Origin of the sequence: Streptomyces sp. NPDC058326 (assembly GCF_042879855.1) — a bacterium.
Classification (GTDB): domain Bacteria; phylum Actinomycetota; class Actinomycetes; order Streptomycetales; family Streptomycetaceae; genus Streptomyces.
This window is the reverse complement of record NZ_JBHVZO010000003.1, coordinates 169411-219632: the sequence shown is the minus strand read 5'-3', so window position 1 is coordinate 219632 and position 50222 is coordinate 169411. Positions and strand designations below refer to the sequence as shown.

The following is a 50222-nucleotide window of genomic DNA, read 5'->3' as shown; positions in this document are numbered from 1 at the left end:
GCCCCCCCCCTCCCGGCGGGGGGGCCCCCTGTCCCGTTCGGGCGCGCCCCCCCCCACCCCCCACCCCCCCTCCCCGGCCTCGTGCGGGGCGCGGCGCGCCCGGGGCCGCCCCCCCCCCGACGCGGGCTGTCAGAGCGTGCGGAGCAGGACCGCGGGCTGCTCCACGCAGTCCGCCACGTACCGCAGGAAGCCGCCCGCCGTGCCGCCGTCACAGACGCGGTGGTCGAAGGTGAGCGAGAGCTGCGCCACCTGACGGACGGCCAGTTCGCCCTGGTGCACCCAGGGCTTGGGGATGATCCGGCCGACGCCGAGCATCGCGGCCTCGGGGTGGTTGATGATCGGCGTGGAGCCGTCGACCCCGAACACCCCGTAGTTGTTCAGGGTGAACGTGCCACCCGTCAGGTCCGCCGGGGTGAGCGCGGACTCCCGGGCGGCCTCCGTCAGCCGGGCGAACTCCGCCGTCAGCGACTCGGCCGTGCGCGCCCCCGCGTCCTTGACCACGGGGACGACGAGGCCGCGCGGGGTCTGGGCCGCGAAGCCGAGATGCACGGCCGGGAGCCGGACGATCTCCCTGGCGGCGGTGTCCACGGTGGAGTTGAGCTCGGGGAACCTGGCGAGGGCGTGGACGCAGATCCGGGCGAGGAGCGCGAGCAGCGAGATCTTCGGACCTCCCGCCGCGTTCATCGCCGCACGTGCGGCCATCAGCTCGGTGGCGTCGGCGTCGACCCAGCAGGTCGCGTCCGGGATCTCCGTACGGCTGCGGGACAGCTTGTCCGCCACGGCGCCGCGGACCCCGCGCAGCGGAACCCTCTCACCGGCCGCGGCGGCGACCGCCGGGACGGCGGTGGGCGCGGGCGCCGGTGCGGCGGCCGCACGCTCGACGGCCGTGAGGGCCAGCTCCACATCGGCCCGCAGGATCAGCCCCTCGGGCCCCGATCCGCGCACCTCCCGCAGGTCGAGCCCCCGGTCCCTGGCCAGCTTCCGCACGAGCGGCGAGATGACCGGCACCGGGCCCTCGTGCCCTCCGGCGCCCACGGCGACGGGCACCGGAGCGGCCGCCGGCCCCGGGGCGGGAACAGCGGCGGGCGCTGCCTTCGCCGCCACGGCAGGGCTCCCGTGCCGCACCCGGCGGCGGCGGGCGGCGGGCTCCGCCGTGCCGTATCCGACGAGCACGTTGCCCGACTGCTCGGACGACACGGCGGACGCGGTCTCCTCAGAGGGGCGGGGGGCGGCTGCCTCCGGCTCCCCGGTGCCGCCCACCGCGACCGTCAGGAGCGGTGCGCCGACGGGAAGTTCGGTGCCCTCCTCGCCGTACCGGGCGGTGACGACACCGCCGTACGGGCAGGGCACCTCGACCATGGCCTTGGCCGTCTCGACCTCGACGACCGGCTGGTCGACGGCGACGACGTCGCCGACGCCGACCAGCCAGCGGACGATCTCCGCCTCGGTGAGTCCCTCACCGAGGTCGGGAAGCTTGAACTCGAGCACCTGGGCCATCAGCTTCCCGCCTCCCACTGCAGCCGCGCCACCGCGTCCAGGACCCGGTCCACGCCCGGCAGATGGTGCCGCTCCAGCATCGGCGGCGGGTACGGGATGTCGAAGCCGGCGACCCGGAGCACCGGCGCCTCCAGGTGGTGGAAGCATCGCTCGGTGACCCGTGCGGCGATCTCCGCGCCGGGGCCGCCGAATCCGGTCGACTCGTGGACCACGACCGCGCGGCCGGTGCGACGCACCGAGGCGCAGACGGTCTCGTCGTCGAACGGCACGAGCGAGCGCAGGTCGACGACCTCCAGGTCCCAGCCCTCGGCCTGCGCGGCCTCCGCCGCCTCCAGACAGACCGGCAGGGAGGGGCCGTAGGTGATCAGGGTGGCGCCGGTGCCCCGCCGCCGTACGACGGCCTTGCCGATCGGCTCCACGGGCGCGGGCGCCTCGGGGGACCAGTCGGACTTGGACCAGTAGAGCCGCTTGGGCTCCAGGAAGACCACCGGGTCGTCGGAGGCGATCGCCGCGCGCAGCAGCCCGTAGGCGTCCTCGACGGTGGCCGGGGTGACGACGTGGAGGCCGGGGGTGGCCGTGTAGTAGGCCTCGGAGGAGTCGCTGTGGTGCTCGACGCCGCCGATCCCGCCGCCGTACGGGACGCGGATGACGATCGGCATCGGCATCGCGCCGCGCGTCCGGTTCCGCATCTTCGCCACATGGGAGATCAGCTGCTCGAACGCCGGGTAGGCGAACGCGTCGAACTGCATCTCGACGACCGGTCGCAGGCCGTACATGGCCATGCCGACGGCCGCGCCGAGGATGCCGGCCTCGGCCAGCGGGGTGTCGGTGCAGCGGTCCTCGCCGAACTCCTTGGCGAGCCCGTCGGTGACGCGGAAGACGCCGCCGAGCGTGCCGACGTCCTCACCCATCACATGGACGGCCGGGTCCTCGGCCATCGCGTCGCGCATGGCGCGCTGGAGCGCCTGCGCCATCGTGGCCGGCTTGGCCTTCCCGGCCTTTCCGGCGGTCCTGTCCGCCGTGGGTCCGGTCGTCGCCGTCGTCATCACGCCTCACCCTCGGCTTCGAGCTCGGCGCGCAGCTGCGCCGCCTGTTCGCGCAGCTGTGTGGTCTGCTCCGCGTACACGTGGGCGAAGAGGTCCATCGGGTCGAGCACCGGATCGGCGTTCATCCGCTCGCGCAGCTCCGCTGCCATCGTCTCGGCGGCCTCCGCCGCCGCGCGCCTGCCGTCCTCGTCGAGGAGGCCGCGCTCGGTCAGTTCCCGTTCGAGGATCAGGATCGGGTCGTGCGCCCGCCAGGCCTCGACCTCGCCGGCCGCGCGGTAGCGCGTGGCGTCGTCGGCGTTGGTGTGGGCATCGATCCGGTACGTGATCGCCTCGACGAGGGTCGGACCGCCGCCGCGCCGGGCGCGGGCGACGGCCTCGGTCAGCACCTGGTGGACGGCGACCGCGTCGTTGCCGTCGACGAGCCGGCCGGGCATCCCGTATCCGACGGCCTTGTGGGCGAGGGAGGGGGCGGCGGTCTGCTTGGCGAGCGGCACGGAGATCGCGAAGCCGTTGTTCTGGACGAGGAAGACCACGGGGGCCTGCCAGACGGCCGCGAAGTTCAGCGCCTCGTGGAAGTCGCCCTCGCTGGTGCCGCCGTCGCCGACCATGGCGAGGGCGACCACGTCGTCGCCCTTGAGCCGGGCGGCGTGGGCGAGGCCCACCGCGTGCGGCAGCTGGGTGGCGAGCGGGGTGGAGAGCGGCGCGATGCGGTGCTCGTGCGGGTCGTATCCGGTGTGCCAGTCGCCGCGCAGCAGGGTCAGCGCCTGGACGGGGTCGAGGCCCCGGGCCACGGCCGCGAGCGTGTCGCGGTACGAGGGGAAGAGCCAGTCCCGCTCCTCGAGGGCGAGGGCGGCGGCGATCTCGCACGCCTCCTGGCCGGTGGTGGACGGATACACGGCGAGCCGGCCCTGCTTGGTGAGGGCGGTGGCCTGCGTGTTGTACCGGCGGCCGCGGATCAGCTCCGCGTAGAGCCGGAGCAGCAGCGCGGGGTCGGCGTCGGCCACGGCGTCCGTGCCGAGCACGCGCAGCGGCTCGGCGTCGGGCAGCAGCGGGGCGGGGTCAGTGCGCGGCTGCCATGCCGGCGACGGGGCGGGCCGGTGGGCGGGGACGGCACCGGGCGGCTCTTGGACTGTCGAACTGCGCTGTTGCAACGAGTCCACCTCCTCGTGGGAGCGGGCATAAGACCCGAAGGCGGGTGGCGCGAGTGTGGCGCGCCTCACCTACCGATTGTTCGGTCGTGGAGGCATTTTGGCTACAGGCACCACCAGCCTGTGGACAAACGGTTCTCCACAGCCTGGGATAGGAGCAGGTCGTCCATCGGAGCGAGGCGGGGGCACATGGCGGATGAACAAATGGCTGACGACCGGAGCGGAGCTCCGGCCGCCGACACGGACGGCGAGGCGGGTGGCGCCCTCGGTGGGACGGAGAACGAGGTGCCCGGAGAGGCTCTGAGCGCTCCGGTCGGCGTGCCGACGGGAGCGCCGCCGGCACGCCCGCTGGACGCGATCGACCGGGACATCCTGCGGTTGCTGCAAACGGACGGCCGCGCCTCCGTACGCTCCGTGGCCGAACGGGTGCACGTCTCCCGGGCCAACGCGTACGCGCGCATCAACCGGCTCATCGACGACGGGGTGATCCGCGGATTCAGCGCCCGGGTCAACCACGAGCGGGCGGGCCACGGCGCCTCCGCCTACATCACGCTCAAGATCGTCCAGAATTCCTGGCGCACGGTCCGCGAGCAGCTCAAGACGCTGCCGGGCGCCACGCACATCGCGCTGGTCAGCGGGGATTTCGACGTCCTGCTGCTGGTGCACACACCGGACAACCGGACGCTGCGCGAACTGGTGCTGACCCGGCTCCAGGCGATCCCCGAGGTGCTGTCGACGCGCACGCTGCTGGTCTTCGAGGAGACGGACCTGAACACCGACCCACGCGGCTGACCCGGTCCTCGGCGAGCCCACGCCCATGGCGAGCGCGGCGAGCCTGTACGCCGTCGTGGAGCCGGACGGCCCTCAGCGGGCCGTCCGCAGCCCGTCGAAGGCCAGATGGGCGACGGTCTCGGCGAGCTGCTCCCGCTCCGCGGTCGCGTCCGGGTGGGGCCGGTACCACTCCACAAGCGAGTTGATCATGCCGAAGAGGAGCCGGGTCGCGAGCCGGATGTCCACATCGGCCCTCAGGTCGCCCTCGTCGGCGGCGGCCCTGAGCAGCTCGGCCACCTTGTGGTCGAACTCGCGCCGCCGCTCCATGGCCCACCGCTCGGTCGACGTGTTGCCCCGCACCCGGAGCAGCAGCGTCACGTACGGCAGCTCCGCGATCAGCACCTCGACCGTCCGCCGCGTGACGTACTCGACCCGCTCGACGGCCCGGCCGCGCACGGCGCCCGGCTCGTCGAGGATCGCGAAGAGCCCGTCGAGCGCCCGGCTGACCGCCCGCCGGAGCAGCTCCTCCTTGCCGGACACATGGTGGTAGATCGACGACTTGGAGATCCCGGCCGCCTTGGAGAGGTGCTCCATGGAGGTGCCGTCGTAGCCGCGCTCGTTGAAGACCCGCACGGCGACCGAGAGCAGCGTCTCCGGGGTGTAGGTGTCACGCTTCGCCGTGGTCATCACTCGTCCTCCGCGTACTCGGCGTAACCCCGGCGCACGAGGCCGACGCCCGGCGCGTACCGCCCCGTCGGATACCGCTCGTGCAGCTCCCCCAGCAGGGCCGACGTACGCCGGTACCCCACCTTCGCGGCCCATTCCAGCGGGCCGACCGGATAGTTGACCCCGAGCCGCATGGCCGTGTCGACGTCCTCGGCCGTGGCGACGCCCCGGTCGACCGCGTCCGCCGCGACGTCGGCCAGCATGGCGACCGTACGGGCCACGATCATGCCGGGCACGTCGCCGATCACGGAGACCTTCTTGCCGAGGGCCTGGAAGAGGCCCACGGCCTCGGCGAGGGTCTCCGGCGACGTCCCCTCCCTGGCGGAGAGCACGATCCGGCTCGCGCGCGCGTAGTCGAGCGCGAGGTCGAAGTAGACGATCTCCTCCCTGTGGTACTCGAAGGAGCTCTCGCCGTCCGCGAGGTTGAGCTCACCGCCTCCCGGCAGCACGATGTACCCGCCGTCGCCCTTCTTGCGCCGGACCGTGATCCCGGCCTCCTCGAAGAGCCCCACCAGCGGCTCGGCGGGCCCCAGGTCGCCGCGGACGACGATCTTCGTGGGCGCCTCGGCGGGCGCCGCCGTGTGGGGTTCCGGCCGCTCGGCCCCCTCCGCGTACGAGAACCAGCCCTGGCCCGTCTTCCGGCCGAGCCGTCCCGACTCCACGAGCCGGCGCTGTGCGAGCGAGGGCGTGAACTTCGGGTCCCGGTAGAAGGACTCCCACACCGAGCGGGTGACGGCCTCGTTCACGTCCTGGCCGATCAGGTCGGTCAGCTCGAAGGGGCCCATGCGGAAACCGCCGCACTCGCGCAGGGCGGCGTCGATCGTGGCCGGGTCGGCCGCGCCCTCCTCGTAGACCCGGAGCGCCTCGGCGTAGAAGGGGCGCGCGACCCGGTTCACGATGAAACCGGGGGTGTCCGCACAGCGCACCGGCGTCTTGCCCCAGCCCTTCACCGTCTCGTACGCGCGCGTGGCGACGTCCGGGGCGGTGGCGAAGCCGCTGACGACCTCGACGAGGGGAAGCAGCGGGGCCGGGTTGAAGAAGTGCAGTCCGACGAACCGGCCGGGCAGCCGCAGTCCTCCGGCGATGGCGGTGACGGAGAGGGAGGAGGTGTTGGTGGCGAGGAGGGTGTCGTCGCCGACGACCTTCTCCAGGTCGGCGAAGAGCTGCTGCTTGACGGGGAGCAGCTCGACGATCGCCTCGATGACGAGCGCCGCGTCCGCGAGCTCGTCGAGCTCCTCGGCCGCGTGCAGCCGGCCGACGGCGGCCTCGCGCGCGGTGGCGTCCAGGCGCCCCTTCTCGACGAGCCGGTCGAGTCGGGCGGTGAGGGCGGCCACGGCCTCCCCTGCGCGGCCCGGGGCGCTGTCGTAGAGGCGGACGGGGTGGCCGGCGACGAGGGCGACCTGGGCGATGCCCTGCCCCATGGTCCCCGTGCCGACGACGGCGACGGTGCGGTCCTGTCCCACGGTCTGCCCGGCTTCCGCCGCGGCGGCCTCACTGGCGGTCACGTCGTCGCTCCCCCTGACGGTCACGTTGGCGCTCATAGGGGTGATCCTCCCCGATGGGTTTTCCACAGGATCGACGGACCCCCTTGTCCCGACCGATCGTTCGGTTACTCTAACTCCGTACGCGTCTCCCTGCCCAGCTCGACGAGGAGTTGGTCCATCCATGGCCACCGCTCAGCTGACCACCGACCGTCTGGCCGAGAAGCACCGGTCCACGCTCGACCAGGCGCTCGACACCATCCGCACCCGTGCCTACTGGTCGCCGCACCCCGAGCACCCGAAGGCCTACGGGGCGGACGGCTCGCTCGACGCGGCGGCGGGCCTCGCCGCCCACCAGTCCGTGCTGAACACCCGCTTCGAGCTCGACCAGCCCGGCACGGACGGCTGGACCGGCGGCGAGACCTCGCCGTACGGCCCGTCCCTCGGCATCGAGTACCCGCACGCCGACATCGACGTCCTGCTGCCCGCGATGCGCGCCGGGACGGCGGCCTGGCGCGACGCCGGGGCCGAGACCCGCGCCCTGGTCTGCCTGGAGATCCTCGCCAGGATCTCCGCCCGCACCCATGAGTTCGCCCACGCCGTCATGCACACCAGCGGACAGGCGTTCATGATGGCGTTCCAGGCCGGCGGCCCGCACGCGCAGGACCGCGGCCTCGAAGCCGTGGCGTACGCGTACGCGGAGCAGACCCGCACCCCCGCCGGACGGGCCGACTGGTCCAAGCCCCAGGGCAAGCGCGACCCCCTGGAGCTGAGCAAGGAGTTCACCCCGGTCGGCCGCGGCATCTCCCTGATGATCGGCTGCAACACCTTCCCCACGTGGAACGGCTACCCGGGCCTGTTCGCCTCCCTCGCCACCGGCAACCCGGTCCTGGTCAAGCCCCACCCGCGCGCGGTGCTGCCGCTCGCGCTCACCGTCCGCGTGGCCCGCGAGGTGCTCGCCGAGGCGGGCTTCGACCCGAACCTGGTCGCGCTCGCCGTCGAGCGACCGGGCGAGGGCATCGCCAAGACCCTGGCCGTGCGCCCCGAGATCCGGATCATCGACTACACCGGCTCCACCGAGTTCGGCGACTGGCTCGAGGCCAACGCCCGGCAGGCGCAGGTGTACACCGAGAAGGCCGGCGTCAACACGGTCGTGGTCGACTCCACCGACGAATACAAGGGCATGCTCGGCAACCTGGCATTCTCGCTGTCCCTGTACAGCGGCCAGATGTGCACCACCCCGCAGAACCTCCTGATCCCCCGCGACGGCATCACCACCGACCAGGGCCCCAAGTCGTACGACGAGGTCGTCACGGACCTCGCGGCGGCGGTCGACGGCCTCCTCGGCGACGACGCCCGGGCGAACGGCCTCCTGGGCGCACTGGTCAACCCCGACGTGAAGGCCCGTCTCGAGGCCGCCGCGGGACTCGGCGAGGTGGCGCTCGCCTCCCGCGAGGTGACGAACCCGGAGTACCCGGACGCCGTGGTCCGTACGCCGGTCATCGTGAAGCTGGACGGCTCCAAGCCCGACGCGCAGGCCGCGTACTTCTCGGAGTGCTTCGGCCCGGTCTCCTTCGCCGTATCGGTGGACTCCACCGACGACGCGCTTGAGCTGCTGCGGCGCACGGTCCGCGAGAAGGGCGCGATGACGGTCGGGGCCTACACGACCTCGGCGGACACGGAGCGCGCGGTCGAAGAGGTCTGCCTTGAGGAGTCGGCCCAGCTCTCGCTGAACCTCACGGGCGGGGTGTACGTGAACCAGACGGCCGCGTTCTCGGACTTCCACGGCTCCGGCGGCAACCCGGCGGCGAACGCGGCCCTGTGCGACGGCGCCTTCGTCTCCAACCGCTTCCGGGTGGTGGAGGTCCGCCGCCAGGCCTGACCACGCGCGCGTGGAGGCCCCGCGGGGCCTCCACGCCGCCGCCTCAGGGACTCTCGATCACCGCGTGGCGCTGCACCCACGCGTGCATCGCGATGGCGGCGGCCGCGCCCGCGTTGATCGAGCGGGTCGAGCCGAACTGGGCGATCGAGCAGACCATCTCCACATGGGCGCGGGCCTCCTCGGTGAGTCCCGGGCCCTCCTGCCCGAAGAGCAGCACACAGCGGCGGGGCAGCACGGTCCGCTCCAGCGGCACGGCTCCGGGCAGGTTGTCGATGCCGATGACGGGGATGCCCTCGGCCGCCGCCCACGAGGTCAGCGACTCGGTGTCGGGATGGTGCCGGACGTGCTGGTACCGGTCGGTGACCATGGCACCGCGCCGGTTCCAGCGCCGCCGGCCCACGATGTGGACCTCCTTCGCCAGGAAGGCGTTGGCGGTCCGCACCACCGAACCGATGTTGAAGTCGTGGCCCCAGTTCTCCACGGCCACATGGAAGTCATGGCGCCGGGTGTCCAGATCGGCGACGACCGCCTCCCGCGTCCAGTACCGGTAGCGGTCGACGACATTGCGCCGGTCGCCGCCGGCAAGCAGCTCGGGGTCGTACCGCTCGCCCTCGGGCCACGGTTCCGGGTGCGGCCCGACGCCGATCTCGGGGCCGAAGCCCTCGTCGTACTGGACCGGCTCCGCGGCCTCCGCGCCGGTTTCGCCGCCGGGCTTCTCGTCAGGGGTACTGGTGGTGCTCACCCGACGAGGGTACGGGGGCCCTGCTCCTCACCCGTACGGCGCTGCTCGGGCAGCTTCTCGACGGGCGCCCGCCGCAACAGCCGGTCCCTGCCCCGCACGACCCACGCGCCGAGCGCCACCAGGAAGGGCGTCGGCAGGAACACCGCGTCGGCGGAGATCATCGCGAGCGAGAAGACGGGCAGCCCGAGGATCACCGCGATCCCCGCGTGCTCCACCATCATCACGACGAGCAGGACGTTCTTGACCTTGCGGTGGAAGAGCGTGAAGGGGAAGGCGACCTGCACGATCACCGTGCCGTAGGTCAGCAGCAGCACCATGACGCCGCTGCCGGCGAGCAGATCGGAGAGGGCCGGCCACGGCGTGAAGTAGTCGAGGTGGAGCGGGTAGTACAGCGCGGTGCCGTCCTGCCAGCGCGAACCCTGGATCTTGTACCAGCCGGCCGTGGCGTAGATCAGACAGACCTCCGCCATGATCACGAAGAGGGCGCCGTTGTGCGCGAGATGGGCGAGCGCGTCGAGCAGGGTGCGCGGCTCCCCCGGCGCGTACCGGCAGACCAGCCACCACAGGCCGTTCCCGAGCCACAGCACCCACAGCAGTACGGGCAGCCACCACTCGCCGGTGACCTCGCTGAACCAGGTCGTGGCGAGGAGGAGACCGCCGAGCACGATCCACAGCAGCGGGCCGACGAGGTCCTCGCGCGGCGGTCGGCCCGCAAGGGTGGCACGGGCGTCACGGGCCGCCCGTCGGGCGTCCAGGGACCACACCTGGGCGCAGCGGGTGAGCACGAGGTAGATCGCGGCGAGGTGGAGGACGTTGTCGCCGCCGTCGCCGACGAAGACGGACCGGTTCTGCAGCGAGAGCACCCCGGCCATGAAGACCACCGAGACGGCCCGGGTACGCCAGCCGACGAGGAGCAGCACGGCGGAGAGCACGGCGAGCGCGTAGACGACCTCGAACCAGAGCCGGCCGTCCGACCACATCAGGGCGGTGAAGGACCGGTTGTCGGCGATCAGCCGACGGGCCATCTCCCAGGACCAGGGGCTGTCGGGGCCGTACAGCTCGTGCCGGTGCGGCAGCTCGCGCAGCAGGAAGACCAGCCAGGTCAGCGCGACGCCGATCCGCACGATCGCGCTCTGGTACGGGCCGAGGGAGCGGCTCGTGACGGTCTGGACGGCGCGGGCGAGCCGTCGGTCGAGGGGCTCGCGGGTACGCGTGCGCGTGGCGGTGGCCGGGGGAGGGGTGAGGGGCTGGGGGGTGGTCATCGGCCCGCCTCCGTGCGGCTTCGGTCGGCTCCGGCGGAGCGGTCGGCTCCCGCGGCCGGATCGGCCGCGGTCGGCAGGTCCGCTCCGGCGGGCAGGTCGGCGGCGGTGACCGGCCACCACGGGAAGTCGCGGTAGGAGGGGTCCGTGTCGGTCTTCTCGAAGCTCCACCGGGGCGCGGCGACAGCCCTGGTGACGGTACGGAGCTGGATGCGCCGCACATCGCCCGCGATCGGCCGGCCGTCGGGGCCTTCGAGGGCGGGCAGGCCGTCGAGGCGGAGCATCGCGATCCGGCGCATGTACTCCTCCGAGAGGCGGCCGCGCATCCCGTTGGGGCGGTCCTCGTCGGAGTGCGAGTTGAGGTAGAAGTCGATGGCCCGGCGGAGCTCGTTCTGCTGGGCGTGGCTGGGCATCGGGTTGTGGCGGATGGCCTCGGCGTCCTGGGCGGTGAGGTCGATCCAGTCGGTGGTACGGCGGCCGCCGCCGGGGGTGGCGAGCTCGGCGCGGACCTCGACGGCGGTGTTCTGCTGGAGCGGGTTGGGCGCGAAGAGCTTCCAGTTCTGCTCGAACTCGGGATAGACCCAGTCGTCGACGGCCTGGCCGTGCCGTTTGGTCACCGTGTTGGACGGCGCCACGTGCAGGAACACCATCGCCAGGTGGACGCAGGCGAACACCCCGGCGACGGCGAGCGCCACGGCGAGGACGACCTGGTAGGGCAGCGAAAGGGCCATGATCCCGTGGGCCGCGCGGTGCGCCGGGGGTGCGGTGCCGGGAGCCACGGCCGGGGGGTCCGCAGGGGCTGCCGGGCGGTCCTCGTCCACGTCGGCGGCGCCCTTCTCGACGTACGCGTCCATCCCGTCCCGCTCCCGTTCGGCCCACCCCGGTTATCCACAGGGTTGACACCATACGGGCCGTCGACTCACCATTGAAGTCATTCAACCGAACGATCGGTCGGTAGGGGGTCTGATGACCGCAGTGACGGCAGGGACAGCAGCGACCACGGGCGTGCCCGGCGTGTCGGACACGGCCGTGGCGGCGGAGCAGGCCGGGTACGAGGCCGTGTTCGACGCCGCCGTGGCCGCCGACGAGCGGATCGAGCCGCGCGACTGGATGCCCGAGGCCTACCGGGCCTCGCTCGTCCGGCAGATCGCGCAGCACGCCCACTCAGAGATCATCGGCATGCAGCCGGAGGCGAACTGGATCACCCGCGCGCCCTCACTGCGGCGCAAGGCGATCCTCATGGCCAAGGTCCAGGACGAGGCCGGCCACGGCCTGTATCTGTACAGCGCGGCGGAGACCCTCGGCACCAGCCGCGACGAGCTGCTCGACAAGCTCCACGCGGGCCGCCAGAAGTACTCCTCGATCTTCAACTACCCGACGCTGACCTGGGCCGACGTCGGCGCGATCGGCTGGCTGGTGGACGGGGCCGCGATCACCAACCAGGTCCCGCTCTGCCGATGCTCGTACGGGCCGTACGCCCGCGCGATGGTCCGGGTCTGCAAGGAGGAGTCCTTCCACCAGCGCCAGGGGTACGAGGCGCTGCTCGCCCTCTCCCGGGGCACCGAGGCCCAGCACGCCATGGCGCAGGACGCGGTGGACCGCTGGTGGTGGCCGTCCCTGATGATGTTCGGCCCGCCGGACGACGAGTCGACCCACACCGCCCAGGCGATGGCCTGGAAGATCAAGCGCCACACCAATGACGAGCTGCGGCAGCGCTTCGTCGACATCGCCGTTCCGCAGGCCGAGGCCCTCGGACTCACCCTCCCCGACCCCGACCTCCGGTGGAACGAGGAGCGCGGGCACTACGACTTCGGCCCCATCGACTGGACCGAGTTCTGGGACGTCCTCAAGGGCAACGGCCCCTGCAACGACCAGCGGCTCAGCAAACAGCGCCAGGCCCACGAGGACGGCGCCTGGGTCAGAGAAGCCGCGGCCGCCCACGCGGAGAAGCACAAGAACACCGGCAAGCACGGGGAGGCACAGGCATGACGAGCGACGGTTGGCCGCTGTGGGAGGTGTTCGTGCGCTCCCGCCGCGGACTGTCCCACACCCACGCGGGCAGTCTCCACGCGCCCGACGCGGAGATGGCACTGCGCAACGCCCGCGACCTGTACACCCGCAGGAGCGAAGGCGTGTCGATCTGGGTCGTGCCCTCCTCGGAGATCACCGCCTCCTCGCCCGACGAGAAGGACCCCTTCTTCGAGCCGGCCGCCGACAAGCCCTACCGCCACCCGACGTTCTACGAGATCCCGGAGGGGGTGAAGCACCTGTGAGCACCCCCGACACCCGTGAGGGCGCCCTGCTCACCGGCGCCGCACTCGCCCTCGGCGACGACGCACTCGTCCTCTCCCACCGCCTGGGGGAGTGGGCCGGCGCCGCCCCCGTCCTGGAGGAGGAGGTCGCCCTGGCGAACATCGCGCTCGACCTCCTCGGCCAGGCCCGGGTCCTGCTCTCCCTCGTCGGCGACGAGGACGAACTGGCGTACCTGCGCGAGGAGCGTTCCTTCCGGAACGTCCAGCTGGTCGAACAGCCGAACGGCGACTTCGCCCATACCATCGCCAGGCAGCTCTACTTCTCCACCTACCAGCGCCTCCTGTACGGGCAGCTGGCCGCCGGGGACGGCCCCTTCGCCGGTCTCGCGGCCAAGGCCGTCAAGGAGGTCGCCTACCACCAGGACCACGCCGAGCACTGGACCCTTCGGCTCGGAGACGGCACCGCCGAGAGCCACGAGCGGATGCGCCGGGCCTGCGACGCCCTCTGGCGATACACGGGCGAGCTGTTCCAGCCCGTCGAGGGCCTCGACGTGGACCACGCGGCCATGGAGAGCGCCTGGCTGGCATCGGTGACGGACGTCCTCGGCAGGGCCACGCTCACCGTGCCCGAGGGGCCGCGTACCGGCGCCTGGGCCGCGGGGGCAGGCCGGCAGGGACTGCACACGGAGCCCTTCGGCCGCATGATCGCCGAGATGCAGCACCTGCACCGCAGCCACCCGGGAGCGTCATGGTGACCATGACCGCCCTGGAAGAGGAGCTGAGCCGGATCGCCGGCGCCGTCCTCGACCCCGAGCTGCCCGTCCTCACCCTGGCGGAGCTCGGCGTGCTGCGGGGCGTCCAGGTCACCGGCCCCGGCCGGGTGGAGGTCGCCCTCACCCCGACGTACACGGGCTGCCCCGCCGTCGAGGCCATGTCCTCGGACATCGAGCGCGCGCTCCACGAGCACGGAGTGCCGGAGGTCTCGGTCGTCACGGTCCTCGCCCCCGCGTGGTCCACCGACGACATCAGCGAGGAAGGGCGCCGCAAGCTCGCCGAGTTCGGCGTCGCCCCGCCGCGCCCCCAGGGCCCCGGCCCGGCCGGCGGTCCGGTGCCGCTGACCCTCGCGATCCGCTGCCCCCACTGCGGCTCCACCGACACCGAGCTCCTGAGCCGCTTCTCCTCGACCGCGTGCAAGGCGCTGCGCCGCTGCACCGCCTGCCGCGAACCGTTCGACCACTTCAAGGAGTTGTAGATGGTGTCCTCAGGCGCCGCCGGACGGGCCGGGTTCCATCCGCTCCGGGTGAGCGAGGTCGAGCGGCTCACGGACGACTCCGTGGCCGTCACCTTCGCCGTCCCGCCCGAACTCCACGAGACGTACCGGCACCTCCCGGGCCAGCACCTCGCCCTGCGCCGCACGGGCGAGCGGGGCGAGGAGATCCGGCGCACCTACTCGATCTGCGCCCCCGCCGCCCCGGCAGGCGAGCCCCCCGTACTCCGCGTCGGCATCCGGCTCGTCGACGGCGGCTCGTTCTCGACGTACGCCCTCAAGGAACTGACCGTCGGCGACCTCGTCGAGGTCATGGAGCCGATGGGCCGCTTCTCGCTCACCCCGCGCCCCGGCCACTTCGCAGCCGTCGTCGGCGGCAGCGGCATCACCCCGGTCCTGTCGATCGCGGCCACTCTGCTCGCCCGCGAGCCGGAGGCCCGGTTCTGTCTGATCCGGAGCGACCGTACCGCCTCGTCCACGATGTTCCTCGACGAGGTCGCCGACCTGAAGGACCGCTACCCCGACCGCTTCCAGCTGGTCACCGTGCTCTCCCGGGAGGAACAGCAGGCGGGCCTGCCGTCCGGCCGTCTCGACCGCGAGCGGCTCGCCGAGCTGCTGCCCGCGCTGCTGCCGGTCGACACGATCGACGGCTGGTTCCTCTGCGGCCCCTTCGGGCTCGTCCAGGGCGCCGAGCGCGCGCTCCGCGGCCTCGGGGTCGACCGTGGCCGGATCCACCAGGAGATCTTCCACGTCGACGACGGCTCCGCACCCGCCCCGGTACCGGCCGGCGACACCCCCGCGCACGCCACCCTGACGGCAACCCTGCACGGCCGGTCCGGCAGCTGGCCCGTCGACCGGGGCGAGACCCTGCTCGACACGGTGCTCCGCGCCCGCGCGGACGCCCCGTACGCCTGCAAGGGCGGGGTGTGCGGCACCTGCCGCGCCTTCCTCGTCGGCGGAGAGGTGCGGATGGACCGCAACTTCGCGCTCGAACCGGAGGAGACAGAAGCCGGATACGTGCTCGCCTGCCAGTCCCATCCGGTCACCCCGGACGTGGAGTTGGACTTCGACCGCTGACAAGTCCGGCCGCAGCCCATTCCCTTCCACTAGAACCTGTTCTATCTTGACGAACCGTCAGGACGGACGGGGGCGACAACGGGAGGGCAGGGCAGTGGACTTCACCTTCACCGAAGAACAGCAGGCGGCCGCCGAGGCGGCGAAGGCGGTCTTCTCGGGCGTCGCGCCCGACGCGGTACCGAGCCCCGCCCTCACGCCGGGCGCCGTCTCGGAGGACCTGGACCGCCCGCTCTGGGCCCGCCTCGCCGCCGCCGACCTGCTGAGCCTGACGGCGCCCCCCGAGCACGGGGGCGCCGGTCTCGACGCCGTCGCACTCTGCCTCGTCCTGCGCGAGTCGGCCCGCGTCCTCGCCCGCGTCCCCCTCCTGGAGACCAGCGCCGTCGCCATGACCGTCGGGCGGTACGCCTCCCCGGAGACGGCCGCCGCACTGCTCCCCCGGGTGGGCCGCGGTGAACTCGTCCTCACCGCCGCTTCCCAGGGGCGTACCGGACACGACCCCGCCGAGCGTGCCGTCACCGCTCGCCGCGACGGCACCGCCTGGCTCCTCGACGGCCTCCAGACCGCCGTTCCCTGGGCCCACGGAGCCGACCTCGTCGCCGTACCCGCGCACACCGCCGAGGGCCGCTCCGTCCTCGCCCTGCTGCCCCGGGCGCACGACGGTCTCACCCTCACCGCGCAGTACTCCACCAACGGCGAGCTCCTCGCCGAACTACGGCTCGACGCCGTACGCCTCGACGCCGCCGACGTCATCGACACCGAGGGCGCCTGGGAGTGGCTGCGCGGGATCCTGACCACCGGCACCTGCGCGCTCGCCCTCGGCCTCGGCGAGACCGTGCTCACCATGACGAGCCAGTACACCGGGAAACGCGAGCAGTTCGGCCACCCGGTGGCCACCTTCCAGGCCGTCGCCATGCAGACCGCCGACCGCTACATCGACCTGCGCGCCATGGAGGCCACCCTCTGGCAGGCCGCCTGGCGTCTCTCCAGCGCATCCGAAGGAAGGCTCCCCGCCACGGGGGACATCGCCGTCGCGAAGATCTGGGCCTCCGAGGGCGTACGGCGCGTGGTGCAGACCGCGCAGCACCTCCACGGCGGCTTCGGCGCGGACACCGACTACCCCCTGCACCGCTACCACGCCTGGGCCAAACACCTTGAGCTGTCCCTCGGCCCCGCCGCTGCCCACGAGGAGGCCCTGGGCGACCTGCTGGCCACCCACCCCCTCGGCTAGGACGGGCCCCGGCCGGCAGCCGTCAGAGGACGAAGGCCGGGCTGCCGCTGGCCGTCACCATCGGGCGTCCGGCACCGTCCCAGGCGAGCATCCCGCCGTCGACGTTCACCGCGTCGAAGCCCTGCTGCACCAGATACTGCGTGACCTGCGCCGACCGGCCGCCGACCCGGCACATCACATAGGCGCGACCACGCTCGGCCACGGCCTCCGTCACCTCACCGAAGCGGGCCACGAAGTCGCTCATCGGCACGTGCAGCGCGCCCTCGACATGACCGGCCGCCCACTCGTCGTCCTCCCTGACGTCCAGCACCAGGGCATCGGCCGGCACGGAAGCCGCGTCCACCGAGGGGAGCGGGGAGAAATTCATGGGACAGGCCTTCTCTCGTCAGTACCGCCCGAAGGAACCCGAGCGCACGGAAAAACCTACTGCACCAGCTCGGTCAGCTCGTTCTCCCGCTCGGAGACCTGCGCGAGCAGCTGCTCCGCGATCTCCTCGAGGAGCCGGTCCGGGTCCTCCGGCGCCATCCGCAGCATCGCGCCGATCGCGCTCTCCTCCAGCTCGCGGGCCAGCGCCGACAGCATGTCCTTGCGCTCCGCCAGCCACTCCAGGCGCGCGTACAGCTCCTCGCTCTCGCTGAGCCGCTCCTCGGCCGGCACGGGACCGGCCTCCCACTCCGCGGAGAGCTCCCGCAGCAGTGCCTCGTCACCACGGGCGTAGGCCGCGTTGACGCGCGTGATGAACTCCTCGCGCCGCTTCCGCTCGTCCTCCTCGCGGGCCAGGTCGGGGTGGGCCTTGCGGGCCAGCTCCCGGTAGAGCCTGCGGGCTTCCTCGCTGGGACGGACCCGCTTCGGAGGCTGCACCGGCCGGTCGGTGAGCATGGCCTCCGCCTCGGGGGAGAGGCCGTCGGAGTCGATCCAGTCGTGGAACAACTCGTCCACCCCGGGCATCGGCATGACGGCGGCCCGCGCCTCCTGCGCCCGCCGCAGATCCTCCGGGTCGCCGGTACGGGCGGCCCGCGCCTCGGCGATCCGTGCGTCGAGCTCGTCGAGCCGCGCGTACATCGGGCCGAGCTTCTGGTGGTGGAGCCGCGAGAAGTTGTCCACCTCGACCCGGAACGTCTCGACGGCGATCTCGAACTCGATCAGAGCCTGCTCGGCCACCCGCACGGCCCGCTCAAGCCGCGCCTCGGGCCGCTCGTCCCCGGGCCCCTCGTTCACACCCTGGTCCACGCTCACGTCCACGCCCGCCCAGTCCTCGTTCCGCCTCGTCCCCCCAGCCTACGGGCCTCGGGGGGCCTCCCCCCTCCCTCCCCTCCCCCTTCCCCTCTCCCGCCCCCGCCCCGCCGCCGCCCCCCGCTCACGCGACGGACGTCAGACGCCCAGTTCCGCCGCTATGCGACCCGCGCGGACGGCCGCGAGCAGGTCGGCGTGGTCACTGGTGGTGCGGTCCGCGTACGAGACCGCGAAGGCGGCGACGGCCTCGTCGAACTCCTCGTTCTTGCCGCAGTACCCCGCTATGAGCCGCGGGTCCGCGCTGTGGGCGTGAGCACGGGCGAGCAGCGCTCCGGTCATCCGGCCGTAGTCGTCGACCTGGGCGACGGTGAGCGCGGCGGGGTCGACACTGCCCTTGCGGTTGCGGAACTGCCGCACCTGGAAGGGGCGCCCCTCGACCGTGGTCCAGCCGAGCAGGATGTCGCTGACGACCTGCATCCGTTTCTGCCCGGCCACCACCCGCCGCCCCTCGTGGCCGGGGGCCGGCACGGTGAAGCCAGCGGCGGGCAGATGGGGCAGCAGGGCGGACGGCCTGGCCTCCTTCACCTGGAGCACCAGCGGCTCGCCCCGGTGATCCAGGAGGAGCACGACATAGGAACGGGTGCCGACGCTGCCGGTGCCGACCACCCGGAAGGCCACGTCGTGGATGGCGTACCGCGCGAGCAGCGGCAGCCGGTCCTCGGAGACGGTCTCCAGGTAGGCGCCGAGGGAGGCGGTGACCGCGGCGGCCTCGGCGTCCGGGACCCGGCGCAGCACCGGGGCCGCGTCCACGAATCTTCGCCCGCCGCCCTCCGCGTCGCTCACGACCTCCGTCGACCGGGCGGCGAATCGGGCGCTGGTGTTGTTGCGGGCCTTCGCGGACACCCGCTCCAGGGTGCCGAGAAGATCACGGGCGTCGGTGTGCGAGACCAGTTCCTCGTCGGCGATCGCGTTCCAGGCGTCGAGCGCGGGAAGCCGGGCGAGCAGGCGCATGGTGCGCCGGTAGGCGCCGACGGTGTCGAAGGCGGCGGCTCGGCACATCTCCTCGCTCGCGCCCACCTCCCGGCCCGCGAGCACCAGGGATGTGGCGAGCCGCTTGAGGTCCCATTCCCAGGGGCCGACGACGGTCTCGTCGAAGTCGTTGAGGTCCATGACGAGCCGGCCGCGGGCGTCGCCGTAGAGCCCGAAGTTGGCGGCGTGGGCGTCGCCGCACAGTTGGGCGGCTATCCCGGTGACGGGGGTGCCGGCGAGGTCGTGGGCCATGAGACCGGCGGATCCGCGCAGGAAGGCGAAGGGGCTCGCCGCCATCCTGCCGACCCGTATCGGCGCGAGCTCGGGGACCCGGTCGCGGCTCGACTCCTCCACGGCCCTGACCGCGTCCGGGCGGTCGGCGGCGAGAGCGGGCCGGGAGTGCGAGGAGCGCGGCACCCGCTGCCTCAGTTCTTTGCCGCGTTCCTTGTGTGCCGTCCCGACGCCGACGTCGGCACGGCGCGCGAACCCCGGCACGTGCGGCACGCGCACGCCGCCCGGCCCTCCGTCCTTACCGCGCTGTCCCGGCACCACTGCCTGGATCCCGTCCATGGCACGCCCTCCCCCGACGAAAGTCCAACATCATCCGCGCAGACGGTACCGCCGCAGCGGAGTGGGCGTCTTCCCCTGTGGACAACGCCGACGACGCCCTGTGGACAAGCCTCTGTGGACCGTCCTCAGACCGCGACCGCCTCCTCCATCTCCTCCTCGGCCTCGGACCCGGACCTCGCCTCGGCCTCGGACCCGGACCCGGGCCCGGGCCCCGCCTCGGACGCGGCCCCTGCCGGGGCGTCGGCGCCCGCCCCACGGGCCCGCCTCGTCTCGGTGATCCCGGCGACGACGACGAGGGCGGCCCCGGCCAGGAACCAGAGGGCCAGGACGAGGACGTGCCCGCCGAGCGCGTGCCCGCCGAAGTACACATGGCCGCGTACGCCCTCGACGAACCCCGCGCCGTTCCAGAAGGCGTGCAGGGCGCCGAAGAAGCCGGGCTGGAGCTCGGGCCGGTAGATGCCGCCGGAGCTCGTGAAGTTGAGCATGACGAAGAGCACCATCACGCCGAGCGTCGTCCAGCGGCGCAGGAAGGTGTGCAGGCCGACGCCGACGAGCAGGATGCCCGCCGCGTACAGCCAGGACAGCGCCCACACCCCTCCGAGCCCCTGGTCGACCAGGTGGAAGACCGGTCCGGCGAAGAGTGTCCCGATCAGGCTGACGACGAACGACATCCCGGCGGCGAGGAAGGCCCTGATCCGCATGGGCAGGACGGCCCCGGCCCCACCGAGGACGGCCACCGAGGCGTACGCGCCGATGCTGAGGGCGACGAGCAGGAAGAAGACGCCCTGTCCGGTGGGGTCGCCGGAGGCGACGGGTGCCACGTCGGTGACCTTGAGCGGGGCGTCCCGCTCGGCTGCGACCTTGGTGAACAGCTTCTCGACGGCCATGGCGGTGGTGTCGGAGGACGCCGAGGCGACGAGCAGCTCGGGCCTCTCGCCGGGGACGTAGGCACCGAAGCTGCTCTGCTCGCGCAGGGCGGCGACGGCTGCTTCCCGGTCGGTGACGGTACGGACGTCGAGGGCGCCGGCGCCCTTGTCCTGGAGGGTCTGCGCCAGGACCTGGGTGGTGGGACCCGAGCCGACGACATCGACGCGCAGATCGTGGGGTTCGGGGGCGTGGAAGGCGCCGAGGTAGGCGAGTCCCATGCCGACGCACATCAGCAGCGGGGTGAGCAGATGCCCGAGGACATGCCGCAACGCGCCGCTGGTCGCCTTGGGTCCTGTGGACACCGAGACCTCCATGGTTGGCTTTTACAACTAAAGAACCGTTGTACTATACAACTGAAAGTGCGTGGCGAGCGCACCTTGCCCGCCCGACGACGAGGGAGCCCACCATGACCGGCGGCACAGAGCCCCCACGCGAGGTGTCCATGGACGTCATCCAGCGTGAGCTGACGGCCTTCGCCCGCCGCGCCCGCGCCGCGGCGGCCCGGGTACACCCTGAGCTCCCGCTCGTCTCGTACACGCTGCTCGCACACATCGAGGAACAGCGCGGCTGCCGCGCGACCGATCTCGCGGCCCACTACCTGCTGGACAAGTCGACGGTCAGCCGCCAGCTCGCCGGCCTGGAGAAGCTCGGCTTCGTCGAGCGCCGCCCCGCCCCCGACGACCACCGCGTGCACGTCCTCCACCCCACCGAGGCAGGCACCACGGTGCTTGCCTCGGCCCGGACGAACCGCCGCGCGGCCTACCAGAAGCGCCTCAAGGACTGGTCGGCCGAAGACCTCGACCGCTTCGCCGCCTATCTGCTCCGCTACAACGCGGCCGGCCAGAACGCCGTCCCGGACGGCCCCCCGGACGGCCCCTCACGCCCCCCACACTGACCAAACGGCAGCTGACGAACAGCCCCGGCGCCCGGGGCCGGCGCCACCCGTACCCGGACAGAGCCCCCCGGCAGCCCCTCGCCCCGGTCCGGCGCCGCTCGCACCCGGCCAGTGCCTCCCCCGACAGCCCCTCGCCCCGGCCCGCCCCGCCCGTACCCGGCCAGTGCCTCCCCCGACAGCCCCTCGCCCCCCCCCTCCGGCGCCGCCCCTCCCCGCGCAGCCCTCGCCCCTAGAGCCCCGCGTCCCGGGCCAGCAGCGCCGCCTGCACCCGGTTCTCACAGTCCAGCTTGGCGAGGATCCGGCTCACATACGTCTTCACCGTGGCCTCGCTCATGTGCAGCCGCTTCCCCGCGTCCGCGTTGGAGAGCCCCTCCCCGAGCAAGGCCAGCACATCTCGCTCCTTCTCGCTCAGCCCGGCAACCCGCCCCCGCGCCTGCTCCGCACGGACCGCCTCCCGGCCCCCGGCGAGCCGCTCCACCACATGACGGGTCGCCGCCGGCGAGAGATAAGCGTCGCCCGCCGCGGCCGCCCGCACCGCCCGTATCAGCTCCGCCGGCGCCGTGTCCTTGAGCAGGAACCCGGCTCCACCGTGCTCCAGCGCCCGCAGCACGTTCTCCCGCTCGCCGAACGTCGTCAGGACGATCACCCGGGCCTTCGGCACCGCTCGGCGCAGCTCCGGCAACGCCGAGAGACCATCGAGCACCGGCATCTGGATGTCGAGCAGCACCACATCGGCCGCGTGCGCCCGAGCGGCTTCGATCGCCTGACGGCCGTCGGCGGCCTCGCCGACGACCTCGATCTCCGGGTCCGAGGTGAGAATCATCCGGATCCCTGCCCTGATCAGAGGCTCGTCGTCGGCGATCACGACCCTGATGGCCTGCCCTGCCACTGCTGTTCCCCCACGCTTCGGTACGGGCGGATCAGCGCTACCGCGCCTCGACCTCGTACGACTTCTTCTCGATCAGCTTGCCGTCCCTGAAGCAGAACCGGAATACGGGCTCCTTGTCGAAGGACTCGCTTATCTCCGAGGACATCAACACCAGGCAGTCGGCGCCGTCCGGCATCGCGGGTCCCTTGCCCCCCAGGCCGGCGGTGGCGATCGTGTCACCCGAAGGGAGCCGGTCGCGGACCTCCTCCTCGGGCGAGCCGACCTTCACCGCTGCGTACTCCTCGGGGTCGATCATCCCCTCCTGCATCGAACCCATCAGGAAGAAGAGACCGAAGCCCGCCGCGACCACCAGCAGCACAAACGCGGCGAACGCGATCCCACAGCCCAACGCGACCGAACCACCCGTGCTTCTGGTCCTGCCCCCATGCACCGCCATAGCGAGCTCCCGCTCCGTGAACGTCCAGTCGGCCGGTCCGACCCCGACCGGACGACCATCGCCCACCAGCGGCTTCGTGGTCTGCTGCCGGAAGTCGTCGGCCACATCGACCAAAGGCGCTGCCTCCGCGACCGGCGCCGCCCCGTACGGCAGCATCCCCGCCACCCGGAACCCGCCGCCGTCGGCCGGACCCGCGTGGCACATGCCGCCGACCAGACGAGCGCGCTCGGCGAGCCCGGTCAACCCCTGTCCGCCGCTCACCATGTCCTTCGCCGGCCCTCCCGACGGCTGCTCGTTGAGCACCTCCACCACGAAGGTGTCCGGCTCGTACCGCAGCTCGACACCGATCGGGGCCCCCGGCGCGTACTTGTAGGCGTTGGTCAGGGCCTCCTGCACGATCCGGTACGCGGCATGGTCGGCGGCCGGCGCCAGCGTCCGCTCCTCCCCCGACCGTCTCAGCCCGACCGCGGTGCCGGCCGCCCGCGCCGCCTCCACGAGCCCCTCGATGCCGGCGATCCCCCGCGCGGCCCGTCCCGTCTCGTCGCCGGCCCGCGACGGCGCCCCGACCGTACCGTCGACGGCCTCGACGCCGTCGCGGAGTATCCCGACGACCTCCCGCAGTTCATGCATCGCGGTCACCGACGCGTTCCGCAAGACTCCGACCACCTCGCGCTGACGCCCGCTCAGCTCCCGGTCCACCTCCAGGGCGCCCGTATGCACGGCGATGAGGGCCAGTTGGTGCCCGAGGCTGTCGTGCATGTCCTGGGCGATCCGCTGCCGCTCCCGCAGCCGCGCCTGCCAGGCCACCATGGTCCGCTCCCGCAGCAGTTGGGCGTTGCGCTCCTGGAGCGCGTGCAGCAGGGTCCTCCGCTGGGTCCAGTAGCGGTGGGCGAGCCCGGGGGCCAGCGTCGTGCCCAAGTAGTAGAGGGTCGCCGTAAGGGCTATGACGAGCATCCGCTGTGGGTCATAGGTCCCCAGGAGGCTCGCCCCGACGTTCACGACGAAAGCGACGATGAAGGCGGCCAGCGCCCGCCCGGCGCCCGCGATGTACCGGCCGGACGACCAGCCGACCACGAGGAGCACAAAACCGAAACCGGGCACGAGAGGCGCGACCCCCGCGGTCAGGACCAGCACGCTCGCGGGGAGTCTGCGCCGCACCAACGACAGCACGGCGGAGCCGACGGCGACCCCGGCCAGCTGCCAGCCCTCGCCGCCCATGAGTTCCTCGGACCCTGCGCCGAGCAGCGCGACGACCGCGGCGAGCGCCACCTCCCCGGTGATCCTGCGCCCCGACCACTGCCCCGGCACCGCGAACCAGGCCCACCAGCCGGCGAGCACGGCCACGGCCCCGGACGAACTCCGGGCCCCCGACTTCGACATAACGTCCACGCTCGCACCGTACGCATCGGCCCGATCCCGGGGCTTCCCACTTTCGTCTCGGCCCCCGACGACAAAAGTCGTGTGCCGCCGACGAGGAACGTGGGAAGGCTCACACCACGACAACGCGGAAGCCCCGTAGGTCGATGACCTACGGGGCTTCCGTCTGGTGCGCGAGGGGGGAGTTGAACCCCCACGCCCTTTCGGGCACTGGAACCTGAATCCAGCGCGTCTGCCTATTCCGCCACCCGCGCATTGGGTGTGCTCCGGGCTCTCTCACTCTTCGGTGCGAGCGCCTGGCGACATCAGAAGATTAGCACGTCGCAGACCGTGGATTCACATCCGTTGTTTCGGCTCCGCTCGGGCAGACCAAGGTGAGGAAGGGGCAGAAGCACGGAAGCGGGAGGACGGGGAAGAAGGTGAGGGCCGAGACGGACGAACCGAGGCGGGAGCGAAGACAGGAGGGAACGGAGAAGAGAGGCGAAGCAGCGAGATGAGGAGGGAAGGAGGGGGAGGAAGGTGGGAAGGAGAGGGATGAACGGGACGGACCACCCCCGGCACCACCCCGTACCCCGGACCGAGCCCCCGCTCCCACAGCCGGGTGCGGGACACTGTCCACAGGCCGCCTCTACGATCCGTGGGGAAAGCCTGTGAGAGGTGACACTCGTCCACAGGGCAGAGAAGGGGAACCAGCCGATTTCCCGACGCGTGGATACGATCAGTAAGCAGTACCAGGACGACAACGACGGAGGAGGTGCCCCATGGGAGTCCTGAAGCGTTTCGAGCAGCGTCTCGAAGGTCTGGTCAACGGCACCTTCGCCAAGGTCTTCAAGTCCGAGGTCCAGCCGGTCGAGATCGCCGGCGCGCTCCAGCGCGAGTGCGACAACAACGCGCAGATCTGGAACCGCGAGCGGACCGTCGTCCCCAACGACTTCATCGTGGAACTGAGCGCGCCCGACTACGAGCGCCTCAGCCCCTACTCGGGCCAGCTCGGCGACGAGCTCGCCGGCCTGGTCAGGGACTACGCGAAGCAGCAGCGGTACACCTTCATGGGCCCGATCAAGGTCCATCTGGAGAAGGCCGAGGATCTCGACACCGGCCTGTACCGGGTCCGCAGCCGCACCCTGGCGTCGAGTACGTCACAGTCGCAGCCGCCCGCGGGCGGACAGCAGCACCACCAGCAGCAGAGCCCGGCACAGGGTCGCGGCGGCTACGGGTACCCCCCGGCCGGCGCTCCGCCCATGCCCGCCTCCCCGCCCCCCGGCGCTCCCGGCCAGCGGCCGTCGGCCGCCGCGGGCGGAGCCGGCGCCATGCCCGGCCCCGGCACCCACGGGGGAGCGGGCACCCGGGCGCGCCACTGGATCGAGATCAACGGCACCCGCCATCAGATCTCCCGCCCGACCCTGGTCCTCGGCCGCAGCACCGACGCGGACGTGAGGATCGACGATCCCGGCGTCTCCCGCCGGCACTGCGAGATCCGGACCGGAACGCCCTCGACGATCCAGGATCTGGGATCCACCAACGGCATCGTGGTGGACGGGCAGCACACCACCCGCGCTACGCTCCGCGACGGCTCGCGGATCGTCGTGGGCAGCACCACCATCGTTTACCGGCAAGCCGAAGGGTGAAGCGGGGGCAATGTCAGAGCTGACCCTGACGGTCATGCGGTTGGGTTTCCTGGCCGTTCTGTGGCTGTTCGTCATCGTGGCCGTCCAGGTCATCCGTAGCGACCTCTTCGGTACGCGGGTGACCCAACGCGGTTCGCGGCGCCAAGAGGCGCGACCGCAGCAGCAGGCGCGGCAGACCGCCGCGCCTCCGCAGCAGCGCGGCCAGCAGACCGCGGGCGGTGGGCGGCAGCGCCGTGGCGCCCCGACCAAGCTGGTCGTCTCCGAGGGCACCCTCACCGGCACGACCGTCGCCCTCCAGGGGCAGACGATCACGCTGGGCAGGGCGCACGATTCGACGATCGTGCTGGACGACGACTACGCGTCCAGCCGGCACGCCAGGATCTACCCGGACCGGGACGGCCAGTGGATCGTCGAGGATCTCGGGTCCACCAACGGCACGTATCTCGACCGGACCCGCCTCACCACCGCCACGCCGATTCCGCTGGGCGCGCCGATCCGCATCGGCAAGACCGTCATCGAGCTGCGGAAGTAGTGCTACATCATGAATAGGCGCGAGCGGAGCGAGCGAGTCGGGACGGTCCCCGCCACCGGCCGTGCCGTGCTCCCGACCGGAGCGACTGAGGCGACCGGCGTGACCGGAGCGACCGGAGGGTGGGCAGTGTGGGTCGAGACCGGCCGTACCCCGATGCAGCGGCGACAGGGCAGGTGCGCATGACTCTGTCCCTGCGATTCGCCGCGGGCTCGCACAAGGGAATGATCCGCGAGGGCAACGAGGACTCGGGCTATGCCGGTCCCCGGCTGCTCGCCATCGCCGACGGCATGGGTGGCCAGGCCGCCGGCGAGGTCGCCTCCTCCGAGGTGATCTCCACCCTCGTCACGCTCGACGACGACGTCCCCGGCTCCGACATCCTCACCTCGCTCGGTACGGCGGTGCAGCGCGCCAACGACCAGCTCCGGATGATGGTCGAGGAGGACCCGCAGCTGGAGGGCATGGGCACCACGCTCACCGCACTCCTGTGGACCGGGCAGCGGCTCGGTCTCGTGCACGTCGGCGACTCGCGCGCCTATCTGCTCCGCGACGGTGTCCTCACCCAGATCACCCAGGACCACACCTGGGTCCAGCGGCTCGTCGACGAGGGCCGGATCACCGAGGAAGAGGCCACCACCCACCCGCAGCGCTCGCTGCTCATGCGCGCGCTCGGCAGCGGCGACCACGTCGAACCCGACCTCTCCATCCGTGAGGTCCGGGCCGGCGACCGCTACCTGATCTGCTCCGACGGCCTGTCCGGCGTGGTCTCGCACCAGACCCTCGAGGACACCCTCGCCAGCTACCAGGGCCCGCAGGAGACCGTGCAGGAGCTGATCCAGCTCGCACTGCGCGGCGGTGGCCCCGACAACATCACGGTGATCGTCGCCGACGTCCTCGACGTCGACGGCGGCGACACCCTCGCCGGTCACCTCAGCGACACCCCGGTCATCGTGGGCGCGGTCGCCGAGAACCAGGCCCAGCTGAACGACGGCGGGGCCATGCAGACCCCGGCCGGCCGTGCCTCCGGTCTCGGCCGCACGGCCGCGCACCAGCAGCCGCCCGCCGGCGGCTTCGGTCCTCCCGGCAGCGGCGACGGCCACGGCTACGGCGGCATGCCCCCGCAGGGCTCCTTCGATTCGTACACGGACGACGACTTCGTGAAGCCGCGCACCGGCCGCAAGTGGCTCAAGCGCTCCTTCTTCCTGGTCCTCGCCCTTGCGGTCCTCGGCGGCGGTCTGTACGGCGGCTGGCGCTGGACGCAGACGCAGTACTTCGTCGGTTCCAAGGACCAGCACGTGGCGCTGTACCAGGGGATCAGCCAGGACCTGGCCTGGGTCTCGCTCTCGAAGGTCCAGAAGGACCACCCCGAGATCGAACTCAAGTACCTCCCCGCCTACCAGCGGAAGCAGGTCGAGGACACGATCACGGGCGGCAGCCTCGGCAAGGCCCAGACGAAGATCGCGGAGCTGGCGGCGCAGGCCTCGGCCTGCAAGAAGACCGAGCAGCGCCGCGAGGCCGCCGAGAAGGCCGCCGACCAGGCGAGCAAGCCGCCGACCGAGAAGCCCGGCGACACCGCCACCCCTGACCCCAAGCCCACCACAGCCGCTCCGTCCCCGGGTCCCACCCTCACCGCGGAGGAGCAGAAGCTGGCCTCGAACTGCGGCAAGCAGTAAGCACCCGTAGGGGGCCTTTCACCACCATGAGCGTTGTCACCAACACGACCACCATCGGCGCGATCGATGCGCCGAGCCGTCGCAACACCGAGCTGGCGCTGCTCGCGTTCGCCGTCGCCATCCCGGTGTTCGCGTACCTCAACGTGGGCCTGGCCATCGACGGCGAGATCCCGGCCGGCATGCTCGGGTACGGGCTCGGGCTGGCCCTGCTCGCCGGCGTCGCCCACCTCGTGGTGCGGAAGTGGGCTCCGTACTCGGACCCGATGCTGCTGCCCCTGGCGACCCTGCTCAACGGCATGGGCCTGGTGCTGATCTGGCGTCTTGACCAGTCGCCGCGGCTGATCGCGACGTCGATGCGGCTGTACAAGTCCTTCAGCCCCGACGCTCCGAGCCAGATGATGTACTCGGCGATCGGCATCGCCATGTTCGTGGGCGTCCTGCTGCTCCTGAAGGACCACCGCGTCCTCCAGCGCTACACGTACATCTCCATGGTGGTGTCCCTCATCCTGCTGCTGCTGCCGCTGGTCCCGGGCCTCGGCGCGGACGTCTTCGGCGCCAAGATCTGGATCAAGGTCGGCGGCTTCTCCATCCAGCCCGGTGAGTTCGCCAAGCTGGTCCTGGCGGTGTTCTTCTCCGGCTATCTGATGGTGAAGCGCGATGCGCTGGCCCTGGCCAGCCGCCGCTTCATGGGGCTCTACCTGCCGCGTGGCCGTGACCTCGGCCCGATCCTGACGATCTGGGCGGTCAGCCTCCTCATCCTGGTCTTCGAGAACGACCTCGGCACCTCGCTGCTGTTCTTCGGCATGTTCGTGATCATGCTGTACGTGGCAACCGAGCGGACCAGCTGGATCGTCATGGGTCTGCTGATGGCCGCAGGCGGCGCGGTCGTCGTGAGCTCCTTCGCCAGCCACGTCCAGTCGCGTGTGGCGGCCTGGCTCGACCCCTTCGGCTGCCTGGAGACGGCGACCGACCAGAACATGCTCAACGCCTGTGACCAGATGACCCAGGTGTTGATGTCCTTCGGCTCCGGCGGGATCCTCGGTACCGGCCTCGGTCAGGGCAATTCCGACCTCATCAGCTTCGCCGCCAACTCGGACTTCATCTTCGCCACGGTCGGCGAGGAACTCGGCCTCGCCGGTGTGATGGTCTTCCTGCTCCTCTACGGGCTGATCGTCGAGCGCGGTGTCCGTACCGCCCTCGCCGCCCGCGACCCCTTCGGCAAGCTGCTCGCGATGGGGCTCTCCGGCGCCTTCGCGCTCCAGATCTTCGTCGTCGCCGGCGGTGTGATGGGCCTCATCCCGCTCACCGGTATGACCATGCCGTTCCTCGCGTACGGCGGATCCTCCGTGATCGCCAACTGGGCTCTGATCGGCATCCTGATCCGGATCAGCGACACGGCGCGCCGTCCCGCGCCCGCGCCCGCCCCGTCCCCCGACGCCGAGATGACCCAGGTGGTCCGTCCGTGAACAAGCCGCTGCGCCGGGTCGCGATCTTCTGCGGCCTGCTCATCCTCGCCCTGCTCCTGCGGGACAACTGGCTCCAGTTCGTCCGTGCCGACGAACTGAACTCCCACCCGAAGAACACCCGCGTCCGGATCGAGCGGTACGCGAACGAGCGCGGCAACATCATCGTCGACGGCAAGCCGATCACCGGCTCCGTCGACTCCAAGGACCCGTACTACAAGTTCAAGCGCACCTACACCGACGGCCCCATGTGGGCCCCGGTCACGGGTTACGCCTCGCAGGCCTACGACGCCAACCAGATCGAGAAGATCGAGGACGGCATCCTCACCGGCAACGACGACCGGCTCTTCTTCGACCGCACGCTCGCCATGTTCACCGGTGAGAAGAAGAAGGGCGGCGACGTCGTCACCACCCTCAGCGGGGCCGCGCAGAAGGCCGCGTACAAGGGCCTCGGGAAGAACACCGGCGCCGTCGTCGCCATCGAGCCAAAGACCGGCAAGATCCTGGCGCTCGCCTCCACTCCCTCGTACGACCCCTCGTCCTTCGCCGGGTACTCCCGCAAGGACGAGAAGGCCTGGGTGGCGCTGGAGAACGACAAGAACAAGCCGAAGCAGAACCGCGCGATCCGCGAGATCTACCCGCCCGGTTCCGTCTTCAAGGTCGTCACCGCCGCCGCGGCACTGGAGAACGGCAAGGTCACCGACATCAACGCGGCGACCGACACCCCCGAGGGCTGGAAGATCCCGCTCTCCAACAAGGAGATGATCAACCATGCCAAAGGCTGCGCCGACGCCAGCCTGAAGCGTGCTCTCGACATCTCCTGCAACTCGGTCTTCGCGAAGCTCGGCGACGACGTCGGCGTCGAGAAGATGAACGAGATGGCCGAGAAGTTCGGTTTCAACGCCGAGCAGTTCACGCCGGTCCGTTCCTCCGCCTCCGTCTACGACAAGAAGGCCGACCGCGGCGGAAACGCGCTCTCGTCCATCGGTCAGTTCAACACCGCGACCACCCCGCTCCAGATGGCGATGGTCACGGCGGCGATCGCCAACGACGGCAAGCTGATGAAGCCGTACATGATCGACCAGCTGCGGGCCCCGAACCTCGACGTCATCAAGCAGAACGAGCCGGAGGAGATGAGCCGGCCGGTCTCGCCGCAGAACGCGCAGCTTCTCCAGCAGATGATGGAGAGCGTCGTCACCAACGGCACCGGTGGCAACGCCGACCTGAACATGGACGGCGTGAAGGTCGGCGGCAAGACGGGTACGGCCCAGCACGGCGACAAGAACGCCAAGCGTCCGTACGCCTGGTTCATCTCGTACGCGAAGACCTCCGAGGGGTCCCCGGTCGCGGTCGCCGTGATCGTCGAGGACTCGGAGGCCGACCGCGAGGACATCAGCGGTGGCGGCCTGGCCGCCCCGATCGCGAGGGATGTCATGAAGGCGGTCCTGAAGAGCCGAGGCTGACGCCACGGCCCCGTACCTGCCAGGTACCGGTCAGGTATCAGCTACCGGCCCCGGGCGGAAGGTCTTCCCGGGGCCGGTAGCGTATGCGCGAACAGCACACACCGCCGGACCACCCATGGGTGCGGTCGGGACAGACGGAGAGGGCTGGATTAGCTATGGAAGAGCCGCGTCGCCTCGGCGGCCGGTACGAGCTGGGCTCGGTGCTCGGCCGTGGTGGCATGGCCGAGGTGTACCTCGGTCAGGACACCCGGCTCGGCCGCACCGTCGCCGTGAAGACGCTGCGGGCCGACCTGGCCCGCGACCCGTCCTTCCAGGCCCGGTTCCGCCGTGAGGCACAGTCCGCCGCCTCGCTGAACCACCCGGCGATCGTCGCGGTGTACGACACCGGCGAGGACTACGTCGACGGGGTCTCCATCCCGTACATCGTGATGGAGTACGTCGACGGGTCGACCCTGCGTGAGCTGCTGCACTCCGGGCGCAAGCTGCTGCCCGAGCGCACCCTCGAGATGACGGTCGGCATCCTCCAGGCGCTGGAGTACTCGCACCGCGCCGGCATCGTGCACCGTGACATCAAGCCTGCGAACGTCATGCTGACGCGCACCGGCCAGGTCAAGGTCATGGACTTCGGCATCGCGCGCGCCATGGGCGACGCGGGCATGACCATGACGCAGACCTCCGCGGTGATCGGCACGGCCCAGTACCTCTCCCCGGAGCAGGCCAAGGGCGAGCAGGTCGACGCGCGCTCCGACCTGTATTCCACGGGCTGTCTGCTGTACGAGCTCCTGACCGTCCGTCCCCCGTTCATCGGCGACTCCCCGGTCGCGGTCGCGTACCAGCACGTCCGCGAGGAGCCGCAGCCGCCGAGCAACTTCGACGCCGAGATCACGCCCGAGATGGACGCCATCGTCCTCAAGGCACTGGTCAAGGACCCCGACTACCGGTACCAGTCCGCCGACGAGATGCGGGCGGACATCGAGGCCTGCCTCGACGGTCAGCCGGTCGCCGCCGCCGCGGCGATGGGCATGGGCATGGGCGCGCCCGCGTACGGCGGGGGCTACGGCGGCTACCCGCCGGAGGACCAGCCGACGACGGCGCTGCGCCAGGCCGACCCGGCCGGCCAGACCTCGATGCTGCCCCCGATCAACCCGGACGACGGCGGCTACGGCTACGACGACCGTCCGGACCGCCGTCGCGGCGGCCAGAAGAAGTCGAACACCTCGACGATCCTGCTGGTCCTCGCGGGGATCCTGGTACTCGTCGGCGCGATCTTCATCGGCGTATCGCTGTTCGAGGAGAAGGAAGGCACCCGTCAGGTCTCCGTCCCTCAGCTGGTCGGCCAGACCGTCGAGGTGGCGACAGGGCACGCGGCCAACGCCAGCGTGAAGATGCAGGAAGCCGGCACGGAGCGCTGCGACCAACCCAAGGGCTCCATCTGCCGTCAGGTCCCGGCCGCGGAGAACGGCGCGAAGATGGACACCGGCAGCACGATCCAGGTGTACGTCTCCGAGGGCGCCCCGCTCGTCGAGGTCCCGGACGTCAAGGAGAAGTCCCAGGAGAGCGCCGAGACGGTCCTGAAGGACAAGGGCTTCACGGTCAAGGTCGACCAGGAGGAGTCCGACGAGGACCCCGGCACGGTCCTGCGGCAGAACCCTGACGGCGGTACCAAGGCGGAGCAGAACTCCGAGATCACGATCACCGTCGCGAAGCAGAAGCTGTCCCAGCTTCCCGACCAGAAGGGCCGGACCTACGACCAGGCCCTCCAGCAGCTGACCCAGCTCGGCTTCACGAACGTGACCAAGGAAGAGGTCGACAACGATCAGCCCGCGGGCACGGTCGTCGACCAGACCCCGGCCGGCCCCTCGGACCAGCCGAAGGACGTCCAGATCACGCTGAAGGTCTCGAAGGGCCCGCAGCAGCCGGCCCAGGTGCAGCTGCCGACGGGCCTGGCCGGCAAGCCGTTCAAGGACGTCAAGGCACAGCTGGAGGCCATGAACCTGAAGGTCACCCAGCAGGGCTCGGACAAGGAGGACGCCCTGGTCATGGGGACGAACCCGACCGAGGGCTCGATGGTCACTCCCGGCCAGGAGATCAGCGTCTACACCGTCGGTGGCGGCGGCAACGGCGGCGGCAACGGCGGCGGGGACAACAACGGCGACAGCAACGGTGGCGGCGGCTTCTTCGACTGAGCCCCGTCCCCTACGGGAGAGCCCCGGCATCCAGTGGATGCCGGGGCTCTCCCGTATGTCGGCCCGCCTCAGCGCAGCTCCGCGGGAGGTGTCCGGTCACGGTCGACCTTCTCCGTGCGCTCCAGTTCGCCCCAGACGATGTACCGGTAGTCGGAGGTGTACATCGGGGTGCAGGTGGTCAGCGTGATGAACCGGCCGGGCTTCGTCCTGCCGGATTCCTTCGGTACCGGCTGGAGGACGTCCACGTTGTACTTCGTGGTCTCCGGCAGGGACTTGTAGACCTTGTAGACGTACCAGGTGTCCTTCGACTCGAAGACGATCGCGTCCCCGGTCTTCAGCTTGTGGATGTTGTGGAACTTGGCGCCGTGCCCGTCGCGGTGGGCGGCGAGCGTGAAGTTTCCCTGCTTGTCCTGGGGGAGCGCCGACTTGATCGGGTCGGTGTAGTAGCCGGCGACACCGTTGTTGAGGATGGCGCTGGTGGTGCCCCGCTTGACCAGTATGTCGTCGCCGCCCATGGCGGGGACGTGCAGGAAGCCGATGCCGTCCTTGGTGTCGAGCGCCCCCGGTCCGCCGGCCCAGCGGTCGCGGACCTGGGCGCCGTCCTGATCGGCGGCGCGGTCGGCGAGGACGTTGGTCCACCACAGGGAGTAGACGACGAAGAGGCCGAGGACAAGGCCCGCTGTGATGAGGAGTTCGCCGAAGAGGCTGATGATCCCGGCGATCCGATTGCGCGCGCGTGCCACTAGGTCGTCCCGTCGTCCCGTCCGGAGGTGTCGGGTCTCAGCCTACGAGCGCTTTCGGCTTTCCTTCGCTGCGCGGGCGTTCCTCGACCAACTTGCCCCACACGATCATCCGGTACGTGCTGGTGAACTCGGGCGTGCAGGTGGTCAGCGTGATGTACCTGCCCGGCTCGGTGAAGCCCGAGCCCTTCGGCACCGGGTCGATCACGGAGACGTTGGAGGGCGCGGTCTGCGGCAGGATGCTGGCCATCTCGTAGGTGTAGTACGCGCTCTGGGTCTCGACGACGATCGGGTCGCCGGGCTTCAGCCGGTTGATGTACCGGAACGGCTCGCCGTGGGTGTTGCGGTGGCCGGCGACCGCGAAGTTGCCCTGCTTGTCGGAGGGCATGGCCGTCTTGAGGCTTCCTTCGGCGTAGTGCCCGGCCATGCCCTTGTCGAGGACCTTGGCCTTGTCGATGCCCTCGGCGACGGGGACGACGACGTCCAGCTTGGGGATGTACATGATGGCGAAGCCCTCGCCCGGCTCGAAGGCCTCCGGCTTGCTTTCGCCCTTGGCCCAGGTGTCCTCGATCTGTTCCTTGGCCTGGTCGGTCTCCTGGCCGGCCAGGACGTTCGTCCACCACAGCTGGTAGGTGACGAAGAGCAGCATCACGACGCCGAGGGTGATGAAGAGTTCACCGACGGCCCGGCTGGCGACGACACCGACGCTGTCCTTGGCGGCGCGGGCCGCGCGCCGGGCCTCGACGCGGGAGAGCGGGGCCGCGGGCGGGGCACCGGAAGGGGCGGTGCGCCCCTTGCTCCGGCCGCCCTTGGCCGCACGGCGACGTTCGGCCCTGCCGGGCCCCGGAAGCGGCTCCACGGCCCTTAGGGGCATCGTCTCGCTCGGGGAGGGCGGGGAGGGCACCTCGGCCTCGTAGGGCTCGTACGAGGGCACGTGGGGGCCCTCGGGGGCGGGCTCGAGTCGCCGGTGCGACCGCGGGGGTGCCACGGTCTCCTCGGCGACGGCGGCCTGCCCGTACGCGGCAGCGTGCTCAGGCGCCGCGGCCTGCCCGTGCGCCGAGGTCTCGCCGTACGTCGAAGTCGTCTCCCCGTACGTCGTCGTGGTGTCTCCGTGCGGCATCGTGGCGTCCCCGTACGCCGTGCCCCCGTCGTACCCGGGAGGCGTTTCCCCGTACGCCGTGCCCCCGTCGTACCCGGGAGGCGTTTCCCCGTACGCCGTGGCCTCCCCGTACCCGAGGGCCGCCTGCTGATCGACCGGTTGCCCGTACGGGGGCGCCGGGGGCGACGGGACCCCGTACGGGTCTGCGGGTATCGGCTCGGGTCCCGGTTCGTTCGTCGGCCGGAACCACGGAGAGCCCGTCGTCACGCGACGGCCTTGCCCACCACCGGCGCGAGCCCCGCCGACCGTGCGACCGCCCCCTTGTCGCCGCACTGCTCCAGCCAGTTGGCGAGCATCAGGTGGCCGTGCTCGGTGAGGACCGATTCGGGGTGGAACTGGACGCCTTCCACGGGCAGTTCCCGGTGGCGCAGGCCCATGATGATGCCGTCCTCGGTCCGCGCGGTGACCTCGAGCTCGGCCGGCAGGGCGGCGGGCTCGGCGGCCAGCGAGTGATAGCGGGTCGCGGTGAACGGCGAGGGCAGACCGGCGAAGACGCCCTTGCCCTCGTGCGTGACGGGCGAGGTCTTGCCGTGCAGCAGCTCGGGCGCGCGGTCGACGACTCCGCCGTACGCCACGGCCATCGACTGCATGCCGAGGCAGACGCCGAAGACGGGCACGCCGGTGGCCGCGCAGTGCCTGACCATGTCGATGCAGACGCCGGCCTGCTCGGGGGCGCCGGGTCCCGGCGACAGCAGGACGCCGTCGAAGCCGTCCTGCGCGTGGCTCAGCTCGACCTCGTCGTTGCGGAGGACTTCGCACTCGGCGCCGAGCTGGTAGAGGTACTGAACGAGGTTGAAGACGAAGCTGTCGTAGTTGTCGACGACGAGAATTCGCGCGCTCACTGGCCGTCCACCGTCACATCGTTGAACGGAAGCAGAGGCTCCGCCCAGGGGAACACGTACTGGAACAGGGCATAGACGACCGCGAGCACCAGCACGATCGAGATCAGCGCCCGCACCCACGCGTTGCCCGGCAGATGCCGCCAGATCCAGCCGTACATGACGTCGACCGCCCCTTCCGTTCGTTACGGGGACCAGAGTACGGGTCGAGGGGGCCGTGAGGGGTCAGCTGCCCCAAGCCTGTGGACGACTCTCCAAAGCCTGTGGACGGCCGTCGGCGACCGGCAGGGTGGCGTCGAGGTGTGCCCAGACGACGAGCCGGTGGCTGCTTCCCCACTCGGGGTCGCAGGTGGTGAGGGTGAGATAGCGGCCGGGCCCGTCGAAGACCGCCGCGTTCTTCCTGAGGGGCCTGGGCACCGGGTCGACGACTCCGACGTCGGTGGGCACGGTCCGGTAGGGGGCGCGGGCGATCCGGTACGTGAACCAGGTCGTCCCGTCGGTCAGGATCACCGCGTCACCGGCGCGCAGCCGAGGGAAGTCCTTGAAGGGGTCGCCGTAGGTGCGGCGGTGGCCGGCGACGGCGAAGTTCCCGGTCCCGCCGAGCCGGGCGGTGGCCGTGTAGTGACCGAGGCCCTTCTTGAGGACGTGCGCGCCGGTGCCTTCGAGGACGGGCCATTTCCAGTCCTCGCCGAGCCTGGGGACGTACATGACGGCGATCCCCCGGCCCGGGGCGTACGGCAGGGCTCGGGGGGCGGGCGCGGCCGTGACCGGGGTGTTCGTCCACTCCCGCTGGAGGGTGTCGATCTGGCCGGCGCTCGCGCTCCCGGCCTGGACGCCGGTCCAGTACAGGACGTACACGACGAAGAGGACGATCAGGGTGCCGAAGGTGAGGCACAGTTCACTGAAGGTCCTCACGACGAGACGCAAGCCCCCCAAGCCGCCCTCCCGCTGTCAGCTCACCGGCTTCGCGTGGTGGAGGTCCACTGTGCCCGAGTAGCCGGGAAGAGTCACCGCCCTGTGGTCGTCGACTTTCCAGCCGAGCCCGTACGCCTTCACGTACAGCTGGTAGTTCTGGATCGCCGGGGAGCCGGCGAGCGCCCTGCTCAGCTTCCCCCGGTCACCGACGGCCGTGATCTTGTACGGGGGCGAGTAGACGCGGCCCTGCAGGATCAGGGTGTTGCCGACGCAGCGCACGGCGCTGGTGGAGATGAGCCGCTGGTCCATGACCCGGATGCCCTCGGCGCCGCCCTGCCACAGGGCGTTGACGACGGCCTGGAGGTCCTGCTGGTGGATGACGAGGTCGTTGGCCTGCGGCTCGGGGTAGCCAGGGGCGGCCTGCGCGTTCGGCGGAGCGTCGTCGAGGGTGACGGTGAGGCCGGAGCCGGAGACCTCGGTGGTGCCCGCCACCGCCTCGAGGGCGTCGAGTCGCGCGTCCTCCGCGCGGGTGGATCCGTCGTCGCGGGCGGCGAGCGCGTCGACCTCGGAGCGGAGGGCGGAGGTGGACTCGTCGAGGCCCGCGTTCTTGTGGCTGCGTTCCTCGATCAGGTCGGAGAGCCGCAGGAGAGAGGCGTCCGTGCGGATGTTGGTGCCCTTGGCGGTGTTGAAGCTGGTGACGAAGATCAGGCCGGCGAGGGCGAAAACGGCAAGGGTGAGGACCTGGACGGGGCGCCACCTCGTGGTGCGGCCCGCCCGTTCGGGAGTACCGGCGGAATTGCTCAACGTACCCTGATCCCCTTCGGTGCCGCGGAACCACTACGCTAACGGACGCCTGGGGGACGCAGTCGTCCTCCTTCGTCACATCCCGGCGCCAGCCACAGTTCCCTGCGCGGTCACGCAGCGCATCGACAGGAGAGTCCCTCGTGCCGAAGTCACGGATCCGCAAGAAGGCCGACTTCACGCCTCCGCCCGCCAAGCAGGCGACCAGTATCAAGCTGACCAACCGCAGCTGGGTGGCGCCTGTGATGCTGGCGCTGTTCGCCATCGGTCTGGTGTGGATCGTGGTCTTCTACGTCACCGACGGTTCGATGCCGATCGAGTCGATCCGGAACTGGAACATCGTGGTGGGCTTCGGCTTCATCGCGGCCGGCTTCGGTGTCTCGACACAGTGGAAGTAGTCGGTGAACAACCGGTGAGGAGCAGGGGAGCCGGCGGGATCTAGCGCCCCCGAGGGCAGTCGTCAAGCTCTCCCCTGAACTTATCCACAGCGTTGTGCACAGCACTGGATAACTTACGAAGATCTGTGGATAACTCACCACGAGGTTGACGCCGGTATGACCGGAATCACACCCTCGTCGAAATCCGCAGCGCCCCTCGCCTCCCTGGACAAACACCAGGTCAGAGGCGAGGGGCGCGGTCTTTCCCCAGAGAGCGGGGGTGGCCCGCCCCAGCGGGGCCACACACTGTGGATAACTCTGGGGAAAGCTCGCAGAGAAGCTCTTTCAGCGCCCTGTGCGCTCAGGTGAGCGCAGCCGAGCGGGCGAGAACCATCCCCAGGTCGATCAGCAGCACCAGTCCACAGGCCCCGTACTGCACGAGGTCCCGGCGGGTCCGCGGCGCGTGCACGAGCGCGTACGTCACGAGGGCGCCGGCGACCAGACCGCCGACGTGGGCCTCCCAGGAGATCCCCGGACGGGTGAACGTCATCAGCAGCGAAAGCGCCACGAAGAGGATCACCGGCCGCATGTCGTGGCGGCGCCGACGGGTCAGCACCACCCAGGCGCCGATCAGGCCGTAGACGACGCCGGAGGCACCGAGCGAGGGCTGGTTCGGCGCGGCGACGAGATAGGCCAGTACGGAGCCGGAGAGACCGGAGAGCAGACAGAGGACCGCGTACCGGATCCTGCCCAGCTCGGGCTCGACGATCCCGCCGATCACCCACAGGCCCAGCACGTTGAAGAGGATGTGCCAGACCTCCTGGTGGAGGACGGTCGAGGTCAGCAGCCGGTACCACTCGCCGTCCGCGACCCCGACGACCTCACCGAGCGCCGGGCTGAAGGCGTAGCCGATGAGCACGAGCTCGTCGACGAACCGGTCGCCGAAGGCCAGGACCGCCAGGTAGACGGCGAGGTTGATCCCGATGAGGATCTTGGTGACGAGGTGGTCGTCGGAGGCCACCTTGCCGCCCGCCAGCGTCCTGGGCTGGTTCGCGTCGGCCGCGTGGCCGGTCCCCGAGCCGTTGCGCACACAGTCGGGGCACTGGAAGCCCACGGAGGCGGAGATCATGCACCGCGTGCAGATCGGCTTCTCGCAGCGGGTGCAGCGGATGCCGGTCTCGGCCTCGGGATGGCGGTAGCAGCGGAGCGGACCGGCGGGCGGGTCCGTGGAAGGACGCGGGTCCATGGAGGTTCCGTCCCTTCCCGTCTCAGCGCTTCTCGATCACCACGGACTCGAGGACCACGTCCTGGAGCGGTCGCTCCGTGTGCGGGTCGGTCGCGGTCGTCGCGATCGCGTCCACGACCTTCCTGCTCTCCTTGCTCACGACCTCGCCGAAGATGGTGTGCTTGCGGTTCAGCCAGGTCGCGGGGGCGACGGTGACGAAGAACTGCGAGCCGTTGGTGCCGGGGCCCGCGTTGGCCATGGCCAGCAGGTAGGGGCGGTCGAAGAAGAGCTCCGGGTGGAACTCGTCGGCGAAGGAGTAGCCGGGGTCGCCGGTGCCGTCTCCGAGCGGGTCGCCGCCCTGGATCATGAAGTCCTTGATGACCCGGTGGAAGACCGTGCCGTCGTAGAGCGGGTCCGACGAGACCGTGCCGGTCGCGGGGTGCGTCCACTCGCGCTCGCCCGAGGCGAGTTCGACGAAGTTCCGGACCGTCTTCGGAGCGTGGAACGGCATCAGCCGTACCTCGATGTCACCCAGGCTGGTCTTGAGGATCGCGTACAGCTGCTCGGCCACGGTCGCCTTCCGTCCACGTCATGTCGCGTCGTCCCACGTCTGTCTCTGGCGTGTCCGATCCTCGCATGCCCCGTATGCCCGCCCCACATGCCGGACCTCGTTCCGGCGGGCATGATTCCGAACAGGATGGAAAGGTGAAAAACCGACATCGCCACCGACGAGGAGGAATCCTGTGACCCGCATGGACAGCGTGCGCGCCGCGACAGATTCGGCGAAGGAGAGCGTCATGCACGCCGCGGAAGTGGTGGCGCCGTACGCCGACACGGCGAGGGACCAGGCCTCGCACTACGCGCACGAGGCGCGCGAACTGCTCGCGCCGAAGGTCTCGAAGGCCGCTCGACAGGCCCGAGTACAGGCGCGTGCGCAGTACGACTCGTATGTCGCGCCGCATGTACCGCCACGGGTCGACGCGGCCGCACAGCGTGCGGCGGTCAAGACCCGCCGGGCCGCCCGTCAGGCGGCCGACTACACCGTTCCGCGTGTCGAACACGCGGTCTCCGCGACCGGGCCCGTCCTTGAAGAGGCCGGTTCGCGTTCCACCGCCGCCTGGGCCGCGCTGCGCGGTCAGGTGACGCCGAGGGAGATCCAGAAGATCGTGAAGAAGCGCGAGCGTCGGGCCAGGGCCGGACGCCTCGCCAAGGGCCTCGTGGTCCTGGGCGTTCTCGCCGGCGGCGCGTTCGCCGCCTGGAAGTGGTGGGACAAGCAGGCCAATCCCGACTGGCTGGTGGAACCTCCCGCTCCCACCGAGGTGGACGAGGGCACCGTACTGACGTCCGTCGACGAAAGTGGGGCTTCTCTCGACCCGGACGTGGAGGTCGACGAGGCCGCAGCCGCGGCCGAAGCCGAAGCAGCCGCCGAACGCGACGAGCGCCGCTGACCGACCGGGTGTGCGCTCTGCGGGGTGCTCCCGGGTTCTTCCGGTTGTGCCCTGCGAGGTTCTACGGGGTCCCAAAGGGGTTCTACGGGGGTGCTACGGAGCGTTCTACGGATTCCACGGAGCGTTCTGCGGGTTCCGCCGAGTGAGCTCTGCGGGTTCTGCGAGGTTCTGCGGGTTCTGCGGGTTCTGCGAGGTTCTGCGGGTTCTGCGGGTTCTGCGAGGTACTACGAGGTGTTACGAAGCACTACGCGGTGCGGGGAGAACTGGATCGTCTCCCCGCGCCTACGCCGCTGCGGCCGGCGCGAGCTCGGCCGGCGCGGCGGTCTCGTCGTTCTCGGCCCCGGCGCTCGCGCCGGTCGCGGAGCGGTGCCGGGCGGCGGGAGACGAACCGTGGGCCTCGGCGGCGATGCGCTGCTTGATGGTGGGCGGCAGGGATCGGTCCCCGGCGAGCGGCCACCGATGGGCCCTCTGTGCCGGTACGGCGGCCAGGGCGGCGCGCTCCTGGGCGACGGGGGCGGCGGCCGCGGTGCCGGCCGGCTCCTCGGGCTGCTGCACGGCGGGCTGCGCGGCCGCGGCGGCGGTGCCCGCCAGGCCGACGGAGGCGAGCAGGGCGAAGAGGACGGAGATGAAGGCGGTCCAGAACTGCTTGACCTTGGCGGTGGCCATGGCCCCTCACTTTCGTGACGTTCTCGGATGGTTCATTTCGGATTGCGCGCTTTTCGTACCTCCCTCATCATGTGGATGCGCCCCCGTTTTCCGCGGAGCGACGCCCCCGCCGCGCAGTTCTTCCGATGAACACCACCCGTCCGGAGCAGCGGCCACTCCTGTGCCATGAGCGCGCACCCCACGCAAAACACCCCCTCCGAACCGCGTTTCCGCAGTTCGAAGGGGGTGTTCGGGGTGGAGCCTAGGGGAGTCGAACCCCTGACATCTGCCATGCAAAGACAGCGCTCTACCAACTGAGCTAAGGCCCCGGAACGAGAACAGCGTACCGGGTCACCCCCCATGCCCGGCAAAAGGATTGGGACTCCCGGTCGGCAACCACTCTCCGTAAGATGCTGACCGAGGTTCGCAGTGGCGAACCGCAGGGATGGGGAGAAGTAATGGACGCAGCGCAGCAGGAAGCCACGGCCAGAGCCAGAGAGCTTCAGCGCAGTTGGTACGGAGAGCCGCTGGGGGCGCTCTTCCGTCGGCTGATCGACGATCTCGGGCTCAACCAGGCCAGGCTCGCGGCCGTGCTCGGACTGTCCGCGCCCATGCTGTCCCAGCTGATGAGCGGCCAGCGGGCCAAGATCGGCAACCCGGCCGTCGTCCAGCGCGTCCAGGCACTCCAGGAGCTCGCCGTTCAGGTCGCCGACGGCACTGTCAGCGCAGCCGAGGCCACCGACCGCATGGACGAGGTGAAGAAGTCTCAGGGCGGCTCCGTCCTCACCAGCACGGGTCAGACCACCACCGGCCCGGGCGCGCCGACCGTCCGTCGCGTGGTCCGCGAGATCCAGTCGCTGCTGCGCTCCGTAGCGGCGGCCGGCGACATCATCGACGCGGCCGACTCCCTCGCCCCGGCCCACCCGGAACTGGCAGAGTTCCTCAGGGTGTACGGCGCCGGGCGCACCGCGGACGCGGTCGCCCACTACGAGTCGCACCAGAACTGACGAGGTCGGCAGCCGGCCGGCATCGCCGAGAGACGAAGCGAACGGGGAGCGGCGCAGCACGATGGGTGAGGTCTTCGCCGGCCGGTACGAGCTGGTCGACCCGATCGGACGGGGCGGGGCGGGCGCGGTATGGCGTGCCTGGGACCACCGCCGGCGTCGCTATGTGGCAGCCAAAGTGCTTCTGCAGAGCGACGCGCACACGCTGCTCCGCTTCGTCCGCGAGCAGGCGCTGCGGATCGACCATCCACACGTCCTCGCCCCGGCCAGCTGGGCCGCCGACGACGACAAGGTCCTGTTCACCATGGATCTGGTCGCCGGCGGCTCTCTGGCGCACGTCATCGGCGACTACGGCCCGCTGCCGCCCCGGTTCGTCTGCGTCCTGCTCGACCAGCTGCTCTCGGGGCTGGCCACGGTGCATGCCGAGGGGGTCGTGCACCGGGACATCAAGCCCGCGAACATCCTGATGGACGTCACGGGCACCGGGCGGCCGCATCTGCGGCTCTCCGACTTCGGCATCTCCATGCGCAAGGGCGAACCGCGCCTCACCGAGACCAACTACGTCGTGGGCACGCCCGGGTACTTCGCCCCCGAGCAGCTCCTGGGCGCCGAGCCGGACTTCACCGCCGACCTCTTCGCGGTGGGCCTGGTCGCCCTCTATCTGCTCCAGGGCCGCAAGCCGGACTCGCAGGCCCTGGTCGAGCACTTCGTCGCGTACGGCACTCCCGGAGCCCCCGAGGGCATCCCGGAGCCCCTGTGGCAGGTGCTCGCCGGGCTGCTCCAGCCCGATCCGCAGGCCCGCTTCCGTACGGCCACGGGCGCGCGCAAGGCGCTGACCGCCGCCGTGGAGATGCTTCCCGAGCCGCGCGCCGACGAGCAGCCGGTCGAGATCTTCGACCAACTCGGCCCTCTGCCGCCCGGTTTCGGCCCCGAGGGCCCCACAGGGCCCCCGAGCCCCACGGACCCCTCTGACACCGGCGTCGGCGCCCCCACGGCCACGCAGGGCGCACAGGCCGTCCAGGCCCCGGCCACGGCCGCCGACGCGCCCGTCCCCGGCCCCAGCCCCACCGTGCCGTCGCCCGTCCCGACCCCCGTACCGCCCCAGCATCAGCCCCCACAGCCGCAGTACCAGCCCCAGCACCCGGCCGCTCCCCACGCCGCCGCGTCCGCCGCCCCGGTCTTCGCGACCGCGCCGCTCCCCGCTCCCTCCGAGACGGGCAGCTTCCACCTGCCCCCACCGGTCACGCACCCGATCACCCCCTTCGAGCAGGCACCCACCGCGGCGGTGCCGTACGGACAGGCCTCTGCTCAGGCCTCTACTCATCCATACACCGCTCGCCCCGATCAGGTTCCCGCCCATCCCGCCCCGAGCGCCCCCGTACGCCGACCGGGACCGCCCCCGAAGGTGGCGATCCCGGTCCTGCTGCTCGCTCTCGTGTGCTTCGCGGTCGGGTTCTGGGCACTCACCCAGACCTGAGCCGCCGCCCCCGCGAGCCCTAGGTGTCTTGGGCCTTAGCCCGCCCTCCGTCGCGCCACGAGCGTCCACGCGCCGAGGCCGAGGAGCAGCGCCGTCCCGCTGCCGATGCCGGCCACCGCGACGACGCCCATGGAGCCGCTCCGCTCGGCCGCCAGCGCCCCGCCGGTGCCGTTCGCGGCGGCCTCCCTGTCGTCGGCGGTCACGGTGAACGGACCCGGGTCACCGTCGTACCCGGGCCCCGGCTTCGCGCCGCCCCGCACGGAGACCCGCAGGGTCAGCGGCAGCGGCTCGTCCCCGTACTCCTTGGCGACCTCCGGGCTGAGCGTGGCCGAGAGGTAGTACCAGCCGGCGAACCGCATGCCGCTCGTGTGGTCCTGGTACGAGGTGCGGTTCTCGTGGGCCACGGGCCGCAGCGCGTCGAGCGCCAGCGTCGAGGACTTCCCGTCGTAGCTGCCGGAGTTCTCGTCGACGTGTCCGAGCGCCGGGTTCTCGAGGGAGAGGATCAGGGCGTTGCCGATGTACTCGTCGCCGGTGGCGCTGCTGCCGAGTTCGGCGCTGGCGAAGAGCTGCTGTCCCCAGTCGACCGGCACCCGGTAGAAGAGCGTCTGGCCCGGCCTGATGTCGGACCGCCACTCGCCCTGCGTCAGCGAGGTGGCGTCATGGATCCCGGAACCGCCCTGCCGGGCCGTGGGGCCTCCCGTGGGCGGCGCGGGCGTGCCGGAGGGCCACACTTCGGGAAGCTCCGTCGGCCCGGCCTTCCTGAGGCCCGGCTCGGACGCGTACCGGATCTCCAGCTCCCAGTCGTCGGGGCTGGAGCTCGCCTTCGTCTCCCGCTCGACGAGCACGTAGTAGGTGCCGGCGCCCTGGCAGCTGGAGCTGTCCGCGTCGACGATGCGGCGGGCGTACGCGGCGAGGGGCCGTGTGTACTCGGCGGAGGTGAAGTTCACCTGCTGGTAGCCGCACTCGGTGCCCGAGGTGTCCTGCATGCTGATCCTGAAGCCGTCGCCGTACTCGACCTTGCCACCGGTCCTGGGGACGGCGACCACGGAGACGTACGCGTTCCGCTTGTCGTCGAGGTCGACCCGGTAGTAGACCTTGCCGTCCTTCTTGAGCGTGTCGCGGTAGGTCCGCCCGGTCTCGAGGCGTGGCCCGTCCGAGCTCGAAGCGGCTCCCTGGACCCGCTGAGCCGCACCGTCGAAGGTGTACGGCGGAAGGGCGCCCCCGTCGGCGGCCGGCGCCTGCGCGGGCGCCACCACCAGCGGCTCCCCCGGAGTCGTCGCCGTCGCCGTACCGGGCAGCGCGGCCGCCGCTCCGAGCGCCGCAGCCAGCGTGATCAGGGCCCCCGCCCTCCGGCCGATGCCGGCCTGCGTCCTCACCCGCTCCTCCTCTTCACTCAAGCAAGTCGACATTTTGCTCAGGCAAAGCAAAGCCCCGGCCCGCTCACGCGCGGCCGGGGCTTCACCCACAAACGGTCTTCGTCTCAGACACCCGAACCTGCGGGCACGGAGTCGGTCGCCTCCGTCCACAGATCCTGCTCGGCGCGATCCGCCTGGATCTGGCGGTACACGAGGAGTCCGCCGATGGCGGCCAGTGCGACCAGGAGCAGCTTCTTCACCGCGCGACCTCGTCTTTCGTTGACGTAGGAGACTTCTGACGCCCACTCTACACATCGACCGATACCGATCGGTGATCTGTGCGAGCTTCAAACCTCCCACCGGCCCGGGACAAACGAATCGACCCGGACGGAGTAACCGTCCGGGTCGATCGACACTGTGGGGCTAACAGGATTTGAACCTGTGGCCTCATCCTTATCAGGGATGCGCTCTAACCAACTGAGCTATAGCCCCGCCGCGCTTGCGGTGTGTGTCCCGCGCGCTGACTCCTGAAGATTAGCGCACGTGGGGGCCAGTCCCAAAATCCGTTCCGGGACCGGCCCCGCGCGTCCTACTCGTCCTCGGCGAGCGTGAGCTCGACACCGCCCACGAAGCCGGCCGACAGGTTGTAGATGAACGCGCCCAGGGTCGCCAGGGCGGTCATCAGGACCACGTCGATCACGGCGATCACCGAGGTGAACATCAGCACCCGCGGCAGTGAGAGGAACGACTGAAGGTCGAAGCCGTTGGACTCGTTCGAGCCCGTCGCCTCGCTGATCGTGCCGCCGACCGTCGAGAACACGCCCATGGCGTCCATGACCATCCACAGCACCGCCGCCGCGACGACCGTGCAGATGCCCAGCGCGATGGAGAGCAGGAAGCTCACCTTCATCACCGACCACGGATCCGCCTTGGCCACCCGCAGCCGCGCCTTGCGCGTCCGGGGCGTCGTGCTGGCCCCCGTACGCGGCCGGCGCACGCCCCCGGCCCCCGCGGCCTGGCCGCCCGGCGCCGCAGCGCCGTACGCCTGCGGCGGGTGGTAGGGGCCGCCCGGCTGCTGCGCACCCGTGCGCTCGCCGGGCAGCGGCCCGTTGTAGGTCTCGTACGAGGGCTGCTGCCCTCGAGTGTCCGTCACCGCAACCCCCTGGGAGTCCGTGGCGGGGCCACGGGCGCCGTTCGCTCCAGCACCAGCAGAAGCTCCGGCGGCCGCCGATCCGGCGCCCGTGGCTCCACTCACGCTCTTACTCCTCGTGCTCCCCGGCCGAGGGCTCCGTGCCCTCGACTGCCTCGGTCTCGACCACCGCGGCCTCGGACGCCTCCACGGCGTCGTCGGCGTCGTCGACCTCGTCGTCGCTGCCGGCCTCGGCGTTCCTCGCGATGCCGACGACGGCATCGCGCTTGCCCAGGTTGATCAGCTGGACGCCCATGGTGTCACGGCCGGTCTCCCTGACTTCGTTGACTCGCGTACGAATCACACCGCCGGACAGCGTGATGGCGAGGATCTCGTCCGTCTCCTCGACCACCAGCGCGCCCACGAGCGAGCCACGGTCCTCCACGATCTTGGCGGCCTTGATACCGAGGCCGCCACGGCCCTGGACGCGGTACTCGTCGACGGGGGTGCGCTTCGCGTACCCGCCGTCGGTCGCGGTGAAGACGAACGTACCGGGCCGGACGACATTCATCGAGAGCAGCTCGTCGTCCGCGCGGAAACTCATCCCCTTTACGCCCGAAGTGGCGCGTCCCATCGGACGCAGCGCGTCGTCCGTGGCGGTGAAGCGGATCGACTGCGCCTTCTTGCTGATGAGCAGCAGATCGTCCTCGGCCGAGACCAGCTCCGCCCCGATCAGCTCGTCGTCGCCACCGTCCTCCGTCTCGCGGAGGTTGATCGCGATGACACCGCCCGAGCGCGGCGAGTCGTAGTCCTTCAGCGCGGTCTTCTTGACCAGGCCGGCCTTGGTGGCGAGCACCAGGTACGGCGCGGCCTCGTAGTCGCGGATCGCCAGGATCTGGGCGATCTGCTCGTCCGGCTGGAAGGCGAGCAGGTTGGCCACGTGCTGGCCGCGCGCGTCCCGGCCGGCGTCGGGCAGCTCGTACGCCTTGACCCGGTAGACCCGGCCCTTGTTGGTGAAGAAGAGCAGCCAGTGGTGGGTGGTGGAGACGAAGAAGTGGTCGACGATGTCGTCCTGCTTCAGCTTCGTGCCGCGCACGCCCTTGCCGCCGCGCTTCTGCGAGCGGTAGTCCTCGGTCTTCGTCCGCTTCACATAGCCGCCACGCGAGATGGTGACGACGATGTCCTCCTCGGCGATCAGGTCCTCGATGGACATGTCACCGTCGAAGGGCACCAGCTTGGAGCGGCGGTCGTCGCCGAACTTCTCGACGAGCGCGGCCAGTTCCTCGCTGACGATCGCGCGCTGGCGCTCCGGCGAGGCCAGGATCGCGTTGTACTCGTTGATCTTCGCCTGGAGTTCGTCGTGCTCGGCGACGATCTTCTGGCGCTCCAGGGCGGCGAGCCGGCGGAGCTGCATCTCCAGGATCGCGTTGGCCTGGATCTCGTCGATCTGGAGGAGGTCCATCAGGCCGCCGCGCGCGACCTCGACCGTGTCGCTGCGCCGGATCAGCGCGATGACCTCGTCGATCGCGTCGAGCGCCTTGAGGAGACCGCGCAGGATGTGGGCGCGCTCCTCGGCCTTGCGCAGCCGGAACTTCGTCCGCCGGACGATGACCTCGATCTGGTGGGTCACCCAGTGGCGGATGAACGCGTCGAGGGAGAGGGTGCGCGGCACACCGTCGACGAGCGCCAGCATGTTGGCGCCGAAGTTCGTCTGCAGGTCGGTGTGCTTGTAGAGGTTGTTGAGGACGACCTTGGCGACGGCGTCGCGCTTGAGCACGATGACCAGGCGCTGGCCGGTCCGGGACGAGGTCTCGTCGCGGACGTCGGCGATGCCGCCGATCTTGCCGTCCTTGACCAGGTCGGCGATCTTCTGCGCGAGGTTGTCCGGGTTGGTCTGGTACGGCAGCTCCGTGACCACCAGGCACTGGCGGTTCTGGATCTCCTCGACCTCGACGACCGCGCGCATCGTGATCGAGCCACGGCCGGTGCGGTACGCCTCCTCGATGCCCTTGCGGCCGACGACGAGCGCGCCGGTGGGGAAGTCCGGGCCCTTGATCCGCTCGATCAGCGCGTCGAGGAGCTCCTCGTGGCTGGCGTCGGGGTGTTCGAGCGCCCACTGGGCGCCGGCCGCGACCTCGCGCAGGTTGTGCGGCGGGATGTTGGTCGCCATGCCGACCGCGATGCCGGCGCTGCCGTTGATCAGCAGGTTCGGGAAGCGCGACGGCAGGACCGTCGGCTCCTGGTTGCGGCCGTCGTAGTTGTCCTGGAAGTCGACGGTCTCCTCGTCGATGTCCCGGAGCATCTCCATCGACAGCGTCATGAGCTTGCACTCGGTGTACCGCATGGCGGCGGCCGGGTCGTTGCCCGGGGAACCGAAGTTGCCGTTGGAGTCGACGAGCGGCATCCGCATCGACCAGGGCTGGGCGAGGCGGACGAGCGCGTCGTAGATCGAGGAGTCGCCGTGCGGGTGGTACGTACCCATGACGTCACCGACGACGCGGGCGCACTTGTAGAAGCCCTTCTCGGGCCGGTAGCCGCCGTCGTACATCGCGTAGAGCACGCGCCGGTGGACGGGCTTGAGGCCGTCCCGTACGTCGGGCAGCGCGCGGGACACGATGACGGACATCGCGTAGTCGAGGTACGAGCGCTGCATCTCGGTCTCGAGCCCGACGGGCTCGATCCGCAGCACGGGCTCCTGCTCTTCGGTGGTGCCGGGAGTGTTTTCGTCGGCCATTGCTGGTCGTCAGTCCTTTCGTACGGTCAGCTGAGACCGACTCAGATGTCGAGGAAGCGAACGTCCTTGGCGTTGCGCTGGATGAACGAGCGGCGTGCCTCGACGTCCTCGCCCATCAGCACCGAGAACAGGTCGTCGGCCTGCGCGGCGTCGTCCAGGGTGACCTGGCCGAGCACGCGGTGCTCGACGTCCATGGTGGTGACGCGCAGCTCCTCGGCGTTCATCTCGCCGAGACCCTTGAAGCGCTGGATCGAGTCTTCCTTGATCCGCTTGCCGTTCTGCTTGCCGATCGTGACGAGGGCGTCCCGCTCGCGGTCCGAGTACGCGTACTCGAAGTCGTCCCGGCCCCACTTGATCTTGTAGAGCGGCGGACGGGAGAGGTAGACGTGACCGGCCTCGACCAGCGGCCGCATGAAGCGGAAGAGGAAGGTCAGCAGCAGGGTGTTGATGTGCTGACCGTCGACGTCGGCGTCCGCCATCAGGATGATCTTGTGATAGCGGAGCTTCTCGATGTCGAAGTCCTCGTGCACACCGGTGCCGAAGGCCGAGATCAGGGCCTGGACCTCGGTGTTCTGCAGGATCTTGTCGATCCGGGCCTTCTCGACGTTCAGGATCTTGCCGCGGATCGGCAGGATGGCCTGGTACATCGGGTTGCGGCCGGACTTGGCCGAGCCGCCGGCGGAGTCGCCCTCGACGATGAAGATCTCGCACTTGGCCGGGTCGTTCGACTGGCAGTCGGACAGCTTGCCCGGCAGCGACGCCGACTCCAGGAGGCCCTTGCGGCGGGTGAGGTCGCGGGCCTTGCGGGCGGCCACGCGCGCGGTGGCGGCCTGGATCGACTTGCGGATGATGTCCGCGGCCTCGACCGGGTTGCGGTCGAGCCAGTCGTTGAGGTGCTCGTAGACCGCCTTCTGGACGAAGGTCTTCGCCTCCGTGTTGCCCAGCTTGGTCTTGGTCTGGCCCTCGAACTGCGGCTCGCTCAGCTTGACCGAGATGATCGCGGTCAGACCCTCGCGGATGTCGTCGCCCGTGAGGTTGTCGTCCTTCTCGCGGAGGAACTTCTTGTCGCGCGCGTACTTGTTGATCAGCGAGGTCAGCGCCGCACGGAAGCCCTCCTCGTGCGTGCCGCCCTCATGGGTGTGGATGATGTTGGCGAAGGAGTACACGCCCTCGCTGTAGCCGCTGTTCCACTGCATCGCGACTTCGAGGGAGAGGGCCTTGTCCTTGTCCTCGGCCTCGAGGTCGATCACGGTGGGGTGGATCAGCTCGCCCTTGCGCGAGTTGAGGTACTTCACGAAGTCGACGATGCCGCCCTCGTAGTGGTACTTCACCGTGCGCGCGGTCGGCTCGGCGGCCTCCGCCTCGGGGTCGTCCGCGCCGACCGTGGCCTTCGCCGACTCGCGCTCGTCCGTGAGCGTCAGGGTGAGGCCCTTGTTGAGGAAGGCCATCTCCTGGAAGCGCCGCGCGAGCGTCTCGAAGGAGTACTCGGTGGTCTCGAAGATGTCCGGGTCGGCCCAGAAGGTGACCGAGGTACCGGTCTCGTCGGTCGCCTCGTGCTGGGCGAGCGGGGCCGTCGGGGCGCCCATCTTGTAGTCCTGCGTCCAGCGGTAGCCGTCCGTCTTGATCTCGACGGCGATCTTGGTGGACAGGGCGTTCACGACGGAGACGCCGACACCGTGCAGACCACCGGAGACCGCGTA

General features: G+C 70.8%; 47 protein-coding genes and 3 tRNA genes (1 of these 50 running past the window's edge). 19 read left to right on the top strand and 31 right to left on the bottom strand.

Translation table 11 applies throughout. From position 1 onward, the window contains the following. Positions 1 to 129: 129 nt before the first annotated feature. The 3 genes from ACFVYX_RS06590 to pdhA are packed head-to-tail and all read right to left on the bottom strand — an operon-like array spanning position 130 to position 3703. On the bottom strand, positions 130 to 1497 hold the full coding sequence (locus ACFVYX_RS06590; protein ID WP_389680227.1) for a dihydrolipoamide acetyltransferase family protein: 1368 nt from the start codon (positions 1495 to 1497) through the stop codon (positions 130 to 132). Then, a complete protein-coding gene (locus ACFVYX_RS06585; RefSeq protein WP_389680226.1) occupies positions 1497 to 2543 on the bottom strand; it encodes an alpha-ketoacid dehydrogenase subunit beta in 1047 nt (348 codons plus the stop codon). The genes ACFVYX_RS06590 and ACFVYX_RS06585 overlap by 1 nt, the downstream gene beginning before the upstream one ends. Then, the gene (gene pdhA, locus ACFVYX_RS06580) at positions 2543 to 3703 is read right to left on the bottom strand and encodes a pyruvate dehydrogenase (acetyl-transferring) E1 component subunit alpha (RefSeq protein WP_389680225.1); all 1161 of its coding nucleotides are present in this window, start codon (positions 3701 to 3703) and stop codon (positions 2543 to 2545) included. The genes ACFVYX_RS06585 and pdhA overlap by 1 nt, the downstream gene beginning before the upstream one ends. Before the next feature lie 177 nt (positions 3704 to 3880). On the opposite strand from pdhA, the gene ACFVYX_RS06575 reads away from it, so the two are divergent. Beyond that, positions 3881 to 4483: an Lrp/AsnC family transcriptional regulator gene (locus tag ACFVYX_RS06575; RefSeq protein WP_389680224.1), complete on the top strand. Its 603-nt coding sequence runs from the start codon at positions 3881 to 3883 to the stop codon at positions 4481 to 4483. A 72-nt stretch (positions 4484 to 4555) separates the two neighbouring features. On the opposite strand, the gene ACFVYX_RS06570 is transcribed toward ACFVYX_RS06575, so the two are convergent. Next, complete coding sequence (locus ACFVYX_RS06570) at positions 4556 to 5149, bottom strand: TetR/AcrR family transcriptional regulator (protein ID WP_389680223.1); 594 nt, start codon at positions 5147 to 5149, stop codon at positions 4556 to 4558. Further along, on the bottom strand, positions 5149 to 6729 hold the full coding sequence (locus ACFVYX_RS06565) for a 3-hydroxyacyl-CoA dehydrogenase (RefSeq protein WP_389680222.1): 1581 nt from the start codon (positions 6727 to 6729) through the stop codon (positions 5149 to 5151). The genes ACFVYX_RS06570 and ACFVYX_RS06565 overlap by 1 nt, the downstream gene beginning before the upstream one ends. Before the next feature lie 124 nt (positions 6730 to 6853). On the opposite strand from ACFVYX_RS06565, the gene paaN reads away from it, so the two are divergent. Further along, a complete protein-coding gene (paaN, locus tag ACFVYX_RS06560; protein ID WP_389680221.1) occupies positions 6854 to 8551 on the top strand; it encodes a phenylacetic acid degradation protein PaaN in 1698 nt (565 codons plus the stop codon). A gap of 43 nt (positions 8552 to 8594) precedes the next feature. On the opposite strand, the gene ACFVYX_RS06555 is transcribed toward paaN, so the two are convergent. The 3 genes from ACFVYX_RS06555 to ACFVYX_RS06545 are packed head-to-tail and all read right to left on the bottom strand — an operon-like array spanning position 8595 to position 11406. Then, positions 8595 to 9293: a TrmH family RNA methyltransferase gene (locus tag ACFVYX_RS06555; RefSeq protein ID WP_389680220.1), complete on the bottom strand. Its 699-nt coding sequence runs from the start codon at positions 9291 to 9293 to the stop codon at positions 8595 to 8597. Next, entirely contained in the window at positions 9290 to 10555 is a 1266-nt protein-coding gene (locus ACFVYX_RS06550) for an HTTM domain-containing protein (RefSeq protein WP_389680219.1), read from the bottom strand. The genes ACFVYX_RS06555 and ACFVYX_RS06550 overlap by 4 nt, the downstream gene beginning before the upstream one ends. After that, positions 10552 to 11406 (bottom strand): DUF5819 family protein, encoded by an 855-nt coding sequence (locus ACFVYX_RS06545; protein WP_389680218.1) that lies wholly within the window; start codon positions 11404 to 11406, stop codon positions 10552 to 10554. Before ACFVYX_RS06545 ends, ACFVYX_RS06550 begins: the two co-directional genes overlap by 4 nt. 112 nt (positions 11407 to 11518) lie before the next feature. Here ACFVYX_RS06545 and paaA point away from each other — a divergent pair, with 112 nt between their 5' ends. The 6 genes from paaA to ACFVYX_RS06515 all read left to right on the top strand — a co-directional run bounded on the left by paaA (position 11519) and on the right by ACFVYX_RS06515 (position 16376). Then, positions 11519 to 12541, top strand: coding sequence for a 1,2-phenylacetyl-CoA epoxidase subunit PaaA (gene paaA / locus ACFVYX_RS06540; protein WP_389680217.1), 1023 nt, complete (start codon positions 11519 to 11521; stop codon positions 12539 to 12541). Beyond that, complete coding sequence (paaB, locus tag ACFVYX_RS06535) at positions 12538 to 12825, top strand: 1,2-phenylacetyl-CoA epoxidase subunit PaaB (protein WP_188267519.1); 288 nt, start codon at positions 12538 to 12540, stop codon at positions 12823 to 12825. The genes paaA and paaB overlap by 4 nt, the downstream gene beginning before the upstream one ends. Continuing rightward, on the top strand, positions 12822 to 13559 hold the full coding sequence (gene paaC / locus ACFVYX_RS06530; RefSeq protein WP_389680216.1) for a 1,2-phenylacetyl-CoA epoxidase subunit PaaC: 738 nt from the start codon (positions 12822 to 12824) through the stop codon (positions 13557 to 13559). The genes paaB and paaC overlap by 4 nt, the downstream gene beginning before the upstream one ends. Beyond that, positions 13553 to 14056, top strand: coding sequence for a 1,2-phenylacetyl-CoA epoxidase subunit PaaD (gene paaD / locus ACFVYX_RS06525; RefSeq protein ID WP_384106473.1), 504 nt, complete (start codon positions 13553 to 13555; stop codon positions 14054 to 14056). The genes paaC and paaD overlap by 7 nt, the downstream gene beginning before the upstream one ends. Further along, the gene (locus ACFVYX_RS06520; protein WP_389680215.1) at positions 14057 to 15148 is read left to right on the top strand and encodes a 2Fe-2S iron-sulfur cluster-binding protein; all 1092 of its coding nucleotides are present in this window, start codon (positions 14057 to 14059) and stop codon (positions 15146 to 15148) included. Between the two features lie 94 nt (positions 15149 to 15242). Beyond that, the gene (locus tag ACFVYX_RS06515) at positions 15243 to 16376 is read left to right on the top strand and encodes an acyl-CoA dehydrogenase family protein (RefSeq protein WP_389680214.1); all 1134 of its coding nucleotides are present in this window, start codon (positions 15243 to 15245) and stop codon (positions 16374 to 16376) included. 22 nt (positions 16377 to 16398) lie between these two features. On the opposite strand, the gene ACFVYX_RS06510 is transcribed toward ACFVYX_RS06515, so the two are convergent. From ACFVYX_RS06510 to ACFVYX_RS06495, 4 genes are all read right to left on the bottom strand, one after another. Next, positions 16399 to 16743, bottom strand: a complete 345-nt coding sequence (locus tag ACFVYX_RS06510; RefSeq protein WP_389680213.1) for a rhodanese-like domain-containing protein — start codon at positions 16741 to 16743, stop codon at positions 16399 to 16401. 56 nt (positions 16744 to 16799) lie between these two features. After that, positions 16800 to 17618: a hypothetical protein gene (locus ACFVYX_RS06505; RefSeq protein ID WP_389680212.1), complete on the bottom strand. Its 819-nt coding sequence runs from the start codon at positions 17616 to 17618 to the stop codon at positions 16800 to 16802. A gap of 129 nt (positions 17619 to 17747) precedes the next feature. Next, positions 17748 to 19208, bottom strand: coding sequence for a DUF2252 domain-containing protein (locus tag ACFVYX_RS06500; protein WP_389680211.1), 1461 nt, complete (start codon positions 19206 to 19208; stop codon positions 17748 to 17750). Positions 19209 to 19333: 125 nt separating this feature from the next. After that, positions 19334 to 20449 (bottom strand): hypothetical protein, encoded by a 1116-nt coding sequence (locus tag ACFVYX_RS06495; protein WP_389680210.1) that lies wholly within the window; start codon positions 20447 to 20449, stop codon positions 19334 to 19336. 92 nt (positions 20450 to 20541) lie between these two features. Between ACFVYX_RS06495 and ACFVYX_RS06490 the strand changes: the two genes are divergently transcribed. Then, positions 20542 to 21030 (top strand): MarR family winged helix-turn-helix transcriptional regulator, encoded by a 489-nt coding sequence (locus ACFVYX_RS06490; RefSeq protein WP_389680209.1) that lies wholly within the window; start codon positions 20542 to 20544, stop codon positions 21028 to 21030. A gap of 229 nt (positions 21031 to 21259) precedes the next feature. Here ACFVYX_RS06490 and ACFVYX_RS06485 read toward each other — a convergent pair whose 3' ends face one another. The 3 genes from ACFVYX_RS06485 to ACFVYX_RS06475 form a co-directional block, all read right to left on the bottom strand. Next, positions 21260 to 21919: a response regulator gene (locus tag ACFVYX_RS06485; RefSeq protein ID WP_389680208.1), complete on the bottom strand. Its 660-nt coding sequence runs from the start codon at positions 21917 to 21919 to the stop codon at positions 21260 to 21262. Positions 21920 to 21956: 37 nt separating this feature from the next. Further along, a complete protein-coding gene (locus tag ACFVYX_RS06480) occupies positions 21957 to 23735 on the bottom strand; it encodes a histidine kinase (RefSeq protein ID WP_389680589.1) in 1779 nt (592 codons plus the stop codon). 164 nt (positions 23736 to 23899) lie between these two features. After that, positions 23900 to 23986, bottom strand: a tRNA-Leu gene (locus ACFVYX_RS06475). Between the two features lie 507 nt (positions 23987 to 24493). Between ACFVYX_RS06475 and ACFVYX_RS06470 the strand changes: the two genes are divergently transcribed. The 6 genes from ACFVYX_RS06470 (at position 24494) to pknB (ending at position 32674) form a co-directional block, all read left to right on the top strand. After that, positions 24494 to 25360, top strand: coding sequence for an FhaA domain-containing protein (locus ACFVYX_RS06470; RefSeq protein ID WP_389680207.1), 867 nt, complete (start codon positions 24494 to 24496; stop codon positions 25358 to 25360). A 10-nt stretch (positions 25361 to 25370) separates the two neighbouring features. After that, entirely contained in the window at positions 25371 to 25892 is a 522-nt protein-coding gene (locus ACFVYX_RS06465; RefSeq protein WP_389680206.1) for an FHA domain-containing protein, read from the top strand. 179 nt (positions 25893 to 26071) lie between these two features. Next, positions 26072 to 27562, top strand: a complete 1491-nt coding sequence (locus ACFVYX_RS06460; RefSeq protein WP_389680205.1) for a Stp1/IreP family PP2C-type Ser/Thr phosphatase — start codon at positions 26072 to 26074, stop codon at positions 27560 to 27562. Between the two features lie 26 nt (positions 27563 to 27588). Then, positions 27589 to 29028: an FtsW/RodA/SpoVE family cell cycle protein gene (locus tag ACFVYX_RS06455; RefSeq protein WP_389680204.1), complete on the top strand. Its 1440-nt coding sequence runs from the start codon at positions 27589 to 27591 to the stop codon at positions 29026 to 29028. Further along, positions 29025 to 30488, top strand: a complete 1464-nt coding sequence (locus tag ACFVYX_RS06450) for a peptidoglycan D,D-transpeptidase FtsI family protein (RefSeq protein WP_389680203.1) — start codon at positions 29025 to 29027, stop codon at positions 30486 to 30488. Before ACFVYX_RS06455 ends, ACFVYX_RS06450 begins: the two co-directional genes overlap by 4 nt. Before the next feature lie 155 nt (positions 30489 to 30643). Next, positions 30644 to 32674, top strand: a complete 2031-nt coding sequence (gene pknB, locus ACFVYX_RS06445; RefSeq protein ID WP_389680202.1) for a Stk1 family PASTA domain-containing Ser/Thr kinase — start codon at positions 30644 to 30646, stop codon at positions 32672 to 32674. Between the two features lie 68 nt (positions 32675 to 32742). Here the strand turns inward: pknB and ACFVYX_RS06440 are convergent, their stop codons facing one another. From ACFVYX_RS06440 to ACFVYX_RS06415, 6 genes are all read right to left on the bottom strand, one after another. Further along, positions 32743 to 33417 carry a class E sortase gene (locus ACFVYX_RS06440; RefSeq protein ID WP_389680201.1) on the bottom strand — a complete coding sequence of 225 codons (675 nt, stop codon included), beginning with the start codon at positions 33415 to 33417 and terminating at the stop codon, positions 32743 to 32745. A 37-nt stretch (positions 33418 to 33454) separates the two neighbouring features. Then, the gene (locus ACFVYX_RS06435; RefSeq protein WP_389680200.1) at positions 33455 to 34780 is read right to left on the bottom strand and encodes a class E sortase; all 1326 of its coding nucleotides are present in this window, start codon (positions 34778 to 34780) and stop codon (positions 33455 to 33457) included. Further along, positions 34777 to 35415, bottom strand: coding sequence for an aminodeoxychorismate/anthranilate synthase component II (locus ACFVYX_RS06430; protein ID WP_389680199.1), 639 nt, complete (start codon positions 35413 to 35415; stop codon positions 34777 to 34779). Before ACFVYX_RS06430 ends, ACFVYX_RS06435 begins: the two co-directional genes overlap by 4 nt. Beyond that, positions 35412 to 35573: a hypothetical protein gene (locus tag ACFVYX_RS06425; protein ID WP_024760376.1), complete on the bottom strand. Its 162-nt coding sequence runs from the start codon at positions 35571 to 35573 to the stop codon at positions 35412 to 35414. Before ACFVYX_RS06425 ends, ACFVYX_RS06430 begins: the two co-directional genes overlap by 4 nt. A gap of 64 nt (positions 35574 to 35637) precedes the next feature. Further along, on the bottom strand, positions 35638 to 36339 hold the full coding sequence (locus ACFVYX_RS06420) for a class E sortase (protein WP_389680588.1): 702 nt from the start codon (positions 36337 to 36339) through the stop codon (positions 35638 to 35640). A gap of 24 nt (positions 36340 to 36363) precedes the next feature. Then, positions 36364 to 37131 (bottom strand): DUF881 domain-containing protein, encoded by a 768-nt coding sequence (locus ACFVYX_RS06415; protein ID WP_389680198.1) that lies wholly within the window; start codon positions 37129 to 37131, stop codon positions 36364 to 36366. Between the two features lie 140 nt (positions 37132 to 37271). Between ACFVYX_RS06415 and crgA the strand changes: the two genes are divergently transcribed. After that, positions 37272 to 37526 (top strand): cell division protein CrgA, encoded by a 255-nt coding sequence (gene crgA / locus ACFVYX_RS06410; protein ID WP_030321260.1) that lies wholly within the window; start codon positions 37272 to 37274, stop codon positions 37524 to 37526. 340 nt (positions 37527 to 37866) lie between these two features. Here crgA and ACFVYX_RS06405 read toward each other — a convergent pair whose 3' ends face one another. Both ACFVYX_RS06405 and ACFVYX_RS06400 read right to left on the bottom strand, forming a co-directional pair. Further along, positions 37867 to 38751: a rhomboid family intramembrane serine protease gene (locus ACFVYX_RS06405; RefSeq protein ID WP_389680197.1), complete on the bottom strand. Its 885-nt coding sequence runs from the start codon at positions 38749 to 38751 to the stop codon at positions 37867 to 37869. 22 nt (positions 38752 to 38773) lie between these two features. Beyond that, on the bottom strand, positions 38774 to 39301 hold the full coding sequence (locus tag ACFVYX_RS06400) for a peptidylprolyl isomerase (protein WP_389680196.1): 528 nt from the start codon (positions 39299 to 39301) through the stop codon (positions 38774 to 38776). Between the two features lie 172 nt (positions 39302 to 39473). On the opposite strand from ACFVYX_RS06400, the gene ACFVYX_RS06395 reads away from it, so the two are divergent. Then, positions 39474 to 40178 carry a DUF5324 family protein gene (locus tag ACFVYX_RS06395; RefSeq protein WP_389680195.1) on the top strand — a complete coding sequence of 235 codons (705 nt, stop codon included), beginning with the start codon at positions 39474 to 39476 and terminating at the stop codon, positions 40176 to 40178. Between the two features lie 282 nt (positions 40179 to 40460). Here ACFVYX_RS06395 and ACFVYX_RS06390 read toward each other — a convergent pair whose 3' ends face one another. Beyond that, complete coding sequence (locus tag ACFVYX_RS06390; protein WP_389680194.1) at positions 40461 to 40844, bottom strand: DUF6344 domain-containing protein; 384 nt, start codon at positions 40842 to 40844, stop codon at positions 40461 to 40463. Between the two features lie 235 nt (positions 40845 to 41079). Next, positions 41080 to 41152: transfer RNA gene (locus ACFVYX_RS06385), tRNA-Ala, on the bottom strand. Between the two features lie 129 nt (positions 41153 to 41281). Between ACFVYX_RS06385 and ACFVYX_RS06380 the strand changes: the two genes are divergently transcribed. Together ACFVYX_RS06380 and ACFVYX_RS06375 are read left to right on the top strand one after the other, a co-directional pair. Beyond that, positions 41282 to 41830 (top strand): helix-turn-helix domain-containing protein, encoded by a 549-nt coding sequence (locus tag ACFVYX_RS06380; RefSeq protein ID WP_389680193.1) that lies wholly within the window; start codon positions 41282 to 41284, stop codon positions 41828 to 41830. A 61-nt stretch (positions 41831 to 41891) separates the two neighbouring features. Beyond that, positions 41892 to 43304 (top strand): protein kinase, encoded by a 1413-nt coding sequence (locus tag ACFVYX_RS06375; RefSeq protein ID WP_389680192.1) that lies wholly within the window; start codon positions 41892 to 41894, stop codon positions 43302 to 43304. Positions 43305 to 43339: 35 nt separating this feature from the next. Here ACFVYX_RS06375 and ACFVYX_RS06370 read toward each other — a convergent pair whose 3' ends face one another. From ACFVYX_RS06370 to gyrB, 6 genes are all read right to left on the bottom strand, one after another. Then, positions 43340 to 44680 carry a hypothetical protein gene (locus ACFVYX_RS06370; RefSeq protein ID WP_389680191.1) on the bottom strand — a complete coding sequence of 447 codons (1341 nt, stop codon included), beginning with the start codon at positions 44678 to 44680 and terminating at the stop codon, positions 43340 to 43342. A 104-nt stretch (positions 44681 to 44784) separates the two neighbouring features. Beyond that, a complete protein-coding gene (locus ACFVYX_RS06365; RefSeq protein ID WP_003958712.1) occupies positions 44785 to 44919 on the bottom strand; it encodes a DLW-39 family protein in 135 nt (44 codons plus the stop codon). A 158-nt stretch (positions 44920 to 45077) separates the two neighbouring features. Next, positions 45078 to 45151, bottom strand: a tRNA-Ile gene (locus tag ACFVYX_RS06360). Positions 45152 to 45248: 97 nt separating this feature from the next. Next, positions 45249 to 45812 carry a DUF3566 domain-containing protein gene (locus ACFVYX_RS06355; RefSeq protein ID WP_389680190.1) on the bottom strand — a complete coding sequence of 188 codons (564 nt, stop codon included), beginning with the start codon at positions 45810 to 45812 and terminating at the stop codon, positions 45249 to 45251. A 106-nt stretch (positions 45813 to 45918) separates the two neighbouring features. Beyond that, on the bottom strand, positions 45919 to 48522 hold the full coding sequence (gene gyrA / locus ACFVYX_RS06350; RefSeq protein WP_389680189.1) for a DNA gyrase subunit A: 2604 nt from the start codon (positions 48520 to 48522) through the stop codon (positions 45919 to 45921). 41 nt (positions 48523 to 48563) lie between these two features. Then, a protein-coding gene (gyrB, locus tag ACFVYX_RS06345) for a DNA topoisomerase (ATP-hydrolyzing) subunit B (protein WP_389680188.1) crosses the window boundary here: on the bottom strand, positions 48564 to 50222 show its 3' portion. The gene runs 369 nt beyond the window's last position; 1659 of the gene's 2028 nt are visible here — the last part of the coding sequence; the start codon falls outside the window, past its right edge — the gene reads right to left on this strand; it ends in the stop codon at positions 48564 to 48566.

What these genes read in the sequence shown, in the direction of transcription:
- ACFVYX_RS06590 (WP_389680227.1), bottom strand. Translation starts at nt 1,497, where the DNA reads ATGGCCCAGGTGCTCGAGTTCAAGCTTCCCGACCTCGGTGAGGGACTC.
- ACFVYX_RS06585 (WP_389680226.1), bottom strand. Translation starts at nt 2,543, where the DNA reads ATGACGACGGCGACGACCGGACCCACGGCGGACAGGACCGCCGGAAAG.
- ACFVYX_RS06575 (WP_389680224.1), top strand. Translation starts at nt 3,881, where the DNA reads ATGGCGGATGAACAAATGGCTGACGACCGGAGCGGAGCTCCGGCCGCC.
- ACFVYX_RS06570 (WP_389680223.1), bottom strand. Translation starts at nt 5,149, where the DNA reads ATGACCACGGCGAAGCGTGACACCTACACCCCGGAGACGCTGCTCTCG.
- ACFVYX_RS06565 (WP_389680222.1), bottom strand. Translation starts at nt 6,729, where the DNA reads ATGAGCGCCAACGTGACCGTCAGGGGGAGCGACGACGTGACCGCCAGT.
- paaN (WP_389680221.1), top strand. Translation starts at nt 6,854, where the DNA reads ATGGCCACCGCTCAGCTGACCACCGACCGTCTGGCCGAGAAGCACCGG.
- ACFVYX_RS06550 (WP_389680219.1), bottom strand. Translation starts at nt 10,555, where the DNA reads ATGACCACCCCCCAGCCCCTCACCCCTCCCCCGGCCACCGCCACGCGC.
- ACFVYX_RS06545 (WP_389680218.1), bottom strand. Translation starts at nt 11,406, where the DNA reads ATGGACGCGTACGTCGAGAAGGGCGCCGCCGACGTGGACGAGGACCGC.
- paaA (WP_389680217.1), top strand. Translation starts at nt 11,519, where the DNA reads ATGACCGCAGTGACGGCAGGGACAGCAGCGACCACGGGCGTGCCCGGC.
- paaB (WP_188267519.1), top strand. Translation starts at nt 12,538, where the DNA reads ATGACGAGCGACGGTTGGCCGCTGTGGGAGGTGTTCGTGCGCTCCCGC.
- paaD (WP_384106473.1), top strand. Translation starts at nt 13,553, where the DNA reads ATGGTGACCATGACCGCCCTGGAAGAGGAGCTGAGCCGGATCGCCGGC.
- ACFVYX_RS06520 (WP_389680215.1), top strand. Translation starts at nt 14,057, where the DNA reads ATGGTGTCCTCAGGCGCCGCCGGACGGGCCGGGTTCCATCCGCTCCGG.
- ACFVYX_RS06510 (WP_389680213.1), bottom strand. Translation starts at nt 16,743, where the DNA reads ATGAATTTCTCCCCGCTCCCCTCGGTGGACGCGGCTTCCGTGCCGGCC.
- ACFVYX_RS06500 (WP_389680211.1), bottom strand. Translation starts at nt 19,208, where the DNA reads ATGGACGGGATCCAGGCAGTGGTGCCGGGACAGCGCGGTAAGGACGGA.
- ACFVYX_RS06495 (WP_389680210.1), bottom strand. Translation starts at nt 20,449, where the DNA reads ATGGAGGTCTCGGTGTCCACAGGACCCAAGGCGACCAGCGGCGCGTTG.
- ACFVYX_RS06490 (WP_389680209.1), top strand. Translation starts at nt 20,542, where the DNA reads ATGACCGGCGGCACAGAGCCCCCACGCGAGGTGTCCATGGACGTCATC.
- ACFVYX_RS06480 (WP_389680589.1), bottom strand. Translation starts at nt 23,735, where the DNA reads ATGTCGAAGTCGGGGGCCCGGAGTTCGTCCGGGGCCGTGGCCGTGCTC.
- ACFVYX_RS06470 (WP_389680207.1), top strand. Translation starts at nt 24,494, where the DNA reads ATGGGAGTCCTGAAGCGTTTCGAGCAGCGTCTCGAAGGTCTGGTCAAC.
- ACFVYX_RS06465 (WP_389680206.1), top strand. Translation starts at nt 25,371, where the DNA reads ATGTCAGAGCTGACCCTGACGGTCATGCGGTTGGGTTTCCTGGCCGTT.
- ACFVYX_RS06460 (WP_389680205.1), top strand. Translation starts at nt 26,072, where the DNA reads ATGACTCTGTCCCTGCGATTCGCCGCGGGCTCGCACAAGGGAATGATC.
- ACFVYX_RS06455 (WP_389680204.1), top strand. Translation starts at nt 27,589, where the DNA reads ATGAGCGTTGTCACCAACACGACCACCATCGGCGCGATCGATGCGCCG.
- pknB (WP_389680202.1), top strand. Translation starts at nt 30,644, where the DNA reads ATGGAAGAGCCGCGTCGCCTCGGCGGCCGGTACGAGCTGGGCTCGGTG.
- ACFVYX_RS06425 (WP_024760376.1), bottom strand. Translation starts at nt 35,573, where the DNA reads ATGTACGGCTGGATCTGGCGGCATCTGCCGGGCAACGCGTGGGTGCGG.
- ACFVYX_RS06405 (WP_389680197.1), bottom strand. Translation starts at nt 38,751, where the DNA reads ATGGACCCGCGTCCTTCCACGGACCCGCCCGCCGGTCCGCTCCGCTGC.
- ACFVYX_RS06390 (WP_389680194.1), bottom strand. Translation starts at nt 40,844, where the DNA reads ATGGCCACCGCCAAGGTCAAGCAGTTCTGGACCGCCTTCATCTCCGTC.
- ACFVYX_RS06380 (WP_389680193.1), top strand. Translation starts at nt 41,282, where the DNA reads ATGGACGCAGCGCAGCAGGAAGCCACGGCCAGAGCCAGAGAGCTTCAG.
- ACFVYX_RS06375 (WP_389680192.1), top strand. Translation starts at nt 41,892, where the DNA reads ATGGGTGAGGTCTTCGCCGGCCGGTACGAGCTGGTCGACCCGATCGGA.
- gyrA (WP_389680189.1), bottom strand. Translation starts at nt 48,522, where the DNA reads ATGGCCGACGAAAACACTCCCGGCACCACCGAAGAGCAGGAGCCCGTG.